General features: G+C 70.5%; 46 protein-coding genes (2 of these 46 cut by a window edge). 15 read left to right on the top strand and 31 right to left on the bottom strand.

The window, feature by feature from the left end; all coding sequences use genetic code 11:
* The 4 genes from I5731_RS11015 to I5731_RS11000 form a co-directional block, all read right to left on the bottom strand.
* Positions 1-532, bottom strand: partial view of an ABC transporter substrate-binding protein gene (locus I5731_RS11015; protein WP_235981712.1) — the beginning only. 1031 nt of this gene lie to the left of the window's left edge; the window shows 532 of its 1563 coding nt (coding positions 1-532); its start codon is at positions 530-532; its stop codon lies beyond the left edge, outside the window.
* Between the two features lie 89 nt (positions 533-621).
* Positions 622-2214 (bottom strand): hydantoinase B/oxoprolinase family protein, encoded by a 1593-nt coding sequence (locus tag I5731_RS11010; RefSeq protein ID WP_197311436.1) that lies wholly within the window; start codon positions 2212-2214, stop codon positions 622-624.
* Positions 2211-4226, bottom strand: a complete 2016-nt coding sequence (locus I5731_RS11005; RefSeq protein ID WP_197311435.1) for a hydantoinase/oxoprolinase family protein — start codon at positions 4224-4226, stop codon at positions 2211-2213. The genes I5731_RS11010 and I5731_RS11005 overlap by 4 nt, the downstream gene beginning before the upstream one ends.
* A gap of 11 nt (positions 4227-4237) precedes the next feature.
* Positions 4238-5569 carry an aspartate aminotransferase family protein gene (locus tag I5731_RS11000; RefSeq protein WP_197311434.1) on the bottom strand — a complete coding sequence of 444 codons (1332 nt, stop codon included), beginning with the start codon at positions 5567-5569 and terminating at the stop codon, positions 4238-4240.
* A 467-nt stretch (positions 5570-6036) separates the two neighbouring features.
* Between I5731_RS11000 and I5731_RS10995 the strand changes: the two genes are divergently transcribed.
* Positions 6037-6711 carry a GntR family transcriptional regulator gene (locus tag I5731_RS10995; protein ID WP_197311433.1) on the top strand — a complete coding sequence of 225 codons (675 nt, stop codon included), beginning with the start codon at positions 6037-6039 and terminating at the stop codon, positions 6709-6711.
* An 11-nt stretch (positions 6712-6722) separates the two neighbouring features.
* Here the strand turns inward: I5731_RS10995 and I5731_RS10990 are convergent, their stop codons facing one another.
* The 5 genes from I5731_RS10990 to I5731_RS10970 form a co-directional block, all read right to left on the bottom strand.
* Positions 6723-7625 carry an allantoinase PuuE gene (locus I5731_RS10990; RefSeq protein WP_197311432.1) on the bottom strand — a complete coding sequence of 301 codons (903 nt, stop codon included), beginning with the start codon at positions 7623-7625 and terminating at the stop codon, positions 6723-6725.
* Between the two features lie 31 nt (positions 7626-7656).
* The gene (locus I5731_RS10985) at positions 7657-8127 is read right to left on the bottom strand and encodes an ureidoglycolate lyase (RefSeq protein WP_197311431.1); all 471 of its coding nucleotides are present in this window, start codon (positions 8125-8127) and stop codon (positions 7657-7659) included.
* Entirely contained in the window at positions 8128-9033 is a 906-nt protein-coding gene (locus I5731_RS10980; RefSeq protein ID WP_197311430.1) for a polysaccharide deacetylase family protein, read from the bottom strand.
* A 138-nt stretch (positions 9034-9171) separates the two neighbouring features.
* Positions 9172-9927: an SDR family NAD(P)-dependent oxidoreductase gene (locus I5731_RS10975; protein ID WP_197311429.1), complete on the bottom strand. Its 756-nt coding sequence runs from the start codon at positions 9925-9927 to the stop codon at positions 9172-9174.
* Positions 9928-10104: 177 nt separating this feature from the next.
* The gene (locus I5731_RS10970) at positions 10105-12717 is read right to left on the bottom strand and encodes a cation-transporting P-type ATPase (RefSeq protein ID WP_197311712.1); all 2613 of its coding nucleotides are present in this window, start codon (positions 12715-12717) and stop codon (positions 10105-10107) included.
* Positions 12718-13007: 290 nt separating this feature from the next.
* Between I5731_RS10970 and I5731_RS10965 the strand changes: the two genes are divergently transcribed.
* Genes I5731_RS10965 through I5731_RS10955 form a run of 3 tightly spaced genes read left to right on the top strand, consistent with a single transcriptional unit; the run spans position 13008 to position 16050 of the window.
* A complete protein-coding gene (locus I5731_RS10965) occupies positions 13008-14174 on the top strand; it encodes an ABC transporter substrate-binding protein (RefSeq protein WP_197311428.1) in 1167 nt (388 codons plus the stop codon).
* Positions 14171-15226, top strand: a complete 1056-nt coding sequence (locus I5731_RS10960) for a FecCD family ABC transporter permease (protein ID WP_197311427.1) — start codon at positions 14171-14173, stop codon at positions 15224-15226. Before I5731_RS10965 ends, I5731_RS10960 begins: the two co-directional genes overlap by 4 nt.
* A complete protein-coding gene (locus I5731_RS10955; protein WP_197311426.1) occupies positions 15223-16050 on the top strand; it encodes an ABC transporter ATP-binding protein in 828 nt (275 codons plus the stop codon). Before I5731_RS10960 ends, I5731_RS10955 begins: the two co-directional genes overlap by 4 nt.
* On the opposite strand, the gene I5731_RS10950 is transcribed toward I5731_RS10955, so the two are convergent.
* Positions 16020-17126 (bottom strand): siderophore-interacting protein, encoded by a 1107-nt coding sequence (locus I5731_RS10950; RefSeq protein WP_197311425.1) that lies wholly within the window; start codon positions 17124-17126, stop codon positions 16020-16022. The genes I5731_RS10955 and I5731_RS10950 overlap by 31 nt on opposite strands.
* A 210-nt stretch (positions 17127-17336) precedes the next feature.
* Here I5731_RS10950 and I5731_RS10945 point away from each other — a divergent pair, with 210 nt between their 5' ends.
* The 3 genes from I5731_RS10945 to I5731_RS10935 all read left to right on the top strand — a co-directional run bounded on the left by I5731_RS10945 (position 17337) and on the right by I5731_RS10935 (position 22338).
* Positions 17337-18224 (top strand): helix-turn-helix domain-containing protein, encoded by an 888-nt coding sequence (locus I5731_RS10945; RefSeq protein ID WP_235981709.1) that lies wholly within the window; start codon positions 17337-17339, stop codon positions 18222-18224.
* A gap of 168 nt (positions 18225-18392) precedes the next feature.
* Positions 18393-20546 (top strand): TonB-dependent siderophore receptor, encoded by a 2154-nt coding sequence (locus I5731_RS10940; protein WP_197311424.1) that lies wholly within the window; start codon positions 18393-18395, stop codon positions 20544-20546.
* A gap of 169 nt (positions 20547-20715) precedes the next feature.
* Positions 20716-22338: an ABC-F family ATP-binding cassette domain-containing protein gene (locus I5731_RS10935; protein ID WP_197311423.1), complete on the top strand. Its 1623-nt coding sequence runs from the start codon at positions 20716-20718 to the stop codon at positions 22336-22338.
* A 19-nt stretch (positions 22339-22357) separates the two neighbouring features.
* On the opposite strand, the gene I5731_RS10930 is transcribed toward I5731_RS10935, so the two are convergent.
* The 6 genes from I5731_RS10930 to I5731_RS10905 form a co-directional block, all read right to left on the bottom strand.
* Positions 22358-23233 carry an ATP-binding cassette domain-containing protein gene (locus tag I5731_RS10930; RefSeq protein ID WP_197311422.1) on the bottom strand — a complete coding sequence of 292 codons (876 nt, stop codon included), beginning with the start codon at positions 23231-23233 and terminating at the stop codon, positions 22358-22360.
* Entirely contained in the window at positions 23230-24084 is an 855-nt protein-coding gene (locus tag I5731_RS10925; RefSeq protein WP_197311421.1) for an ABC transporter ATP-binding protein, read from the bottom strand. Before I5731_RS10925 ends, I5731_RS10930 begins: the two co-directional genes overlap by 4 nt.
* 3 nt (positions 24085-24087) lie before the next feature.
* A complete protein-coding gene (locus tag I5731_RS10920) occupies positions 24088-24942 on the bottom strand; it encodes an ABC transporter permease (protein WP_197311420.1) in 855 nt (284 codons plus the stop codon).
* Complete coding sequence (locus tag I5731_RS10915; protein ID WP_197311419.1) at positions 24939-25862, bottom strand: ABC transporter permease; 924 nt, start codon at positions 25860-25862, stop codon at positions 24939-24941. Before I5731_RS10915 ends, I5731_RS10920 begins: the two co-directional genes overlap by 4 nt.
* Before the next feature lie 191 nt (positions 25863-26053).
* On the bottom strand, positions 26054-27601 hold the full coding sequence (locus I5731_RS10910; protein ID WP_235981707.1) for an ABC transporter substrate-binding protein: 1548 nt from the start codon (positions 27599-27601) through the stop codon (positions 26054-26056).
* Positions 27602-27691: 90 nt separating this feature from the next.
* The gene (locus tag I5731_RS10905; protein WP_197311417.1) at positions 27692-29116 is read right to left on the bottom strand and encodes an amidase; all 1425 of its coding nucleotides are present in this window, start codon (positions 29114-29116) and stop codon (positions 27692-27694) included.
* 123 nt (positions 29117-29239) lie between these two features.
* Here I5731_RS10905 and I5731_RS10900 point away from each other — a divergent pair, with 123 nt between their 5' ends.
* The gene (locus I5731_RS10900; RefSeq protein ID WP_197311416.1) at positions 29240-31852 is read left to right on the top strand and encodes a LuxR C-terminal-related transcriptional regulator; all 2613 of its coding nucleotides are present in this window, start codon (positions 29240-29242) and stop codon (positions 31850-31852) included.
* Positions 31853-31861: 9 nt separating this feature from the next.
* Here the strand turns inward: I5731_RS10900 and I5731_RS10895 are convergent, their stop codons facing one another.
* Entirely contained in the window at positions 31862-32209 is a 348-nt protein-coding gene (locus I5731_RS10895) for an ArsC family reductase (RefSeq protein ID WP_197311415.1), read from the bottom strand.
* Positions 32210-32383: 174 nt separating this feature from the next.
* On the bottom strand, positions 32384-32569 hold the full coding sequence (locus I5731_RS10890; protein ID WP_197311414.1) for a hypothetical protein: 186 nt from the start codon (positions 32567-32569) through the stop codon (positions 32384-32386).
* Positions 32570-32817: 248 nt separating this feature from the next.
* Here I5731_RS10890 and I5731_RS10885 point away from each other — a divergent pair, with 248 nt between their 5' ends.
* Positions 32818-33069, top strand: a complete 252-nt coding sequence (locus I5731_RS10885; protein ID WP_197311413.1) for a DUF1127 domain-containing protein — start codon at positions 32818-32820, stop codon at positions 33067-33069.
* Between the two features lie 31 nt (positions 33070-33100).
* On the opposite strand, the gene yjfF is transcribed toward I5731_RS10885, so the two are convergent.
* The 4 genes from yjfF to ytfQ form a co-directional block, all read right to left on the bottom strand.
* Positions 33101-34081, bottom strand: coding sequence for a galactofuranose ABC transporter, permease protein YjfF (yjfF, locus tag I5731_RS10880; protein WP_197311412.1), 981 nt, complete (start codon positions 34079-34081; stop codon positions 33101-33103).
* Between the two features lie 12 nt (positions 34082-34093).
* Positions 34094-35086: an ABC transporter permease gene (locus tag I5731_RS10875; RefSeq protein ID WP_197311411.1), complete on the bottom strand. Its 993-nt coding sequence runs from the start codon at positions 35084-35086 to the stop codon at positions 34094-34096.
* Positions 35083-36684: a galactofuranose ABC transporter, ATP-binding protein YtfR gene (ytfR, locus tag I5731_RS10870; protein WP_197311410.1), complete on the bottom strand. Its 1602-nt coding sequence runs from the start codon at positions 36682-36684 to the stop codon at positions 35083-35085. Before ytfR ends, I5731_RS10875 begins: the two co-directional genes overlap by 4 nt.
* A gap of 215 nt (positions 36685-36899) precedes the next feature.
* Complete coding sequence (ytfQ, locus tag I5731_RS10865) at positions 36900-37865, bottom strand: galactofuranose ABC transporter, galactofuranose-binding protein YtfQ (RefSeq protein WP_197311409.1); 966 nt, start codon at positions 37863-37865, stop codon at positions 36900-36902.
* A gap of 384 nt (positions 37866-38249) precedes the next feature.
* Here ytfQ and I5731_RS10860 point away from each other — a divergent pair, with 384 nt between their 5' ends.
* Entirely contained in the window at positions 38250-38642 is a 393-nt protein-coding gene (locus I5731_RS10860) for a CidA/LrgA family protein (protein WP_197311408.1), read from the top strand.
* Entirely contained in the window at positions 38635-39342 is a 708-nt protein-coding gene (locus tag I5731_RS10855; protein ID WP_197311407.1) for an LrgB family protein, read from the top strand. Before I5731_RS10860 ends, I5731_RS10855 begins: the two co-directional genes overlap by 8 nt.
* A gap of 22 nt (positions 39343-39364) precedes the next feature.
* Here I5731_RS10855 and I5731_RS10850 read toward each other — a convergent pair whose 3' ends face one another.
* The 7 genes from I5731_RS10850 to I5731_RS10820 all read right to left on the bottom strand — a co-directional run bounded on the left by I5731_RS10850 (position 39365) and on the right by I5731_RS10820 (position 49749).
* Positions 39365-39652, bottom strand: a complete 288-nt coding sequence (locus I5731_RS10850; RefSeq protein ID WP_197311406.1) for a hypothetical protein — start codon at positions 39650-39652, stop codon at positions 39365-39367.
* 72 nt (positions 39653-39724) lie between these two features.
* On the bottom strand, positions 39725-41431 hold the full coding sequence (gene cydC, locus I5731_RS10845; RefSeq protein ID WP_197311405.1) for a thiol reductant ABC exporter subunit CydC: 1707 nt from the start codon (positions 41429-41431) through the stop codon (positions 39725-39727).
* Entirely contained in the window at positions 41428-43149 is a 1722-nt protein-coding gene (gene cydD / locus I5731_RS10840) for a thiol reductant ABC exporter subunit CydD (RefSeq protein ID WP_197311404.1), read from the bottom strand. Before cydD ends, cydC begins: the two co-directional genes overlap by 4 nt.
* Before the next feature lie 128 nt (positions 43150-43277).
* Positions 43278-46451, bottom strand: a complete 3174-nt coding sequence (locus I5731_RS10835) for an efflux RND transporter permease subunit (RefSeq protein ID WP_197311403.1) — start codon at positions 46449-46451, stop codon at positions 43278-43280.
* Between the two features lie 14 nt (positions 46452-46465).
* Positions 46466-47647 (bottom strand): efflux RND transporter periplasmic adaptor subunit, encoded by a 1182-nt coding sequence (locus tag I5731_RS10830; RefSeq protein WP_197311402.1) that lies wholly within the window; start codon positions 47645-47647, stop codon positions 46466-46468.
* A gap of 183 nt (positions 47648-47830) precedes the next feature.
* On the bottom strand, positions 47831-48559 hold the full coding sequence (locus tag I5731_RS10825) for a sulfite exporter TauE/SafE family protein (protein ID WP_235981748.1): 729 nt from the start codon (positions 48557-48559) through the stop codon (positions 47831-47833).
* Positions 48560-48732: 173 nt separating this feature from the next.
* Positions 48733-49749, bottom strand: coding sequence for a 1-aminocyclopropane-1-carboxylate deaminase (locus I5731_RS10820; RefSeq protein ID WP_197311400.1), 1017 nt, complete (start codon positions 49747-49749; stop codon positions 48733-48735).
* A 213-nt stretch (positions 49750-49962) separates the two neighbouring features.
* Between I5731_RS10820 and I5731_RS10815 the strand changes: the two genes are divergently transcribed.
* Complete coding sequence (locus I5731_RS10815; RefSeq protein ID WP_197311399.1) at positions 49963-50448, top strand: Lrp/AsnC family transcriptional regulator; 486 nt, start codon at positions 49963-49965, stop codon at positions 50446-50448.
* Between the two features lie 495 nt (positions 50449-50943).
* Here I5731_RS10815 and I5731_RS10810 read toward each other — a convergent pair whose 3' ends face one another.
* Positions 50944-52275, bottom strand: a complete 1332-nt coding sequence (locus I5731_RS10810) for an ROK family protein (protein WP_197311398.1) — start codon at positions 52273-52275, stop codon at positions 50944-50946.
* Between the two features lie 408 nt (positions 52276-52683).
* On the opposite strand from I5731_RS10810, the gene xylF reads away from it, so the two are divergent.
* The 3 genes from xylF (at position 52684) to I5731_RS10795 (ending at position 56134) form a co-directional block, all read left to right on the top strand.
* The gene (gene xylF, locus I5731_RS10805) at positions 52684-53724 is read left to right on the top strand and encodes a D-xylose ABC transporter substrate-binding protein (RefSeq protein ID WP_197311397.1); all 1041 of its coding nucleotides are present in this window, start codon (positions 52684-52686) and stop codon (positions 53722-53724) included.
* Between the two features lie 272 nt (positions 53725-53996).
* Positions 53997-55310, top strand: coding sequence for a sugar ABC transporter permease (locus I5731_RS10800; protein ID WP_197311396.1), 1314 nt, complete (start codon positions 53997-53999; stop codon positions 55308-55310).
* Positions 55311-55324: 14 nt separating this feature from the next.
* Positions 55325-56134: an ATP-binding cassette domain-containing protein gene (locus I5731_RS10795; RefSeq protein ID WP_197311395.1), complete on the top strand. Its 810-nt coding sequence runs from the start codon at positions 55325-55327 to the stop codon at positions 56132-56134.
* 265 nt (positions 56135-56399) lie between these two features.
* On the opposite strand, the gene uxuA is transcribed toward I5731_RS10795, so the two are convergent.
* Positions 56400-56886, bottom strand: partial view of a mannonate dehydratase gene (gene uxuA, locus I5731_RS10790; RefSeq protein WP_197311394.1) — the 3' end only. 695 nt of this gene lie beyond the right edge of the window; the window shows 487 of its 1182 coding nt (coding positions 696-1182); its start codon lies beyond the right edge, outside the window; it ends in the stop codon at positions 56400-56402.

Here is a 56886-nt window from a genome sequence, read left to right as displayed (position 1 = left end):
TCGCGTCGATGATGCCGAGGTCGGAGTTGACCCAGAGCCGCTCGATCAGCGGCGAGGGGCCGGGCAGCTGCACCTTGACGGTGCGGTCGTCGACCTTCTGGAAGGCGCTGAAGTCCTGGATCTTCAGCATCTGGTGCATGTACCAGTAGAAGGTCCCCTTCAGCGCCCAGCCGCGCTCGAACGTCCACATCACGTCGTCGGCCGACAGCGTGTTGCCGGCGTGGCTCTTCGCCTCGGCGAGGGTGAAGGTGATCGACGAGCGATCGTCGGAGACCACCCAGGATTCGGCCAGCGCGCCGGTGAGCTTGTCGAAGTTCTCGACCATCACGCCGTCTTCGTTCGCCACCATTTCATAGGCGAGCAGGCGTTCGTAGACGTTTTTCCGCGCCTCCTGCACCGCTTCGGTCGAGGGATACTCGAGCTCGAGCGATTCCGGGGTGCGGGGGCCGGCGACGATCAGGGTTTCGCTGGCGCTCTGGGCTGCAGCGGGCAGAACAGGGGCCAGCACGCCGGCCAGTAGGGCCGACGACATCGCTAACGCACGTAGGTAGGACATGACGTACCTCTGCAGTCCGAGACGTTGATGGGTCCGCTCCGGAGCTATCGCTCTCTGTTGTTGAGTTACGGCGTGCCGTAACCGCCCCCGCCCCCGGTTTCGATGATCAGGACATCGTCCTTGGGCAGGTGAAGGTCGTAGAACTTGGACGGGCTTTTGAGCCCGTAGAGGGTGCCGAGTTCGGTGGTGACGCCGTTGCGGCGGATCGACCAGCGGTTCGGCAAGCCGGGCTCGCCGCCCTCGACGCCCCAGGGGGCGACGCGGTGGCGGTCGCCGAGGCCGGAGAGATGGTGGTCGGCGAGCAGGCGGTATTCGTGCACCGTGCCGTGGCCGCCGCGGTGCTGGCCGGCGCCGCCGGAGCCGTCGCGCAGGGCGTAGCGGTCGACGAGCACGGGGTACTTGTGCTCCCAGACCTCGATCGGCTGGTTCATCGACGTCTCGCCCCAGAAGTAGACGGCGTCGTTGCCGATCCCGGCGGCGGTCGCCCCCTGGCCGCCCTCGTAGTAGTTGTACCAGACCGCCTCTTCGCCGGTTTTCGGGTCGATGGCGCGGCCGGCGAGGTTGTTGCCGGAGGCGTGGCAGCCGGCGCCGGTGCGCTCGGGGATGGTGTTCGCGAAGGCCTTGAGGATGGTCTCGGGCACGCGCTTCGCCATCTCGAAGGTGCAGCCGTAGACCGGCGTCGGCCATTCGGCGCTGACGATGGTGCGCGGCGGCACCACCATCTCGACCTGGTCGAAGATGCCGGCGTTGACCGGGATCGTCGGGTCGACGAGGGCGACCACGGCGGCATAGGCCGAGGCGCGCGCCGAGATGAAGGTGGCATTCACCGGGGTGGGCGCCTGCGGCGCGGTGCCGGTGAAGTCGAGGTGGAAGCCCGTCGCCGACTTGGTGACCTTGACCTTGATCGGGTAGGTCGCGTCCGAAATGCCGTCGTCCTCGATGTAGTCGACCGCCTCGTAGACGCCGTCGGGGATCTCCTTCAGCGCCGCGAGGAAGCGCGCGCGGGAATATTCGATTGCCGCCGCCATGCCGTCGATCACCGCCGGCACGCCGTAGCGCGCGGCGAGCGACTGGATACGGCTCTCGGCGATCGCCGTCGCCGAGACCTGGCTCATCAGGTCGCCCCAGTCGTCCTCCGGCAGGCGGACGTTGGCGAGGATGAAGTCGCGCGTGCCTTCCACCAGCGTACCGGCGTCGTAGAGCCGCGACAGCGGGATGATCAGCCCGTCCTGCACGACGTGGGTCGAGGTGCCGGCGCAGCCGCCGGCCGCCATGCCGCCGACGTCGGTCCAGTGGCCGATGTTGACGGCATAGCCGACGTGGCTGCCCTCGCAGAACATCGGCCGCGCCACGACGACGTCGGACTGGTGCGTCGCGAGATAGGGGTTGTTGGTGATGAAGACGTCGCCGGGTCTCGGCGCCGGAAAGCGGGCGACGATCGCCAGCATCGCCCCGACCAGCGAGCCGAGGTGCACGCCGACGCCGCGCGACTGCATCACCATGCGGCCGGTGGTGTCGAACAGGGCGCAGGAAAAGTCGAAGCCCTCGGAGAAGGTCGGCGAATAGGCGGTCAGCACCGTCGTCTGGATCATCTCGTCGGTGGTCGAGAAGAGATGATTGCGGATGATCTGCTGGGTGAAGGGATCGAGGGTGCTCATGCCGCGGACGCTCCGTCGGTGGTGATGACGAGATTGCGGAAGGCGTCGACGCGCGCGCTGGCGCCTTCGGGCACGTAGAAGGTCGTGTCCACTTCCTCGACGAGGCAGGGGCCGGCGAAGCGGGCGCCGGGGCCGAGGGTGGTGCGGTCGTAGATCGGCACCTCGCCGGCGATGCCGGCGATCGTGGTGGTGCGAGCCGCGACGACGGTCCGGTCGTCGCGCTCCTCCTCCGCCGAGATCGGCAGCGGCGGCATGTCGGCGATCGCGGCGACGCGGCCGGTGACCACCATCACGGCATGACCGTGCCGGGTGCCGTAGAGCAGGAAGTGCTTGTCCTCGAAGGCCTCGGTGATCTCCGCCGCCGTCCAGTCCGGATCGACCAGCACGCTGATCTCGTGCGCCTGCTTGACGTAGCGCAGATCGAGGCTGAACTCGTGCCGCGGAGCGCTGGTGGCGCCGTCGAAGGCGGAGGCGTCGATTCCGCCCGTCAGGTCGGCGAAGAAGGCGGCGATCTCGCCGGGGCCAAGCATCGCGAGCGGCTTCAGGATGGTGCGGGCACGGCTCACCTTCAGCGGCGCGCTGACCATGCCGAAGGCGGAGAACACGCTCGGCATGTTGGGCACGACGATTTCCGGGATGCCGACCTCGGCTGCGAGCACCGCGGCGTGCTGGCCGCCGGCACCGCCGAACGGCACCAGGGCGAAGTCGCGCGGGTCGATGCCCTTTTCCACGGTCATCTGCCGGATCGCCGTCGCCATCGCGGCGTTGACGACGCGGTAGATGCCCTCGGCCGCCTCGCGCACCGAGACGCCGAAGTGGTCGGCGATCCGGCCGACGGCGGCTTCCGCCGCCGCGACGTCGAGCGGGAACGTCGCGTTCGGGTGGATCAGGCCGAGCACCAGGTTGGCGTCGGTGACGGTGCAGTCGGTGCCGCCGCGGCCGTAACAGGCCGGGCCGGGATCGGCGCCGGCGCTCTGCGGGCCGACGCGCAGCGCGCCGCCGTTGTCGATCCAGACGATCGAGCCGCCGCCCGCGCCGATCGTCTTGATGTCGATCGTCGGCGTCTTGACCGGAATGCCCCACTCGATCTCGAAGGTGTTCTTGATGTCGAAGCGGCCGTCGCGGATCACCGCGACGTCGAAGCTGGTGCCGCCCATGTCGACCGTGACGAGATTGCGCCGCCCGGTCTGCTCGCCGAGGAAAGCACCACCGAGCACGCCGCCGGCCGGGCCCGAGACGCACAGCGTCACCGGACGATCCGCCGCTTCGGTGCCGGTCTGGATGCCGCCCTCGGAGCTCAGATAATTGACGAGGCCCGGCACGCCGACCCGGGCGGCGAGGGCGTCGACGTAGCGTCGCACGCGCGGCATCGAGTAGATGTTCGCGACCGTGGTGTTCGCCCGCTCGTATTCGCGGATCTCGCGGCAGATCTGCGAGGAGACCGAGACTGCGAGGTGCGGCGCCCGCTCGCGGATCACCGCCTCGACCACCTTCTCGTGCCGGTCGTCGAGATAGGCGTGCATCAGGCTGACGGCGATGCCCTCGACGCCGAGCGCGACGATGCGGTCGACCACTTCGGCGACGTTCGCGGGATCGATCGCCGTCTCGATGGTGCCGTCGGCCATGATCCGCTCGTCGACCTCGAAGCAGAACTCGCGCGGGATCAGCGGCACCGGCTTGCGCCAGGCGAGGTCGTAGGGCAGCGGCCGGGTGGCGCGCATGATCTCCAGCACGTCGCGGAAGCCGCGCGTGGTGATCAGGGCGGTGCGGCCGCCTTTCCGCTCGAGGATGAGGTTGGTGACGATCGTGGTGCCGTGCACCAGCGTCCCGATCTCGTCGATCGGCACGCCGACCGCGGCGAGCGCGGCGAGGAAGCCTTCTTCCGGCGCCTCGGGGGTCGAAGGGGTCTTGGAGCGGGTCACCGCGCCGGTCGCCTCGTCGAACACGACGATGTCGGTGAACGTGCCACCGATGTCGATGCCGACGCGCTTGCTGTTCTGTTTCGCCGTCACGGATCGCGCCCTCATGCCGCGTGGAACCTGTCGACCACTTCGATGGTGCGGTCGATATCCGCTTCGGTGTGGGCGCCGGACACGAGCAGGCGCTGCACCTTGCGGGGCTTGGCATAGATGCCGTTGTCGAAGAGGAAGCTGGCGAACTCGGCCGACCGCGACATGTCGTGGTGGGCGAAGACGTCGCTCAGCGAGTTCAGCGTGCGGTCCGAATTGTGGATCGCGACGATGGAGTGGAAGACGTTTGCCCGGGCGACGATGCCGCGCCGGCTGTAGATTTCGTCGAGCCCGTCGGCGAGCCGCCTGCCGAGCGCCGAGATCCGGGCATGCACCGTGCCGTCGGCGAGCTTGCCGATGGTGGCGAGCGCCGCGGCGACCGAGGCGACGTTGCCGTTGTAGGTGCCGGAGAAGAAGGCCTTGCCGACGGGGGCGAGCTTTTCCATCAGCTCGGGCTTTGCACAGATCGCCGCGATCGGCAGCCCGTTCGAGATCGCCTTGCCGAAGCAGCCGATGTCGGGGGTGACGCCGAACAGCGTCTGCGCGCCGCCGACGTGGTGGCGGAAGCCGGTCAGGATCTCGTCGAAGATCAGCAGCGCGCCATGCGCGGTGCAGAGCTCGCGCAGCCCCTCGAGAAAGCCCGGCAGCGGCGTGATGTTGCCGGTGATCGGCCCGTGCATCACCGGTTCGACGACGACGCCGGCAATCTGGTCGCCCTCGGTGCGGAACAGCTCTTTCACCGCCTCGAGGTCGTTGTAGTCGAGCACCCGGATCGAGGCGACCGTCTCGTCCTTCAGGCCGGTGGTCTCGGCGATCGGCTTGTACTGGCCGTCGTTGCCCGGCGGACCGGCGAACGACGAGACGTTGAACAGGAAGTCCTCGTGCCAGCCGTGATAGGAGCCGGCGAACTTGACGAAGATCTTGCGGCCCGTCGCCGCCCGGGCGAGACGCCCGGCCATGTAGAGCACGTCGGAGCCGGCGTTGAGGAAGCCCGACATGCCTGCGCAGGGAATGTGCGCCGCCATCGTCTCGCCGAGCATCACCTCGAGGTCGCTCGGCGCACAGAACACGGTGCCGCGGCTGCGCATTGTCTCGGCGACCGCTGCGTCGACGTCCGGGTCGGCATGGCCGAGCACGGTCGGGCCGGCGCCGTTCCAGTAGTCGATGTACTCGTTGCCGTCGACGTCGATGACCTTCGAGCCGATGCCGCGCGACAGATAGTGCGGATAGGGCGCGTAGAACTTGCCGTCACCCTGGGCGCCGAGCGGCGCCACCTTGCGGGCTCGCTCGAACCATTCCATGGAGCCGGAGACGCGCTCCGACGGCTGATAGGCATGACCGGACATCGTCTGTCCTTCCCGGAGTTGCGGTCGTTCTGGGTCGCCGCTCGTTGCATGGCGGCTTTCGGTGCCGGACGGAGGTCCGGGGCGAGAGGCCGGAGGAGAGCGCTCCGACCTGCTGATATTTGATATGATATCAAACTTTATCAGATTTCCGGGCAACTCTAAAAATGAGGCAGTTCCGACTTGATCCTCGCCAGAACGCGCAGGTCGGCGCCATATGGCGGCGCGCCGGGGCGGAAACCGGGACCTGCGCCGTTGCGCGGACTGCGCTTTCCGCTTTCGGCGCTGCCCAGAATTTCGCCATCGCGCCCGGTGGAGGCGACGGCACTGCGGGCACTTCCCACGGGCCCCTGCGCTTGACACGGCGCCGTGCGCGGCCGATTGAACGAGAGATTAACGGGACATGATCGGGAATTTCACGATCCCGGACCGGTCCGGCCGGTGCCTTCCTTTTCGCAGAAGACGAGCCGATGTTCTCCAAGACGGACCACGCCTATGAGACGCTGCGCCGCCAGATCCTGGACGGGACGCTGAAACCCGGCGAGCGGCTGCGGCTCTCCCACATTGCCGCCGAGCTCGGCCTCAGCGAGATGCCGGTGCGCGAGGCGCTGCGCCTCCTCCACAAGGACGGCCTGGTGCTGCTCAACCTGCACCGCAGCGCCGAGGTGGCGACGCTGTCGTTCCAGACCGCCTGGGAAATCGAGGAGGTGCGGCTGCACCTCGAGGCCTTCGCTTGCGCCACGGCGGCGCCCTATCACGATGCGGTCTCGATCGCCGAGATGCGCGAGTTGATCGCCGAGCTGAAGCTCGACCCCGACCACCCCGTCGCCATCGCCCGCCGCAACCGCGCCTTCCACACGCTGGTGATGTCGCGCGCGCCGAACGCCTTCCTGCGGTCGCACGTCGAGGAGCTCTGGGACCGCACCTGGCAATATTCGTCGGCGTCGTTCTTCGACTTCATGCCCGACCGCAAGCCGGTGCTGCCGATCGAGAACACCCGCATCGCCGACCTGATCGAGGCGCGCGACCAGAAGGGCCTCGAGGCCTACCTCGCCGAACGCCTCGATGGCATCCGCATGGCCTGGAGCCGTGCCGTCCGCCGCGCCCGCGCCGGGGCGCCCAGCGCGGCGCCGGCCGACGCCTGAGGGCTGGTCGCTCAGCCCGCCGGATGCGTCGCCAGCCAGTGGCGGGCGATGTCGACCCGCCGCGTGACCCAGACGTCCTTGTAGCCCTCGACATGGTCGAGGAAGCGCTCCAGCCCGGCGACCCGCGCCGGGTGGCCGACGATGCGCGCGTGCAGGCCGACCGACATCATCTTTGGCTGATGCGCCCCTTCGCGGTAGAGCACGTCGAAGGCATCGATCAGGAATTCGGCGAACTGTCGCCCGGTCGACATGCCGCCGCGGGCGAACTTCACGTCGTTGTTGGTGAGCGAGTAGGGCACCACGAGATGCGGCTTGCCCGCCGCCGCGACGTAATAGGGCAGGTCGTCGGCGTAGCTGTCGGAATCGTAGAGAAAGCCGCCGTGCTCGGCGAGGATGCGCCGGGTGAAGAGGCTCGGCGCGTAGCGGCAGTACCAGCCGACCGGCGCCGTCCCCGTGGTGCGGGCAAGACTGTCCACCGCCATCGCCACCAGCTCGCGCTCGCGCGCCTCGCCGAGCGGCTGCACCCGCTCCCAGCGGTAGCCGTGGCAGCAGACGTCGTAGCCGCCGGCGCGGATCGCGGCGGCGAGCTCCGGATTGCGCTCCAGCGCCAGCGCGCAGGCGAACATCGTCGCGGGCAGGCCGCGGCCGGCGAACGTGCGCAGCAGGCGCCAGACGCCGGCGCGGGCGCCGTATTCGAACATCGATTCCGCCGCGAGGTCGCGCCCCTCCAGCCCGCCGCCGCCCTCGGTGAGCCCCGTTTCGCTGGCGCCGTCGCCATCCGGCACCGACGGCTCGGAACCCTCCTCGACATTGACGACGAGGTTGAGCGCGAGTCGCGCCCCGCCAGGCCAGCGCGGGTCCGGCGGTGTCGCGCCATAGCCGACGAAGTCGCGAGGATGGAGATCGGCGGTCATGGCGGGCCTCGTCGCTGGGGGATGAATCCGGTCAGTCGGGCGCGGCGATGGCGACCGGCGCGGCGAGGACGGCGTGCTCGGTCTCACTCGGCACGCCGTGCGCGGCCATGATCACCAGCACGTCGAACGCATCATCGACGGCGAGCAGCCCGTGGTGCCAGACGCCCGGGTGGTAGCAGACACCTGTCCCCGGCGGCGCCACGAACGCGCGCAAGGCGCCCGGGTCGGGCGCGCCGGACGGATCGGCGCCGCAGACGATCACCAGCATCTCTCCCGCCCCGAGCGGCGCGAACGACTGCGCGCCGTGCGGATGCCGCTCGAGTTGCACTGCCTGAACCGGCCACGCCGCGACGGCGAGCCGGTTGACCCAGACGGCGGGCCGTTCGAAGCCGGGCCTCGCCGCCAGCGCCTCCGGCAGGTGGTGCCGGCCGTTCGCGCCGCCGTGGCGAATCAGCGTGCCGAAGGGGGCGAACGCCTCCGCCGTCAGCGGCGCGGCGCGCATCTAGAGGCCGAGCCTCTTCTCCTCGGCGATGAACCAGTCGAGGATCTCCGCCCCGGTCCAGTGCACGACGCCCTCGTGGCCGAGGATGTGGTCGTAGAGCTGCTCGAGGTAGCCGATCCGGTGCGGCACGCCGGTGAGATAGGGGTGGATCGCGATCGCCATCACCCGCGGCGTCGACGCCCCGTCCTGCAGCAGCCGGTCGAACTGCGCGATGCCGCGCTTCATCAACTCGTCCGAGCTATGCCCCTGCACGGCGTGCACGACGACGTCGTTGACCTCGACGGAATAGGGCACCGAGACGATCGAGCCGGCGTCCGATTTCAGCCGCACCGGCTGGTCGTCGAGGCACCAGTCGCAGACGTAGCCGATGCCGGCGGCGGCGAGATGGTCGAGCGTCGTTTCGGTCTCGGTGAGGCCCGGGCTCTCCCAGCCGCGCGGCGGCCGTCCCGTGAAGGCGGTGATCGCCTCGACGGTCTTGCGGATCGCCTCGGCCTGGTCGTCGAGGTCGTGCATCGACCGCTGTTCGAAGCCGTGGCCCATGAAGTCCCAGCCGGCCTCGCGCGCTGCTGTGCAGGCGTCCGGATAGGCCGCGATCGCCGAGCCGTTGACGGCGAAGCTCGCCTTGAGGTTGCGCGACGACAGCACCTCGAGAAAGCGCCAGAAGCCGACGCGCATACCGTATTCGTGCCAGGCCCAGTTCGAGATGTCGGGCATCAGCATCCGGCCCATCGGCGGCGGGATCACCGCACGCGGCATCGCCCGGGCCGGGCTCCACGCCTCGACGTTGACGATGGTCCAGACGGCAACGCGGGCGTCGCCGGGCAGCTTGAAGGCCGGGCGTGCGGTGATCGGCGCATAGGGCGCGCGGTCGGTGATCGCATACGGCGACGGCTTCGATTCGGACATGGAAGGGGCTCCCTTGCCGGCACCGGGCGCCGCCGGCGACTTGCGCCGGGGCCGGGCCGATCCGGCGTTCGCGGTCTTTTTTCCGGGCGCCGGGGGGCGCTCGTCTTGTGGCCGATGGCGGATTCCCGCCGGTCGGCGTCAGACCATGACGTCGCCGCCGTTCGGCGACAAGGTCTGGCCCACGAAATAGGACCCGGCGGCGGAGGCGAGCAGCAGCACCGTCGGCGCGATCTCGTCCGGCTGGCCGAAGCGGCCGATCGGCAGCTGCGCCTGCTTCATCGCCAGCCACTCGTCGCTGAGCCCCATCAGCAGCTCGGTCTCGACCGGGCCGGGCGCCACCGCGTTGACCAGCACGCCGTGCGGCGCACCCTCATAGGACAGCGCCCGCGTGAAGCCGACGATACCGGCTTTGGCAGCGCAGTAATGCGCGAGGTTCGGCGCGCCCTTGTAGGCGAGCTGCGAGGCGAAGTTGATCACCCGGCCGTAGCCGCGCGCCAGCATGCCGGGGAACACCTGCCGGGTGACGAGGAAGGTGCCGCGCAGATGCACGCCGATCATCCGGTCCCAGTCGGCGACGGAAATCTCTGCGAACGGCTTGTCGCCGCCGATGCCGGCGCAGTTGACGAGGATGTCGACCGGGGCGCTGGTCGCCGCGATATCGGCGAAATAGCCGGCGACCGCGGCCTCGTCCGCGACGTCGCAGACCTCGCCGCGGCAGCTGAATCCCTCGGCGCCGAGCCGGGCGTCGAGGGCCGCGGCGCGCGCCTCGTCACCGACATGGCAATAGCGGACTGCCGCGCCGTGGCGCGCGAACAGCTCGACGATCGCCGCCCCGATGCCGCGGCTGCCACCGGTGACGACAGCGGTTCGACCGGCCAGGCTGAATGGGTCCAACGCACGTCCTCCGCCTGATGATTTCTGATATACGATCAAATATCAAATTTCAGCGCAAGACGACGCCATGCCGAAAAATCGGGCATCCGGATCCCGGGTGGTCGTCGGGACCGGGCAGGCGAGGGCGGCACGCCCCCACGCATGGGCGTCGGTTGAGATCACCCGTCGCGCTTCGGATCAGCTCCGGCGCAGCCCCAGCCGGATCTGCTTCTCGATCTCGAGCAGCGCGAAGAAGGCCGCTCCGACGCCGACGATCAGCAGCCCGTCGGTGAAGGGCACCGCCCGGGTGCCGAGCAGCGCCTGCAGCGGCGGCAGGTAGGTGACGGCGAATTGGGTAACGGTGATCGCGGCGACCACGATCCACACCGCCTTCGTGCCGCGCACCGCGGCGAGGCTCAGCGAGGTGCCGTGGATGTTGCGGATGAAGAAGAGGTGGAAGATCTCCAGCACCACGATCGTGTTCATCGCCATCGTCCGCGCGAGGTCGACCGGATAGCCGCGGTCGGTGGCGTAGGAGAAGATGCCGAATACCGCGACGACGAACAGCGTCGCGACCAGCACCACGTGCCAGACGAGAGCGCCCGACAGGATCGGCGCCGTGCGTGGCCGCGGCGGCCGCGTCATGGTGCCGGCCTCCGTCGGCTCGAAGGCGAGCGCGATGCCGAGGGTGATGCCGGTAACGAGGTTGATCCAGAGGATCTGCACCGCCGTCACCGGCAGGGTGAGGCCGGCGAGCAGGGCGAGGATCACCGTCGCGGATTCGCCGGCGTTGGTCGGCAGCGTCCAGCTGATCACCTTGGTGAGGTTGTCGTAGACCGTCCGCCCCTCGCGCACCGCCGCGGCGATCGAGGCGAAGTTGTCGTCGGTGAGCACGAGGTCGGCGGCTTCCTTGGCCGCTTCCGAGCCCTTCCGCCCCATGGCGATGCCGGCATCGGCGCGCTTCAGGGCGGGGGCGTCGTTGACGCCGTCGCCGGTCATTGCCACCGAGAAGCCGTTCGCCTGCAGCGCCGTGACGAGGCGCAGCTTGTGCTCCGGGCTGGTGCGGGCAAAGACGTTGACGCCGGAGACCGCCAGCGCCAGCGCCGCATCGTCGAGCTTGTCGAGATGCGCGCCGGTCAGCACTCGGTCGGGGTTGTCGAGCCCGACCTGGCGCGCGATCGCCGCCGCAGTTCCCGCATGGTCGCCGGTGATCATCTTCACGCGGATGCCCGCCGTCCGGCATTCCGCTACGGCGGCGATCGCTTCCGGGCGCGGCGGATCGATCAGGCCGACGAGGCCGAGAAAGCGCAGGCCGCCCTCCAGCGCGGCCGCATCGATGGCGTCGCCGGTCTCCGTCCGTTCGCCGAAGGCGAGCACGCGCAGGCCGCGCAGCGCCATCGCCTCGGCGCGCTGGTGCCAGTGGTGCGGATCGATGTCGCCGCACATGCGCAGCACCCGCTCGGGCGCGCCCTTCACGGCGGTGACGCGCCCGGCCGCGCTCTCGGTCAGCACCGCCATGAAGCGGTGGCGGGAATCGAACGGGATCGCGTCGAGGCGGCGGGCCTCGGGCGCGGCCGCACCGTCGACCTTGCCGGCGAAGGCGAGCAGGGCGCCCTCCATCGGGTCGCCCTCGACCAGCCAGTGGCCGCCCTGCAACGTCAGCGCGGCGTCGTTGCACAGCGCCGCCGCCCGGGCGAGCCGGGAGAGGTCGCCGGCCGGGGTGATCGTGCCCTCCGGCGCATAGCCCGCGCCGCCGACCTCGAAGGCGCCCGTCGGCGTCTCGGCGGCGGTGACCACCATCTCGTTGCGCGTCAGCGTGCCGGTCTTGTCGGTGCAGATCACCGAGACCGAGCCGATCGCCTCGATCGCCGGCAGCCGGCGCACGATGGCGTGGCGCTGCGCCATCGCCTGCACGCCGATCGCCAGCGTGATGGTCATCACGGCGGGCAGCCCCTCGGGGATCGCGGACACGGTGACGCCGACGACGACCATGAACAGCTCGGAAAAATCCTGATGCCCGACGAAGGTGCCGTAGGCGAGCAGCAGGGCGGCGGCCAGCAGGATCAGGAACGACAGCCAGCGCGCGAAATGGTCCATCTGCGCGACCAGCGGGGTGGTGAGCTGCTCGACGCCCGCGAGCAGCCCGCCGATGCGGCCGATCTCGGTCGCCGCCCCGGTCGCGACCACCACGCCGCGGGCGGTGCCCTGCGTGACGAGAGTGCCCGACCAGAGCATCGGGCTGCGATCGCCGAGCGCCGCGTCGGCAGCGACCGGCGCCACAGATTTCTCCGCCGGCACGGATTCGCCGGTGAGGATCGCCTCCTGCGCCGCGAGCCCGCGCGCCTCGATCAGGCGCAGGTCGGCGGGCACCTTGTCGCCGGCCTCGAGCAGCACGATGTCGCCGGGCACGAGATCGGCGGCGTCCACCGTCACCCGCGCCCCGTCGCGCAGCGCCGCGGTGTGCGGCGCCAGCATCTGCCGGATCGCCGCCATCGCCGCCTCGGCCTTGCCCTCCTGCACGAAGCCGATCGCGGCGTTCGCCAGCACCACGGCGAGGATGACCCCGGTGTCGACCCAGTGCTGCAGCGCGCCCGTCACCATGGCGGCGGCAATCAGCACGTAGATCAGCACGTTGTGGAACTGGGCGAGGAAGCGCCGCAGCGGACCTTTCGCCGGCGTCTCGGGCAGTCGGTTCGGACCGTGGAGGCCGAGCCGCCGCGCGGCCTCGGCCCCGGTCAGCCCGTTCGCGCCGGTGCCGAGTTCGGCGAGGCAGGCATCGGCGGGAAGGCTGTGGGGCGCGTGCGGCGGCATGGACACGATGGGAGCTCGCTTTCTGGTCGCAGGTCGTCTCCGGGGCGATCCGAGGCGGCGGCCATGCCGCGTCCGCACCCAGCGGGTCGCCGCGACGATAGCGACATCGAACCGCCGCTCGGTTGATCTCGATCAAGCCGTGCCCGCCTGCCGGGTGATGCGGCCCCAAAACATGAGAATTGCATTCCAATTTTTAGCGCGACCGGCTAGACCGCTCCGGTCTCCGCCGCAACGGCCGCGTCCGCGCCGTCGGCGTTCCGCTTGAAGATGACCCGCGCGAGGGGTTCGGCGTGCTGCGCGATCTTCTGTTGTCCGTCCGCCGGCCCGCCGGCGTCCCGTTCCTCCTGTTTGTCGTGCTGGCGGCATTGCTCGCGGCCGTCCCGCGCGGCCTTGCGGAAGAGAACGCGGCATTCCCGCTCACCGTCACCGACCTCGCCGGGCGCAGCGTGACGATCGCGGCGCCGCCGCAGCGGATCGTGCTCGCCGAAGGGCTGCAACTCCTGTCGCTCGCCCTCGTCGCCCCCGACCCCACCGCGCGGCTCGCCCTGATCGGCCGCGACCTCGCGGGCTTCGATCCGGGCCTCGCCGGCATGCTCGGCCGCGCCTTCCCGGGCCTTGCCGACGTGCCGACCATCAGCGACGACGGCGCCGGCCTGCCCCTCGAAACCGTCCTCTCGGCCCGCCCCGACCTCGTGATCTTCAGCCTCTGGCAGAAGCCGCGCGTCGAGCCGCAACTCGCCGAGTTCGAGGCGCTCGGCATCCCCGTCGTCTTCATCGACTTCTTCGTCGCGCCGGTGGAAAACACCCCCGCCAGCCTGCGCCTGCTCGGCGCGGTGATGGGCACGCCCGAGCGGGCCGAGGCCTATGTCGGCTTCTACGAAGCGCATCTCGCCGAGGTGCGCCGCCGCATCGCCGCGTCGGCCACGCCGGCACCGAGCGTCTTCATCCACGCCTATCCCGGCACCTGGGCCTGCTGCTGGTCGGCCGGCAAGGCCGGCTTCGGCGAGTTCGTGGAGATTGCCGGCGGCCGCAACATCGGCGCCGAGCTGTTCCCGAGCGAACTCGGCGGCACGCTGGCGCCCGAGTTCGTGCTCGCCGCCAACCCGGCGGTCTACGTCGCGACCGGTCTTTCCAGCACCGGCGGCGAGGGGCTCGAGATCGGCGCCGACGTCGCAGCGGAGGCCGCCCGCGCCGGGCTCGGCCGGGTCGCGGCGCTGCCGGTGATCGCCGATCTCGGCGCGGTCCAGGCCGGCCGGGTGCACGGCCTCTGGAACTTCTTCAACGGCTCGCCGCTCAACATCCTCGCCGTCGAGGCGCTCGCCGGCTGGTTCCACCCGGAGGCGATGCGCGGCGTCGACCCGGCCGACACGCTCGCCGAGATCAACCGCCGCTTCGCCGCCGCCCCGATCACCGGCAGCTTCTGGTCGAGCCTCGGCAACGAGGCGGACGCGCCTTGACCACCGCGACCGCCGCCGTCGACGCCGTCCTCGCCGAGCACCGCGCGCTCACCCGCCGGCGCCTCGCTGCCGTGGTGGGGCTCGCCGTGCTCGCCGTCGCCGCCTTCCTGCTCGATCTCTTCTCGGGTCCATCCAGCCTTTCGATCGGCGACGCCTTCGCCGCGCTGCTGTCGCCGGAGGGGCTCGACCCGACGACGCTGGTCATCGTCCAGAACGTGCGACTGCCGGCCGCGCTCACGGCGGTGCTGGTCGGCGCCGGGCTCGCGATCGCCGGCGCCGAGTTGCAGACGGTGTTCGACAACCCGCTCGCCGACGGCCTCACTCTCGGCATTGCGCCGGCCGCCGCCCTCGGCGCGGCGCTGGCGATCATCCTCGGCGTCTCGTTGCCGGGCATTCCCGCCGCCTGGCTGGTGCCGGCGAATGCCTTTGTCTTCGCCTTCGGCGCGACATTGGCGTTGATCGTCATGGCGCGGGTGGCCGGCGGCGGAGCGGAGGTGCTGCTCCTCCTCGGCATCGGCATGGTCTCGGCCTTCAACGCCCTGATCGCCATGCTGCAGTTCGTCGCCTCGCAGCAGGCGCTGCAGCAGTTCGTGTTCTGGATGCTGGGCTCGCTGTCGGGCGCGCGCTGGGGCGTGATGGGGCCGCTCGCCGCCGCCGTGCTGGTGCTCGGGCCGCTGGCGATGCGCCAGTCGTGGCAGCTCACCGCGCTGCGCCTCGGCGAGGAGCGCGCGGCGAGCCTCGGCATCAACCTCCAACGCCTGCGGCTCTGGTCGCTGCTCCGCGTCAGCCTGATCATCGCCGCGGCCGTGTCGATCGTCGGCACGATCGGCTTCGTCGGCCTCGTCGGGCCGCACATCGCGCGCCTACTCGTCGGCGAGGATCACCGCTTCTTCCTGCCGGCGAGTGCGCTCACCGGCGCGATCGTCATGTCGCTCGCAGCCATGGGCGCCAAATCCCTGCTCGTCGGCGCGGTGATCCCGATCGGCATCCTCACCGCCCTCGTCGGCCTGCCGGTGTTCTTCGCCCTGATCCTGTCGGGGCGGGCGCGATGACGGGTGCGGCGCTTCGAATCGAAGACTTCGCCGCCGGCTATCGCGGCCGCGACATCGTCACCGGCGTCACCATGGCGCCGATCGCGCCCGGCACCCTGCTCGCCCTCGTCGGCCCGAATGCTGCCGGCAAGTCGACGCTGCTGAAGGGCCTCGCCGGGTTGGTGCGCACCCGCGGGCGGCTGGTGCTGGGCGGCGTCGATCTCGCCGCGGCGAGTGCGGCGCGGCGCGCCGGCCTCGTCGGCTTCATGCCGCAGGCGCTGCCGCGCGCGATCCGCCTCACTGCCCTCGAAAGCGTCGTCGGGGCGCTGAAGGCGGGCGCGGGCCTCGCGCCCGATGATGGCGATGGCCGCGCCCCGGAGCGCCGCGCCGCCGAGGCACTGGAGCGCTGCGGCGTGCTCGGCGTCGCGATGACGCCGCTCGAGGCGCTGTCGGGCGGCCAGCGCCAGCTCGTCAGCCTCGCCCAGGCGGTGGTGCGCGCGCCGCGGCTGCTGCTGCTCGACGAGCCGACCAGCGCGCTCGACCCGCGCCACCAGAACGCGGTGATGACACTCGCGCGCGATCTCGCCAGTGAGGGGCGCATCGTCGTCGTGGTGCTGCACGATCTCGGCCTCGCCGCGCGCTTTGCGAACCGCATCGCCGTGCTGCGCGCCGGGCGGCTCCATTCCGAAGGCCCGGCGGCCATGGTGCTGACGCCGGCGATGCTCGCCGAGGTCTACGGCGTCGAGGGCCGCGTCGAGCGCTGTTCGCGCGGCACGCTGCAGGTGCTGGTCGACGGCGTCGCCACGCCGGCCGCTCAGGCGTCCCAGAACCCGGCGGCGATGTAGCGCTCCGGGGGCAGGCCGATACCGCGGAGGTGGGTGCGGATTCGGCGCGCGGCGGTGGTTTCCGCCGCGAACAGCACGAAGAGACCCGCGTCGGCAGCATCGATCGGGAGGGCCTCGACGGCCTCGGCCAGCGGCACGCCGGGAGCCGCACCGCGCCGGGGCAGGAAGGCGATGTCGAGCGTCGCGGCACTCTGGAGCGGCAGTTTGTCCGCCGCGGTCTCGACCTCGATGCGCACGACCGCCGAAGCGGTGGCGGGCAGGGCCTCCAGCACGCGCGCGATCATCGGCAGCGCGGTCTCGTCGCCGGCGAGCAGATAGCGCGCCGCGGCGGGCACCGTGCGTCCACCCGGGCCGTACATGCCGAGCACCGCCCCCGGCACCGCGCGGAGCGCAAAACGGGCGCCGGGCGAGGCCGGATGCGCCGTTTCGCCGTGCCCGGCATCGGCGCCGTCGCCGTGCAGCACGAAGTCGATCTCCACCGTGCCTGCCGCGACGTCGATCCGCCGGATCGTATAGACGCGCACCGGCGGCGGCGTGACGCCGGGATCCCAGGCGAGGCGGCCGCCGGCATCGATGCGCGGGGCAGGGGGCGGCACGGCGGGGTCGTCCGGCAGCACGAGGCGGACATGCAGGCCGCCGTCCTCGAACGGGCCGAGGTCGTCGCCCGCGAGCGTCAGCCGGCGCATGCGCGGGCTGAGGTCGCGCACCGCCGTCACCCGCATCTCGCGGTAGCAGCGCCCGCCGCGCGGGCGCTCTGCTTCCTCCGGCGCCGCAGTCGCGGACGGGCTGGTCCAGACGATCGGCGCGGCGAGGTCACCGGCGAACTCGGCGACGTGCGAGGCCACCATGTCCTTCACGGCCGCGAGATAGTCGGTATCGACCGCGTGGGCATCGAAACGCAGCATCCGCTCGCCCGAGCTGAAGCCGACCCGGACGAAAGGCGTGCGCGCCTCCGCGCTCCAGCCGTCGCGGCGGATATCGACGTGCTCGTCGAGATGAGCACAGAGCCGCTCGAACACGTCGCGGGCGGCGGCGAGCGGAATCTCCGCGACGGCGATGGCGGCGAGCTCGGTCATGTCCCGGAAATCCTCGACCTGGCGCCGGACGCAGCGGAGCGGAGCCTGATTTATCTTGAGTTTGATTGTCAGGTTTATATGCTGCACGGCAGCGTGCGAGCAAGCCGGGAAACCGGCCGGATGCGGCGGACGTCGCCGGCGTCTCACCGTGAATTCCTGTGCCCGTCCGGGCCCGCGGCGCATTGGTATCGTTGCAGGGTTTTCGCGTCGATGAATCCGTTCCGGCCGCAGATGACCACCCGGATCGCCGGCTTCAGCGTTGCGACCTTGAAGACGCGCAGCTTCGACGGCGTCGCCGCCGACCTCTGGCAGGTGCGCTGCGCCGCGACGGCGGGCGGCGACTATGTCGGCCGCGACCCGCGCATCGTCGTCGTGCTCGAAGCGCACGGCGGCGGCGCCTTCGATTTCGAGACGGCGGCGGGGCGCACGCGCCAGCGCTTCGGCAACCGGCCACTGATCAGCTTCGTGCCGGCCGACCTGCCGATGACCGGCACGGTCGTCGGCCTCACCGGCCTGCGCCATCTCGACATCCACTTCGACTTGGCCGCGCTGCGGCGCCGCTTCGGCGCCGCGCTTGATCCCGAACAGCTCGAGACGCCGCGGGTGATGTTCGACGACGACCGCACCGCCGCGCTCGCCCGGCTGATCGCCGCCGAGATCGACAGCGACCGGCCCCTCGACGACCTCTACGGCGAGAGCCTGTTCACCGCGCTGATCGCCGGCCTGTTCGAGGTCGCCGCGCCGCCTGCGCGCCGGCGCAGCAGCCTGCCCGACCGCACGCTGCGCCGCGTCTGCGCCTTCATCGAGGAGAACTGCGCCCGGCCGATCCGCATCGAGGAACTCGCCGCCATCGCCGGCCTGTCGCCGAGCCACTTCGGCCATGCCTTCAAGGCGGCGGCCGGCGTCGCGCCGCACCAGTGGCAGCTCGCCGCCCGGGTGCGCCGGGCGCAGGCGATGCTGCGCCAGCCCTCGGCGTCGCTGGTCGACATCGCGGCCGCCACCGGCTTCTGCGACCAGCCGCATTTCACCCGCGTCTTCCGCCGCATCGTCGGCGTCACGCCGCGGGTCTGGCTGCGCGAGACCGCCGGCCGTTGCTGACGGGGTGCCTGTGGTCGGGGGCGCCTGTGGACCGCCCGCGCGCGTTCACCCCGGCGGGTACAAGAAACCCCGAAACGTACAAGTCAGCCTCGATTTCTTGAATTAACTACTCAACTTTGATGGCGCCCCGCGCCACCCGCGTTTCGGCCTCCGGAGTATCGACCGTCCATGCCGCTCAAGTCCGCTTCCGCCCGCCGTTCGGCGCTCCTCGCCGGCTCGGCCGTCCTCGCCCTCGTCGCCGCCGCGCCGGCCCTTGCGCAGCAGGCGGATGAGACGATTGAACTCGAAGCGATCGTCGTCGAGGGCGGCGCCGGCAGCGCGACCGGCCCGGTCGACGGCTACGTGGCGGGCGCCACCGCCACCGGCTCGAAGACCGCGACGCCGGTCGAAGAGATCCCGCAGTCGGTGTCGGTGATCGGCCGCGAGGAGATCGACGACCTCGGCGCGCAGAAGGTCGACGAGGCGCTGCGCTACACCCCCGGCGTCTATGCCCAGCCGTTCGGCCCGGACAGCGACACCAACTGGCTGTTCATCCGCGGCTTCCAGGCGACCCAGTCCGGCGTCTACCAGGACGGGCTGCAGCTCTATTCCTACGCCTTTGGCGGCTTCTACACCGACAGCTACACCCTGGAGCGGATCGAGGTGCTGCGCGGCGCCGCCTCGGTGCTCTACGGCGGCAGCAACCCGGGCGGCCTCGTCAACCTCGTCAGCAAGCGCGCCGACGGCGAGCGGCGGCGCGAGGCCGAGGTCGGCATCAACGACGCCGGCACCGCCTATTTCGGCTTCGACGTCGGCGACCAGGCAGGCGAGACGGTGGACTGGCGCGTCGTCGGCCGGCTGCTCGGCGGCGACGGCTACAGCGATTACCAGGACGAGTTCCGCGGCGTCGTCTCGCCGACCGTCACCTGGCGCCCGAACGAGGACACCGCGCTCACCATCCTCGCCAACTACACCTACATGGACCAGACCCACGGCGGCGGCGGCTTCCTGCCCTATGTCGGCACCGTGGTGGACGCGCCGTTCGGCCGCATCGACCCGGACGCCAATTTCACCGAGCCGGACATCGACCTCTACGAGCGCCGCCAGGGCTCGATCGGCTACGAGATCGAGCACAAGCTCACCGACGACTGGACCGTGCGCCAGAACGCCCGCTACGGCCACAGCGAGCTGCACGAGATCTCGGTCTACCCCTACGGCTACCTCGGCTATGCGCTGACGCCGCAGGACCCCGACAACCAGCTCACCCGCATCAACTTCGAGCATCAGACGACGGTCGACACCTTCCTCGTCGACAATCAGCTCGAGGGCCGCGTCGACACCGGCCCGCTCGAGCACCGGCTGCTGTTCGGCGCCGACTACAAGTGGTTCAACATCGACCAGATGCAGGCGACCGGCGCCTCGACGCCGATCAGCGCCACCAACCCGGTCTACGGCGGCGAGCAGGGGCCGCGCTCGGCCTACATCGACCAGGACCTCGTGCAGCAGCAGCTCGGCGTCTACGTGCAGGACCAGCTCCGCTTCGGCGACGGCTTCATCGTCACGCTCAACGGCCGCTACGACTTCGTCGACACCGACGCGACCGGCACCCCGAGCTACAGCGGCAGCGACGGCGAGTTCAGCTGGCGCGCCGGCCTCGCCTACGAGTTCGACAACGGCGTGACGCCCTATGCCAGCGCCTCGTCGTTCTTCAACCCGCTGATCGGGTCCTCGGCGGCTGCCGGCTTCTTCCAGCCCGAAACCGGCCAGCAGTACGAGGCCGGCATCAAATATGCGCCGACCTGGTTCGACGGGCTGTTCACGCTCGCCGTCTTCGACCTCACCCGCCAGAACGTCGTCACCGGCCCCTTCCTCGCCGAAACCCAGATCGGCGAGGTCAATTCGCGCGGCTTCGAATTCGAGGCGAAGGCGAACCTCACCGAGCAGCTGAAGCTGACCGCCGCGCTGACCGCCTTCGACCTCGAGATCACCGAGGACGCCGACGCCTCGATCATCGGCAACACGCCCTACATCGTGCCCGAGCGGCAGGCGTCGCTGGCGCTCGACTACACCTTCGGCAGCGAGGCCGGCCGCTTCGAGGGCGTCACCCTCGGCGCCGGCGTCCGCTTCGTCGGCTCGACCTTTGCCGACAACGCCAACACCCTGGAAGTGCCGAGCGCGACGGTGTTCGACGCCAAGCTCGGCTACGAGCGCGACAACTGGGGCGTCGCGGTCAACGTCACCAACCTCTTCGACAAGGAATACGTCGCGAGCTGCCAGACCGCCTATGCCTGCAGCTACGCCGAAGGCCGGGCGGTGAAGTTCAGCGCCCACATGCGCTGGTGAGCCGGGCGGCACGGCCGGGGCGCCGCGGGCCCTCGGCCGTGCCCTATCCCGACGTCCGGCGGTGTTCGGCGCGGAAACCCGGCGCCCGGCTGACGATCCGTCACTTGTGCAGGTGCGAAAGCATGGCATAAGGGCGCCGTCTTCCCCTGCGCCCGGACCACCGACCGCCATGATCCGCCTCGAGAACATCAGCAAGCAGAACAGCCACCGCATCCTCTTCATCGAGGCGTCGGCGTCGCTGCTGCGCGGCGAGAAGGTCGGCCTCGTCGGCCCGAACGGCGCCGGCAAGACCACGCTGTTCCGCATGATCACCGGCGAGGAACTGCCCGACGAGGGCCAGGTCGCCGTCGATCGCGGCACCACGGTCGGCTACTTCAACCAGGACGTCGGCGAGATGGCCGGCCGCAGCGCCGCCGCCGAGGTGATGGACGGCGTCGGCCCGGTCAGCGAGATCGCCGCCGAACTGCGCGACCTCGAGGCGGCGATGGCCGATCCCGACCGCCTCGGCGAGATGGACGCGATCATCGAGCGCTACGGCGAGGCGCAGGCCCGCTACGAGGAGCTCGACGGCTACGCCCTCGACGGCCGGGCCCGCGAAGTGCTCGCCGGCCTCGGCTTCAGCCAGGAGATGATGGACGGCGACGTCGGCGCGCTGTCCGGTGGCTGGAAGATGCGCGTCGCGCTCGCCCGCATCCTGCTGATGCGCCCCGACGTCATGCTGCTCGACGAGCCGAGCAACCACCTCGACATCGAGAGCCTGATCTGGCTCGAGCAGTTCCTGAAGGGCTTCGAGGGCGCGCTGATGCTCACCTCGCACGACCGCGCCTTCATGAACCGCATCGTCAACAAGATCGTCGAGATCGACGGCGGCAGCCTGACCAGCTATTCCGGCGACTACGAATTCTACGAGCAGCAGCGGGCGCTCGCCGAAAAGCAGCAGCAGGCGCAGTTCGAGCGCCAGCAGGCGATGCTGGCGAAAGAAATCAAGTTCATCGAGCGTTTCAAGGCGCGCGCCAGCCATGCCGCGCAGGTGCAGAGCCGCGTAAAGAAGCTCGACAAGATCGAGCGCGTCGAGCCGCCGCGCCGCCGCCAGACCGTCAGCTTCGACTTCCCGCCGGCACCGCGCTCGGGCGAGGACGTCGTCAGCCTGAAGAAGGTCGACAAGCGCTACGGCAGCCGCACGATCTACGAGGGCCTCGACTTCATGATCCGCCGCAAGGAGCGCTGGTGCGTCATGGGCGTCAACGGCGCCGGCAAGTCGACCTTGCTGAAGCTCGTCGCCGGCACCACGACGCCGGACGCCGGCTCCGTCGCCGTCGGCGGCAGCGTCAAGATGGGCTATTTCGCCCAGCATGCGATGGAGGTGCTCGACGGCGAGCGCACCGTGTTCCAGTCACTCGAAGACGCCTTCCCGACGGCGGGACAGGGCTCGCTCCGCGCCCTCGCCGGCTGCTTCGGCTTTTCCGGTGACGACGCGGAAAAGAAGTGCCGGGTGCTGTCGGGCGGCGAGAAGGCCCGGCTGGTGATGGCGAAAATGCTGTACGACCCGCCGAACTTCCTCGTCCTCGACGAGCCGACCAACCACCTCGACATCGCCACCAAGGAAATGCTGATCGGGGCGCTCTCGACCTACGAAGGCACCATGCTGTTCGTCAGCCACGACCGCCATTTCCTCGCGGCCCTCTCCAACCGCGTCCTCGAACTCACCGCCGACGGCCTGCACCAGTACGGCGGCGGCTACACCGAATACGTCGCCCGCACCGGCCACGAAGCCCCGGGCCTCCGGGACTGAGAGACGGGCGGCGTCCGTCTCAGACCACCAGCACGCCGTGGCTCTCCGTCACCATCACCATCCGCTCCGCCTCCGACGGCGACGGGAACACCGTTGGCGGGGTGCGGGCGCCGGTGCGGCGGCGGCCGAGGCGGGGGACGGCGTCGAGCAGGCTTTGGGTGTAGGGGTGGCGGGCGTCGCGGACGATGTCGTCGGTGGTGCCGAACTCGACGACGCGGCCGCGGTGCATCACCGCGATGCGCCGGCAGAGATGCGCGACGACGGCGATATCGTGCGAGATGAAGAGGTAGGCGAGCCCCTCGCTCTCCTGCACGTCGGCGAGGAGGTCGAGGATCTGCGCCTGGATCGTCACGTCGAGCGCCGACACCGGCTCGTCGGCGACGACGATCTCCGGGTTCGGCGCGAGCGCCCGGGCGATCGCGACGCGCTGGCGCTGGCCGCCCGAGAACTCGTGCGGATAGCGGTTGAGCTGCTCCGGCTTCAGCCCGACCTTCTCGAAGAGCGCCGCGACCCGGTCGCCGATCTCGTCCGTGGTGAAGCGCCCCTGCGCCACCAGCGATTCGCCCACCTGCCGCGCCACGGTGAGCCGTGGATTGAGCGACGAATAGGGGTCCTGGAACACCATCTGGCAGTGGCCGAACTGCTGGCGCCGCGCGGCGCCAGTGAGCGTGGAGATCTGCTGGCCGAGCACGGTGATCTTGCCGGCGTCGGCCCGCTCGAGCCCGACCGCGATCCGCCCGAGCGTCGACTTGCCCGAGCCGCTCTCGCCGACGACGCCGAGCGTCTCGCCGCGCGCGAGGCTGAGCGAGACCCCGGCGACGGCCGCGACGCGCCGGCCACCGGAGGAGAAGGTGCGGCGGATGCCGTCGAGGGCGAGCACGGTCGGCGCGCTCATGAGCGGATCTCCTCTGGCGGTGCCGTCAGCCGCGGCGGCCGGCCGCCACGCTTCTCCATCACCCGGTCGAGCGTCAGGTGCGCCGCCATCAGGCCGCGCGTATAGGAATGCGCCGGGTTCTCCAGCACCTCCGCCACCGAGCCGCTCTCGACGATCTTGCCGCGCCGCATCACCGCGACGCGGTCGGCGGTCTCGGCGACGACGCCGATGTCGTGCGTGATCAAGAGGATGCCGGAGCCGAGCCGGGTTTTGAGATCGACGAGCAGGTCGAGCACCTGCGCCTGCACGGTGACGTCGAGCGCCGTGGTCGGCTCGTCGGCGATCAGCACGCCGGGCTCCAGCGTCAGCGCCGCGGCGATCATCACGCGCTGGCGCATGCCGCCCGACAGCTGGTGCGGATATTGCCGCATCACGCCCTCCGGGTCGGGAATGCCGACGTCGACGAGGGCGGCGATCGCCCGCATCTCGGCGTCGGTCTTGCCCATGCCGCGGTGGCGGCGCAGGCCCTCGGTCATCTGCCGCGCGATCGAGAGCACCGGGTTGAGCGAGGTCATCGGCTCCTGGAAGATCATGCCGATGCGCGCGCCGCGCACGTCCTGCATCGCCCGCCGGGAGAGCGTGGTGACGTCGGTGCCGTCGATGCGGATCGTGCCGGTCATCGCGGCGGCGGGCGGCAACAGCCGCATCACCGACAGCGAGGTCAGGCTCTTGCCGCTGCCCGATTCGCCGACGAGGGCGAGGATCTCGCCGCGGGCGAGTTCGAACGAGATGCCGTCGACGGCGGCAAAGCTGCCGGCGTCGGTGTCGAAGCGGACGCTGAGGTCGCTGACGGAGAGGAACGGGGCGGCCATGCGTCAGGCTCCCGCCCGCTGCGGCGCCGTGCGGCGCGGGTCGGCGAGGTCGCGCAGGCTGTCGCCCAGCAGGTTGAAGGCGAGCACCGTCATGCAGATCGCAAGGCCCGGGAAGATCAGGATCCACGGCGCCTTGGTGATGTAGTTGCGGCCCGAGGCGAGGATCGCGCCCCATTCGGGCGACGGCGGCTGCACGCCGAGGCCGAGGAAGGAGAGCCCGGCGGCCGAGAGGATCGCCGAGGAGAAGCCGAGCGTCGCCATCACGATCAGGCTCTGGCCGATGTTCGGCATCACGTGCACCCGCACCAGCCGGCCGGAGCCGATGCCGGCGAGCCTTGCTGCCTCGACATAGGGCTTCGCCCGCTCCGCCACCGCCAGCGAATAGGCGACGCGGGCGTAGAACGGCACCAGGCTGACGGCGATCGCAATGGTCGCGTTGACGAGGCCGGGGCCGAGGAAGGCAACGAGAGCAAGGGCGATCAGCGTGTCGGGGAAGGAATAGAGCAGGTCGATCACCCGCAGCAGCACCGCCTCCACCAGCCGGCCGGCAAAGGCCGCGACCAACCCGATCAGCCCGCCGACGGCGAGGCCGGCGACGACGGCGGCAAGGCCGATGCCGAGCGACAGGTGCGCGCCGCGCACGACGCGCGAGAAGAGATCGCGGCCGAACTCGTCGGTGCCGAAGAGATGCGCGAGGCTGGGGGCGGCGAGCCGCGGCCCGGCGGCCATGCGCATCGGGTCGAACGGCGCGATCACCGGCGCGAGCACCGCGACGGCGACGACGATGGTCGCGAGCCCGAGCCCGAGCAGCACGTTCAGCGGCAGCCTGCGGCGCCGGCGGCGGACGGGGGCGTTCATCGCTGCCTCATGCGCGGATCGAGAATGCCGTAGAGGATGTCGAGGCTCATCGAGACGACGACGACGGAGGTCGCGAACACCACGATGAAGCCCTGGATCATCGGATAGTCGCGCTGCAGCATCGCCTGGATCGCCAGCCGGCCGATGCCGTTCCACGAGAACACGTTCTCGATGATCACCTGTCCGCCCATCAGGTAGGCGAAGACGAGGCCGACGACGGTGACGATGGAGATCAGCGCCGGCTTCAGCGCGTGCACCAGCAGCACCTCGCGCTCGCGCAGGCCGCGCGCCCGGGCGGTGCGGATATAGTCCTCGGCGAGGATCTCGATCAGCGCCGAGCGCGTCATCCGCGCGACGAGGGCGCAATAGATCAGGCCGAGCGTCAGCGCCGGCAGCACCAGGTTGCGGGCGTTGGTGCCGGCGACCGGGAACCAGCCGAGCTTCAGCGAGAAGATCTGGATCATCGCGAGGCCGAGCCAGAAGCCGGGGATCGAGACTCCGAGCACGGCGATGATCATCACCGCCGTATCGGCGAGGCGGCCGCGGTTGATCGCGGCGATGAAGCCGAGCGGCACGCCGAGCACCAGCGCGACGCCGAGGCCGCTCGCCGCCAGGATGAAGGTATTCGGCAGGCGTTCGAGCAGCAGCCGGGCCACCGGCTCGTTGCCGCGGATCGTGGTGCCGAGGTCGCCGGTGAGCACGCCGCCGGCATAGCGCGCCACCTGCTGCCAGACCGGCAGGTCGAGCCCGAGCTGGCTGCGCATCTCCGCCATCACCTCGGGCGAGGCGGTCACCGACTGCGCCATCATCGCAGTGACAGGGTCGCCGGGCACCACGTGCACCAGCAGGCCGGACAGGACGACGACCGCCAGGATCGTCATGAAGGCCGTCGCGATGCGTCTTGCGATAAGGGTGATCATGCCGGCGACCCAGGTCTCCACATCAGTTTGCCGCCGCGGCCGGGACGGCGGTCCCCCTCTCCCCTTGCGGGAGAGGGTGCCCGAAGGGCGGGTGAGGGGGAGGCCGCGGGTGCCGCCCCCCTCATCCGGCGGCTGCGCCGCCACCTTCTCCCGCAAGGGGAGAAGGGGCCTGCGGCGCCGCCTGCGTGGTCCTACTCCGTGACCGTCACGTCGTTGAACAGCAGCGTCACCATGTGGCCCATCTTGAAGCCGTCGACCTTGGCCGTCGAGGCCATCAGCCAGCCCCAGCCCGGCGAGACCAGCGGCACCGCGTAGGCGTTCTCGAGCAGGTACTGCTGGATCTCCTGCACCTTGGCGGCGCGGGCATCCCCGGACAGCGCGCGCTGCGCCTCGAGTTCGGCGTCCATCGTGTCGCTGAGGCCCATATTGGTGAAGCCCGGCTGCTTCCAGAGGAAGTACAGGTAGTCCGGATCGGCGCCCGACATGCCCATGGTCCACACGGCGGGCTCGCCCTCGGCCTTGCCGTTGACGGTGCCCATGTAGTCGAAGAAGGCCGCGACTTCGCGGGTCTCGATCTCGGCCTCGACGCCGATCGCGGCGAGATCCTGCTGCATGATCTGGTGCATCTGGTCCCAGCCCTGCAGCTTGTGCACCAGCAGCTTGACCTTCAGCGGCTTGTCGGGGCCGTAGCCGGCCTCGGCGAGCAGCGCTTTCGCGGCCTCGGGATCGTAGGAGACGCCCCACGACGCGCACTTCTCCTCGTCGGTGGCGAAGAGGTTCGGCGCCACCGGGCAGTTGGCGACGTCGACCAGCCCCTCGAAGCCGATCGTGGCGTAGGCGTCGCGGTTCATCGCCATGCCGATCGCCTTGCGGACGTTCGGGTTGTCGAGCGGCGCGATCTTCCAGGTGAAGGCGGCGAACACCTGCTGGCCGGAGAGGTCGGCGGCGTAGACCTTGAAGGCGTCGTCGTCCTTGAGGTCGGCGGCCTCCTCCAGCGACGGCTCGACCATGTCGACCTCGCCCGAGCGCAGCGCGGCCATGCGTGCCACGGCCTCCGGCACCACCATGATGGTGAGCGTGTCGAGGTGCGGCTTGCCCGGGTTCTCGATCAGCGGCGAAAAGTTGACGTAGTCGGGGTTGGCGGCGAGCTCGATACGGTCGTTGCGCGTCCAGCTGACGAGCTTGAACGGCCCGGTGCCGATCGGCGTGAATTCGGCGCCCGCCACCGACGACGGACACATCAGGCCGGACTGCATGCCGGCGAGGAAGGCAGTGAAGGGGCCGTACGGGCTCTTCATCGTCACCGTCACCGTGCTGCCCTCGACCGCGACGCTGTCGATCGGACCCCAGGACGAGGCGTTCGGGCTGACGGTGGCCGGGTCGAGCGCCCGGTCGATGTTGAACTTCACCGCCGCCGCGTCGAAGGCCGAGCCATCGTGGCACTTCAGCCCGTCGCGGATCGTGAAGACGTAGGTCTTGCCGTCCTCGGAGAGGGTGTAGCCGCTGGCGAGGCCCGGGTGGATGCCGCCGCTGCGGTCCATGGTGAGCAGCGTGTCGAACAGGAGGTTCGTCACCTGCATCGACTGGGTCGTGCTGACCTTGTGGATGTCGAGCCCGTCGGCGTCGACCGAGCGGGCGACCGTGAGGCCCGCCGCGACGGCGGGTTGGGCGGCGAGGGCGGTCCCCGCAAGGAGCGCGGCGGCGACCGGCATCTTCAGCATGTTCTTGAGCGCTGTCATGGGCATGGTCCTGTTCCCGCAGTGTTCGTTTCTGGTGTTCTTACAGTCTCGTGCCCGGCCGCGCCGCCCCCGGCGCGCCCGGTCTTGTCCTCAGCCGGCGGCGACCAGCGGCCGGCGGCCGGCCCAGGGGCGCGTCGCCTCGAGCTGGCCGGCGAGCCGGTAGAGCAGGCCTTCGGCGGCCGGCGCCGCGGCGAACTGCACGCCGACCGGCAGGCCGTCGGCGTTCCAGTGAAGCGGCACCGACATCGCCGGCGAACCGGAGATGTTGAAGATGTGCGTCATCGGCATCCAGGAGAGATAGAACGCGTAGTGCGCGTCGACCGACACCATCGCCGGGAACGCCTCGTGCGGCAGCGGCGGCTGCGCCAGCGTCGGCGACAGGAACACGTCGTAGGTGTCGAACACCTTGGCGACGGCCGCGGCCACCGCGTGCACCCGCGTTTCCGCGACGGCGACGTCGACCGCGGTGAGCGCGTTGCCCGCCTCGATCATGTCCCACAGCATCTTCGGGAAATCGGCCGCGGTCAGCTTGCGGCCGAGCACCGTCTCCTCGATCCGCATGTCGGCGGCGTATTCGGCGAGGATGAACTGCGAGAACGTCGTCCAGCCGTCCTCCGGCAGGGCGATGTCGACCTCCTCGCAGACGTGGCCGAGGCTCTCCATCAGCGCGACGGCGTCGGCGAGCGCCGCCTTGCAGTCGTCGTGCACCGGCGCGCCGTAAGGCGCCTTCGACGAATAGGCGACCCGCAGCCGGCCCGGATCGCGGCCGACTTCCGCGGCGAAGTTGCCGCCTTCCGGCGAATTGTAGAATTGGCCCTTGAACGGCCCGGCGGTGGCGTCGAGCAGGGCGGCGCTGTCGCGCACCGACATGGTCAGCGCGTGCTCGGTCAGCATGCCCTGCCAGGCGGCGCCGGCCGGGGCGGCCGGGTTGCGGCCGCGCGTCGGCTTCATGCCGAACACGCCGCAGCACGAGGCCGGCACCCGGATCGAGCCGCCGCCGTCGTTGCCGTGCGCCATCGGCACCACGCGCGCCGCGACCGCCGCGGCGGTGCCGCCGCTGGAGGTGCCGACCGTGTGGCCGGGCTTCCACGGATTGTCGGTGACGCCGTGCGCCGTCGAGCGCGTCGTCCAGTCCATGGCGAGTTCCGGCACCGCCGTCTTGCCGAAGATCACGAGGCCGGCGCGCTTGTAGCGGGCGGTGAGTTCGCTGTCGGCCGGCGCCGGATAGCCGAGCCGCGGCGGCCAGCCCGAGCCGGTCGGCTGCCCGCCGTAGTGCGACGTGAGATCCTTCAGCAGGAACGGCACGCCGCGGAACGGCGCCTCGGCCGGCATGTCCTCGGCGATGAAGCGGCGCGCCTCGCCCTCGAACACCGCGACGACGGCGTTGAGCCTGTCGTCGACGGCCGCCGTCGCCTCGAGCGCCAGGTCGAGCAGTTCGCCGGGGGTCACTTCGCCCTTGGCGACGAGGTCCGCCAGGCCCGTTGCATCCTGGCTGGAATATTCGCTGAGATTCACGCGCGTCACGCCTCGCTTGAAAAGGTGCTCAAAACTAGATCGAGGCCAAAGGCTGGGCATGATGCGAAAGGGTGGCGTCGAAGAGTTTTTCGCCTCACCCGAAAGGGTGATATGAGTCCGGCCATGATCCCCGAGACGCGGTCACCCCGTTCGCCCTTCTTCAACCGGCGCGTGATGCCGCCGCGGATTCCGGTCGACGTCGTGGATCGCCCACGGCTCACCGGCATCGCCGGCCTGCTGACGCGCTATCGCCTGACGCTGGTGCAGGCGCCCGCCGGCGCGGGCAAGACGACGCTGTTGTCGCAATGGCACGCGGCGGCGCGGGCGGCCGGCTGCCTCACCGCCTGGTACTCCGTCAACGACGACGAGAAGGACCCGCTCGGCCTAGCCGACTATCTCGCGCTGGTGATCGCCGCCGCCGCCGGCCGCGGCGAGGCCAACGGCCTGCCGGCGCACCGCGAGGAGGCGCTGCCGCAACTCCTCGACCTGATCGAGGCGGCGAGCGCCGACCGGCCGCTGATCCTCTTCGTCGACGACTATCACCTCGCCGACGGCCGTGACGGCGGCGCGACGCTGGAGGCGCTGCTCGGCGCCGACTTTCCGCAGGTCGGCATCGTGATCGCCAGCCGCCAGCGCCCGGCGCTCGCCCTCGGCCGCTACCGGGCGCATGGCGAGATGCTGGAGCTCACCATGAACGAGCTGCAGTTCAGCCCCGACGAGACGCAGGACTTCTTCCGCGCCGCGCGCGGTGTCGAGCTCTCCGCCGACCTCGGCCGCGCCATGCAGCAGCACACCGAGGGCTGGGCCGCCGGCCTGCGGCTCGCCTCGCTGGTGTTCGCCCGCGAGGGCGGCGAGGCCTTCATGGCCGGGGCGCCGTCGGGCAGCCATCGCGCCTTCGCCGACTATTTCCTCGAAGAGGTGATCTCCGGCCTGCCGGAGCACGTCATCGGCTTCCTCACCGAGACCTGCATCCTCGAATCGCTCGGCGGCGACCTCTGCGACGCGGTGACGGGGCGGACGGATTCGGCCGAGATCCTCGCCGAGTTCGAGAAGGTGCAGCTCTTCATCGTCGCGCTGCCCGGCCAGCAGCGCTGGTACCGCTACCACCACCTCTTCCAGGAGTTCCTGCACAATCGGCTCGTCTCGGGCGGGCGCGAGCGGCTGGAGGCGCTGCACCTGCGCGCCGCCGGCTGGTTCCTTCATGCCGAGAGCCCGGTCGAGGCGGTGCGCCACGCCTTCCTCGCGCGCCGGCCGAACTGGGCCGCCGAGCTGATCGAGCGCCACTGCGTCTACGATTATCTCAGCCATGGCCGCTTCGACATGTACTACCGCTGGATGCAGCAGCTGCCGCGCGAGGCGCGCGAGGCGCGGCCGCTGCTGATGTTCCTGCTGGTCTGGCGCTACATCAACAACCAGCGCTTCCACCAGGCCGAGCAGACGCTGGTCGCGATCGAGGAAGCCTACGCCCGCGCCGACGGCGCCTGCCGAGCGATCGCCGCGGAAACCGGGCTACACCTGCCGGGCCGGCTGCATCTGATGCGCGCGCTGATCGGCGCCTATGGCGGCAACCTCACCGCCGGGCGGCGCCACATCGACGCGATCGGCGGCGCGGAGCTCGACAAGCTCGCCTTCGGCCAGGTCGACCTCGATTCGATCCACTCCTACATCGCCTATCTCGAAGGCGACCTCGAGACCGCCGAGCGGCTGACCTGGAAGGCGAACGGCGTCTACGACGCCATCGCCTGCCACTGGGGCGGCATCCATTCGCGCTGCATCGCGGCGATGTGCTACCTCGCCCGCGGCCTGCCCGGCGAGGCGGAACCGGTGCTCGCCGACGCGCTGGCGATCGGCGGCCGGCATTTCTCGCCGCAGTCCTACATGGTGGCGCTGCCCTCGGCGCTGCTCGGCGCCATCGCCTACGAGCGCGGCGACCTCGACGAAGCCGAGCGGCTATGGCAGCGCGCCCTGCCGGCGCCCGCCGCGACCGATGTCTTCGGCATGGCCGAGCGCGCGCTGGTCCCGACCATCGGCCTCGCCCGGCTCTATGACGCCACCGGGCGCGGCGCCGAGGCGGAGGCGCTTCTCGTGCGCGTCAGCCGCATGGCCTACGAGGCCGAGGATTTCCGGCTGGAGTTCGAACTCGCCATCGAGCGCGCCGACCGCGCCTTCCGCCAGGGTCGCCACGCCGATGGCCAGCGCGAACTGGACCGGCTTGGCCCCTTGCTGCCGGAGGCCCACGCCCGGTTCCCGGCGTCGATCTGGCGGATCTGGGAGCGCCATGCCGCGGTGGAGGCGCGCAGCCGTCAGCTCCGCGGCGATCCCGGCGCCTTCGCCCCGCTCGGCGAAAAGGCCGCCGCCGCCCGGCGCGAGGGCAGGGCGGCGAGCGCCGTGGTGATCGAGGCCCTGCTGCGCCGGCAGGGCATGGACCCGGCCGGCGCATCGGCCGATACGGCGGCAGCCGCCGCCGTCGGGGCGGCGCGCACCATGGCGGACATCGCCGCGCCGCCGCAGGACAGCGCGGCGCCCGCACCGGCCCGGCCGCGCCGGTCGGCATCCGACGACCTCACCGCACGCGAGACCGAGGTGCTGGCGCTGATGCGACAGGGCTGTTCGAACGCCGAGATCGGGCGGAGGCTGGAGATCAACCTCAATACGGTGAAGTCGCACGTGAAGAAGATTTTCGAGAAGCTCGGCGTCAGCAACCGCACCCAGGCGGTGCTGAAGGCGATCGGCTGACGGCGATCGTCAGCCGAACAGCTCGGCGTAGCGCTCCGGCTTGAAGCCGACTTCGAGGCGCCCATCCACGTCGAGCACCGGCCGCTTGATCAGCGACGGCTGCGCCAGCATGAGTGCAATGGCCTTCGCCTGACCGATGCCAGCCTTGTCGGCCTCGCCGAGCTTGCGGAAGGTGGTGCCGGCCCGGTTGAGCAGCGTCTCCCACCCGACCACCGCGCTCCACGAAGCCAGCCGCTCGGCGTCGATGCCCGCGCGTTTATAGTCGTGGAAATCGTGCGCGATGCCGTGCGCGGCGAGCCAGGCCCGCGCCTTCTTCATCGTGTCGCAGTTGGGAATGCCGTAGATCGTGACGGCCATCTCGCTCTCGTCCCCGCTTCACGCCGGCGCCGCGTGGGCGCGGCGGGCAACATCCGGCTCATGCGGTGAGTCGGCGGGCGAGGGCAACCATCGGCGCGCGGGGGGGCGCGGCCGGAAGAAGTCACGCCGCCGCCGCGCGGGGCGCGGCAGCGGCGCAAAGGCGCGTGAAACGGATCAGCGCGCGGTCGAGACGGAACCGGTCTCGAGCGTCGCGACGTCGACGGGCAGCGGCGCCGGGGCGGGCTGCTGCGTGGCGGTCGACGCCATCGTCATTTTTCCCATGCACTCCGCCGAGGCGAAGCCGGCGGACAGTCCGAGCGCGAACAGCGCAACGGTGGCGGTCGTGGCAAATTTCGTCATCGATCGTCTCCGGTCAGTCGGTCGGGCCCTGTCCTCACCGGCCAAACACGCCGGTCCGTCGGGGCCGTTTCGAGCACTCCCCCAGACCGTAACGATAGGCGGAACCGGCGCCGCCGCGCCAATCAGCAAGCCGTGATCGTGCCATCGGCATTGAAACGGCTGAAACAGTTTTCCGCCGGGCGGGAAATCGGCGCGAAACCGCCGCCGACTAGACGATCCGGTGTTTCAGAAGACCAGAGGTATTTCAGATGACCGGCATTTTCGACGCGTTCCTCGCGGAATTCGACCGCCGCAGCCGCAGCCGCCGCACGGGTATCCGGCTGGCGGCGCTCACCGACGCGCAACTCGAGGAGGTCGGCCTCACCCGTACCGACGTCGCCGGGCTGATCGAGGGCCGCCGCGCCATCGACGACGGCCGCCGCGGCGGCATCGGCGAGGCGGCCGGTGCCGGGCTCTTGCGGCTCGCCGCCCTCGGCCGCGGCTACCCGCAGACGCGCTGAGGGCGCGGCTGCCTGGCTCTCGACGGGACCGTCAGGCCGCCGCCATCCGTGCGGCGGCCCGGCGCCGCGCCGCGACGTGGACGAGGCCGCGCTGCAAGAGGATGAAGGCGAACAGCAGACCGCCGATGACGATCTTCGTCCACCAGCTCGACAGCGTGCCGTCGAAGATGATGTAGGTCTGGATCAGGCCCTGGATCAGCACGCCGACGAAGGTGCCGGCGATGGTGCCGACGCCCCCCGTCAGCAGCGTGCCGCCGATCACCACCGCGGCGATGGTGTCGAGCTCGACGCCCGTCGCCGCCAGCGAATAGCCGGCCGAGGTGTAGAGCGCGAACACGATGCCGGCGACACCGGCAAGACCGCTCGACAGCGCATAGATCGCCACCGTGGTCCGCGCCACCGGCACGCCCATCAGCTCCGCCGACTGCCGGTTGCCGCCCATGCCGTAGACATAGGTGCCGAAGCGCGTGAAATGCGCGACGAGAATGCCGGCGAGGAACACCACCAGCATGATCATCGCGACCAGCGTCAGCCGTCCGCCGCCGGGCAGGCGGTAGTTGAGGCTGGTGATGAAATCCCAGGTCGGATGGTCGATCGGGATCGAATCCGTCGTCAGCAGGAAGCAGGCGCCGCGGGCGAAGAACATGCCGGCGAGGGTGACGATGAACGGCGGCGTCTCGAGATAGTGGATCATCGCCCCCATCACCGCGCCGAACAGCGTGGTGATGATGAGCACCAGCACGAAGGCGGTGATCGGGTCGATCCCGGCGCGGATCACCACGGCGAGGAACACGCCGGTGAAGGCGATCACCGAGCCGACCGAGAGATCGATGCCGCCCGAGATGATCACGAAGGTCATGCCGACCGCGGCGACGCCGAGATAGGCGTTGTCGGTGAGCAGGTTCGCGACCACCCGCAGCGACAGCATCGCCGGAAACTGCATCGCGCAGAGCGCATAGGCGACGATGAAGACGACGAGCGTGGCGATGAGCGGCAGGTTGCGGGCGGTCATCTCGGACGCTCCTCAGCGGCGGCGGAAGAAGGTGGTGAGGCGGCCGGCGACCGGCGACTGCACCACGAGGATCACGACGATGACCACCGCCTTGACGATGAGGTTGAGTTCCGGCGGATAGCCCGACAATAGGATGCCGGTGTTCATCGCCTGGATCACCATCGCGCCGACCAGCGACAACAGGATCGAGAAGCGCCCGCCGAACAGCGAGGTACCGCCGACGACGACGGCGAGGATGGCGTCGAGCTCCAGCCAGAGGCCGGCGTTGTTGGCATCCGCGCCGCGAATGTCGGAGGCGGCGATGATGCCGGCGACGGCGGCGCAGAGCCCCGACACCACATAGGCGGTGATCAGCACGCTGCGGCTGTCGACGCCGGCATAGGTCGAGGCGGTGCGGTTGACGCCGATGCTCTCGACCAAGAGGCCGAGCGCGGTGAGCCGCACCAGCGCCGCGGCCGCGACGCCGAGCACCACGGCGATCACCACCGGCATCGGCAGGCCGAGGAACGATGAGCCGGCGATGGCGATCAGCCCCTGGTGCGTGAAGGTGACGATCTGCCCCTCGGTGATGAGCTGCGCGATGCCGCGCCCCGTCACCATCAGGATCAGCGTCGCGATGATCGGCTGGATGTCGAGCACCGCGACGAGCAGGCCGTTCCACAGCCCGCAGACGAGGCCGACGGCGAGCGCCGCGATCAGGATCACCGGCAGCGAGTAGCCGTCGGAGGCCATCGTGGCGGCAACCGCGCCGCAGATCGCCATGATCGCGCCGACCGAGAGGTCGACGCCCTTGGTGGCGATCACCAGCGTCATGCCGATGGCTAGGATCGCCACCGGCGCGCCGCGGTTGAGCACGTCGATCAGGCTGCCGAACAGGCGGCCGTCCTGCATGCGCAGGTCGAAGAACTCGGGAAACACCAGCCAGTTGGCGAAGAGGATCACGGCGAGCGTCGCGAGTTGCGGCGCGCCGGTGCCCGACAGGCGGAACGAACGGGCAAAACTCATGCTGGCACTCCGGCGGCCGTGGCCGGCCCTTCGGCGGCGATCGCCCCGACGATGCGGTCGACGGTGACGTCGGCGCCCTCGATCATGCCGACATGCGCGCGGTCGCGCAGCACCAGCACGCGGTCGGAATAGGCGACGATCTCGTCGATTTCAGACGAGATGACGAGGAGGGCGAGGCCCTCGTCGCACAGGCGCTCGATCAGGCGGATGATCTCGGCGTGGGCGCCGACGTCGATGCCGCGCGTCGGCTCGTCGAGGATCAGGAAGCGCGGCTCGGTCGCCAGCCACCGCGCGAGCAGCGCCTTCTGCTGGTTGCCGCCCGACAGCAGCCGGATCGGCTTCTCGGCGTCGGGCGTGCGGATGTCGAGCGCCTTGATGAAGCGGTCGGCGAGCGCTTTGCTCTCGCCGCGCGACAAGGGATTCAGCCAGCCGCGCCGGGCCTGCAGCGCCAGCATGATGTTCTCGCGCACGCTGAGGTCGCCGACGATGCCCTCGGTCTTGCGGTCCTCGGGACAGAACGCGAAGCCCGCGGCGACCGCGGCGCGCGGGCTGGCGAGGCGCAGCGGCGCGCCGTCGGCCGTGGCGCTGCCGGCGTCGGCTTCCTTGATGCCGAACAAGAGCTTCGCCGTCTCGGTGCGCCCCGACCCGAGCAGCCCGGCGACGCCGGTGACTTCGCTGGGGCGGATCTCGAGGTCGAACGGGTTGACGTAGGCGTGGCGGCCGAAGCCCTCGAAGGCGAGGAACGCCTCGCCCTTCGGCCCTTCGCCGCGGCGGCGGTGCAGCTGCGCCGCCTCCAGCTCGCGCCCGAGCATCATGGTGACGAGCTCGAGCCGGCCGAGCTCGGCGATGCGCCGCTCGCCGACGAGGCGGCCGTTGCGCAGCACGGTGGCGCGGTCGCAGAGCGCGAAGACCTGGTCGAGGAAATGGGTGACGAAGACGACGCCGATGCCGCGCGCCGTCAGCCGGCGCACGATGCCGAACAGCGTCTGCACTTCGCCGGCGTCGAGGCTCGCCGTCGGCTCGTCGAGCACCAGCACCTTGCCGGAAAGGTCGACGGCGCGCGCGATGGCGACGATCTGCTGCACGGCGACGGAATAGTCGCCAAGGTTGGCGGTGACGTCGATGGAAAGGCCGTAGCCGGCAAGCAGCTCCCGCGCCATCGCGGCGGTGCGGCGCGCCGAGCGGAGGCCGAAGCGGGTCGGCTCGCGGCCGAGGTAGAGGTTGTCGGCGACCGAGAGGTTCGGCAGGAGGTTGACCTCCTGGTAGACCGTGCCGATGCCGAGGCGCTGCGCGTCGGCGGTATCGGCCGCATCGATCGGCACGCCACCGAGGCGGATCTCGCCGCCGTCGCGGGCGTGGACGCCGGTCAGCACCTTGATCAGGGTGGATTTCCCGGCGCCGTTTTCGCCGAGCAGCGCGTGGACCTCGCCGGCATGGAGGCGGAAGTCGACGCCATCGAGCGCGCGAACGCCCGGAAAACTCTTGGAAAGACCCCGGATCTCGAGGAGCGGGGCGTCATCGGCGCCAGACCGGTGGTCGCCGGGACCGGCAGGGGCGCCGGAAGTCGCGGCATGCGCCGTCGATCGATCGTCCGTCATCGTCAGATCCTGGGCAACGTCAGATCCTGGGCGAGGGCCCCCGCGCGGTCAAGGCGACACCTCGCCGGACCGAGGGCCGACGGCCGCCGCACCGGGGAGAGACGGCGGGCGGCCATCGGCGGGGGCAGCACCGGCTTGACGCCGGCACCGGGTCTCGCGCCGCATCACGGCCGGTCCGCGCCAAGGGCACGAACCGGCCGCGTTCGGGTCTTTGCTCAGTAGCCGAGGTCCTTGCGGGCCTCGTACTCGGCCTGCGCGGTATCGGGCAGGTAGAGCTTGCTCTCGGTCTGGATCCACTTCGGCGGCACGGTGCCGTCGGCCTTGAACGCCGCGACGGCGTCGAAGGCGGGGCCGGCCATGTTCGGCGTCAGCTCGACGGTGGCGTTCGCCTCGCCGTCGGCCATCGCCTTGAAGATGTCCGGCACGGCGTCGATCGAGACCATCAGGATGTCGGTCCCCGGCTTCAGGCCGGCTTCCTTGATCGCCTGGATGGCGCCGATCTGCATGTCGTCGTTGTGGGCGTAGACGGCGCAGATGTTCTTGCCGCCGCCTTCGGCCTTGATGAAGCTCTCCATGACTTCCTTGCCCTTGGTGCGGGTAAAGTCGCCGGTCTGGGAGCGGATCAGCTTGATGTTCGAGTGGCTGGCGATCGCCTCGTCGAAGCCCTTCTTGCGGTTGATCGCCGGCGACGAGCCGACGGTGCCCTGCAGTTCGACGACGTTGCAATCCTTGCCGGCGACTTCCTTGGCGAGCCATTCACCGGCGACGGCGCCCTCGTGCACCGTGTCCGAGGTCACGGCGGTCAGGTAGAGGCTGTCGTCCTTGGTGTCGATGGTGCGGTCGAGCAGCACGACCGGGATCTCGGCGTCCTTGGCTTCCCCGAGCACGTCGTCCCAGCCGGTGGCGACCACCGGAGCGACGAAGATCGCGTCGACGCCCTGGGCGATGAACGAGCGGATCGCCTTGATCTGGTTTTCCTGCTTCTGCTGGGCGTCGGCGATCTTGAGATCGATGCCGCGCTTCTCCGCTTCGATCTTCGAAACGGACGTCTCGGCAGCGCGCCAGCCCGATTCGGAACCGATCTGTGAGAAGCCGATGGTCATATCCGCCGCGGCGGCAGCGCCGGCGAACGAGAGGGCGCACGAAAACACGGCTCCGAGCAGGAGCTTCCTGGTCGACATCGATAATCCTCCCCTTGCATTTCTGCGCGTCTGCGGCTGCGGTTTTGACCGGACATGCCGCACGTATCGGTGGTCGTCTCTCCCGGCGAACTCACCTCGTCACGCCCGTCGTCCTCCACGACGTTCAGGCGATGCAGACAGCAGTAGGCGTTGAATCCATGCGCGTCTAATGCAGAATCGGATTTTTGGTATGGCAAATTGGATATGCCACTCCGGGCAATCCGCAGAACCGCCGGGATCCTGAGCCGGATCACGCGGCGCAACCGGTTGTGGCAGCGCGCAAACTGCCGGGTCGCGAAACTTGCGTGCACTGCAAAATCGTGCCAGCCAATGTGCTTCCGATTGTCGCAGGCCGCCTTCCCTCAGCTCCCACCAGAACCGCCCATGATCCGCGGATTGACCATCCTGCTCGGCTTCCAGCTCCTCGGGGAGGTGCTCGCCCGCGGCCTCGGCCTCGCCGTGCCCGGCCCGGTGCTGGGCCTGCTCGGCCTTGCCGCCGCGCTGATGCTCGCCGCCCGCCAGGGCGTGTTCGGCCTTGCCGGCGTCGAGGCGACCGACGTCGGCAAGGCGGCGGTGACGCTGCTCGGCGTGCTCGGCGTGCTGTTCGTCCCCGCCGGCGTCGGCATCATGCAGCAGTACGGCCTGCTGCTGGAGCACGGCGTCGCGCTGCTCGCCGTGCTGGTGCTCTCCACGGTGGTGACGCTGGTCGCGACGGTCTGGACATTCGTCGGCGTCAAGCGGCTGCTCGCGCGCCGCAGCGGGGGCCGGGATGGCTGAACGCTTCGATCTCTGGGTCTATCTCTCCGCGTCGCCGCTGCTCTGGCTGACGCTGACGCTGGCGGTGTGGCTGCTGGTCGATGCCATCGTGCAGGCGGTCGGGCGAAATCCGCTGGCGAACCCGGTGCTGATCAGCATCCTGCTCGTCGCCGCCCTGCTGGTGGCGACCGGCACGCCCTACGCCACCTATTTCGCCGGGGCGCAGTTCATCCACTTCCTGCTCGGCCCGGCGACGGTCGCGCTCGCGGTGCCGCTGGTGCGGCACTGGCCGATCGTGCGGGAGAACCTGTTGCCGATGCTGGCCGCGCTGGGCGTCGGATCGGTGGTCGCCGTCGGTTCGGCGGTGGGGCTCGCCGTGCTGTTCGGCTTGCCGGAGGGCGTCGTCACCGCGATCGCGCCGAAATCCGTCACCGCCGGCGTCGCGATGGCGATCACGTCGAGCTTCGGCGGCGACCCGGCCCTCACCGCCGTGCTGGTGATCTCGACCGGGGTCATCGGCGCCGTCATCGTGACGCCGCTGATGAACGCGATGGGCATCCGCGACTACACCGCCCGCGGCTTTGCGGTCGGCCTCGCCTCGCACGGCATCGGCACGGCGCGCGCCTTCACGGTCGATCCCGTCGCCGGCCTCTTCGCCGGAATCGCGATGGGGCTGAACGCGGTGGTGACCGCGCTGATCGTACCGCTGCTGCTGCGCTGAGGTCGTCGGGTCGGGGAGGGCGTCAGCCGGGGTTGAGCCGGCGACGGTTGGCGCGCACCTTGCGGCGGTAGAGCTTGACGACGCGGGCGGGCGCGAGATGCCCCTGGCCGAGCATCAGGCTGGTCGCGACTTCCATCTGCGCCTCGACGAAGGCGGCCGTCTTTTCCGACACCATGCGCCGGTTTTCCCGGTCGGATCCTGCGCCGGTGGCCATCGCGAACAGCCGGAGGCCGATCACGCTGTTCGCTTCGACCGCGAGGGCGGCCGAACTGGCGGCGAGCCGTGAGAACGGGTTGAACAGATCGAACATGCACTGGAACCTTCATTGGGCCGGCGGCGGGCAGGGCGCCCTCGATGAGAGGATCGCAAGCGTCGGCGCAGGTCAACGTCGCCCGGCGCCGGCAAGTTCCCTGCCGCCCGGGCGAACGCCGGCGACCCGGCCGTCCGTGCCGAGCGTCCAGATTTCATCGGCGATCGCCGCGTCTTCCGGCCGGTGCGTGACGATCAGGGCGGTGGCAGACCCGATCGCCGCGTCGAGGCCGGCGAGCACCGCCGCGGCCGCCACCGCGTCGAGCCCCTCGGTCGGCTCGTCGACCAGCCACAGCGCGGGCCGCGCGAGAATCAGCCGCGCCAGCGCCAGCCTGCGACGTTCGCCGCCGGACAGTCCGCTGCCGCCGTCGCCGAGCCCGGTTGCAAGGCCCGCCGGCAGGCGCTCCAGCACCGGCGCGAAGCCGGCGGTGCGGCAGGCGGCGAGGAGGTCGTCGTCGGCTGCCTCCGGGGCGGCGAGGCGCAGATTGTCGGCGATGGTGCCGCGGAACAGCCGCGTCGACTGGGTGAGCAGCCCGATCGCGGCGCCCGATTCGCTGCGGCCGGGCGCGGCGATGCCGGCGCCGCCGAGGCTGACCCGGCCGGCATCCGGCCGCGCGAGGCCGGCGGCGAGGGCGAGCAGCGTGGACTTGCCGACGCCGCTCGGACCGACGAGGGCGATCCGCCGGCCGGCCGGAACTACGCCGCTGAAGTTCTCCAGAATTGCCGGCCGGTCGTCCGCCCAGCGGAAATCCACGTTTTCGAAATGCAGCGACGCTGCCGCGGTGCCGGCCGCAGGCGCTGGGGTGACCGTGCCGGCGGCCCGTTCGCCCACCTCGACCAGCGGCGCCAGCCGCCGCGCCGCGACCGCGGTGCGCCCGAGGTCGAGCGCGCCCGCGCGCAAGGGGCCGACCAGCTCGATCGCGGCGAAGGCGCCGATCACCACGGCGACGAACAGCGGCCCGGAGATCGCCCCGGCCGCAAGCAGCCCGGCGCCGACGAGGGCCGCTGCGGCGATCGCCCCCTGGCCGCCGAGCAGCCCCGCGGCGCGGATCACGGCCTCGCGCCGGGCGAGGCGGCGCTCGGCGACGGCGGCGCGCGTCGCGGCATCGCCGACCGCGGCGACCTTCTCGCCGAGCCGCCCGGCGAGGGCGAGGTCCGTGCGGCCGCGGTCGAGGTCGGCGAGGCGCAGCCGCACCGCATCGAGCGCCGCGAGTTTCCGCCGCGCATCGCGCGTCGCGCGCAGGCCGAGCACCACGGGCACCAGCAGCCCGCCGAGGAGCGCCGGCACGAACACGGCGAGCGCCAGCGGCACCGAGACGGCGCCGAGCAGCACCAGCCCGGCGGCGCCGGCGACCAGCGTCGCGACGGCCGGCGCCGCGAGGCGGATCGTCAGGCCGTCGAGTGCATCGACGTCGCCCGACAGCCGCCCGAGCATCCGCCCGCCGGGCTGCGCCGGCCCGGGGCTTGCGGCGAGGCCGCGGAACACCGCAACGCGCAGCGCGGCGAGCACGCGCAGCGTCGCGTCATGGCTGGCGAGCCGCTCGGCATAGCGCGCCACGGTCCGTCCGACGGCGAAGAAGCGGATGCCGGCGCTCGGCCGGAAGGTGTCGAACACGATCAGCCCGAGGCCGGCGAGCGCCGAGCCGGCGATCAGCCAGCCCGACACCGCGAACAGCCCGGCGCCGGCGGCGAGCGTCGCGACCAGCAGCAAGGTGCCGAGCGCCAGCCGGCCGGCGGCGCGGCGCAGGAAGAAGCGCAGGATGACGAGGATCGCCCTCATGCCGGCTCCTCCAGCGCGCTGCGGGCGGCGAGCGGCGGCTCGCCCGGCGCGCCGATCTCGACGACGCGGTCGGCGAGGGCGGCGAGCGTCCGGTCGTGCGTCGCGATGATCACCGTGCGGCCGCGGGCGAGCCGCAGCAGCCCCTCGCGCACCAGCGCCGCCGTCTCGGCGTCGAGGTGGGCGGTCGGCTCGTCGGCGAGCAACAGGTCGGCATCGCCAAGCGCGGCGCGGGCGAGCGCGATCCGCCGCGCCTCGCCGCCCGAGAGGCCGCTGCCGTCGGCGCCGATCCGGGTGGCGAGGCCGTTCGGCAAGCGGCCGACGAAGCCGCAGGCGGCGAGCGCCAGCGCGTCGTCGATCGCGGCAGCCGCGACGTCAGGTGCGGCCGCAAAGCGGAGGTTGGCGGCGAGGCTGCCCTGGAACAGCGCGCTGTCCTGGCCGACCCACGCCATGCGCCGCCGCAGCCGCTGGGCGATGTCGGCGGTCATCGCCTCGCCGTCGATGCGGATCTCGCCGCCGGCGGCCGGGGCGAGGCCGGCGATGGCGGCGAGGAGCGTCGATTTTCCGGTGCCGCTCGGGCCGAGCACGGCGATGCATTCGCCGGCGGCGACGTCGAGATCGAACGACGCCAGCATCTCCGCGCGGTCGGTGGCGCCGCGCACGGCAAGCGCCGTCACCGTCACGGCCGGCGGTGCAGCGCGGGCGGGTCGGCCAGCCGTCCCCTCGACACTGCCGAGGATCGAAAGGCGCGGCGCGTCGACGAGGTCCGCCACCCGCGCCCGTGCGGCGTCGGCCGACGCCTTGTCGTGGTAGGCGGCGGCGAAGTCGCGCAGCGGCTGGAAGTATTCCGGGGCGAGCAGCAGCACGAACAGGCCCGAGGTCGCGGTGAGCGGCCAGAGGGTGGTGCCGAAGTCGATCCAGCCGATCAGCGAGAAGCCGACCCAGACCGCGATCAGGCCGACGCCGATCGCGGCGAAGATCTCCAGCACCGCGGAGGAGAGAAAGGCGAGGGCGAGCACCGACATCGTGCGCGAGCGGATCCGCTCGCCGGCGTCGGCGATCGCCCGGGCGCTCGCCTCCACCGCGCCGAACAGGCGCAGCGTCTCCAGCCCGCTCAGCCGGTCGAGCAGCACGCCCGTGAGCCCGCCGATCTCGCCGAGCTGCCGCTCGCTGCGCTCGCGCGCCGCGGCGCCGATCAGCGACATGAACACCGGGATGATGGGACCTGCGAGCAACAGCAGCAGCCCGGCCGCCCAGGAGATGGTGAAGGTGACGGCGAGGATCGCCAGCGGCACCACCATCATGCGGGTCCGCGCCGGGGCGTAGCGCACGATATAGGGCTCGATCGCCTCGATCTGGTCGGCGGCGAGATTGGCGATCTCGCCGGCGGGCGGGCGCAGGCTGTCGGCCGGCGACCAGCGCGCCACCGTGGCGGCGATCCGGCGGCGCAAGGCGACCTTGGCGTCGATCGCGGTGCCGGTCGCGGCGAGATGCGCGGCGGCGTCGAGCCCGGCGCGCAGCAGCGCGAGGGCGAGGAAGCCCGCGACCGGCCACAGCATGGCGGCGACCGGATCCGTCGTTTCGGCATCCAGCGCCCGGCCGAGCGCCACGGCGAGCAGGAAGGCCTGGGGGATCCAGACCAGCGCCGCGGCGACCGAGAGCAAGGTCGCCAGGCGGGAGGCGCGGGTCGCGGGGTCAGCTGGGGGTACGGCGGCCGGCATGCGCCCTCGATAGACCAGACCGCGGCGGCAAGGAAGCCGCCGGGCCACGATGCGGCGATCGGCCCCGCCGATCGCGCGCACCGCGATGATCCGCCCGGCGAAATAGCCGGACGGATGCCCTCCGGGGATTACTCCGCTGGTGCGGTGCGGGCGTCTTCCGCGTCGCGCTCGTCGCGGCGACGCTCCTGCAGCAGGGTGGCGGCCGCGAGCTCCGACGTCAGCCGCTGCTCGGCGGCAACGCGCGGCTTGGTCAGGGGGGCGAGCAGCAGGAACACCACGGGCGTCAGGAACAGCGTGAACACCGTGGCGATGCCGAGCCCGCCGACCAGCACCCAGCCGAGCGCGACGCGCGCCTCGGCGCCGGCGCCGAAGGCGAGCACCAGCGGCACCGCGCCGACGATGGTGGCGATCATCGTCATCATCACCGGACGCAGGCGCACCTGGCAGGCTTCGACGATCGCCTCGCGGATGCCGCGGCCCTCGTCGCGCAGCTGGTTGGCGAACTCGACGATCAGGATGCCGTTCTTCGCCATGATGCCGACCAGCATGACGAGGCCGATCTGGCTGTAGAGGTTCAGCGATCCGCCGGTGAGCACCAGCGCGAACACCGCCGCGGCGAGCCCGAACGGCACCGTCGAGATGATGATCAGCGCGCTGATGAAGCTCTCGAACTGCGCGGCGAGCACCAGGAGGATCACGACAATCGCAAAGCCGAAGGTGAGCAGCAGCCCGCCGGAGGTCTCCTCCAGCGTCGCCGCCTCACCGAGCGGGATGATGCGGTAGCCGTCGGGCAGCGTTTCGGCCGCGAGTTCGCGGGCAACCGCCAGCGCCTCGCCGAGCGCGACCCCGTTGCCGAGCTCACTCGTCACCGGCACCGCGCGCGACTGCTCCTCGCGCTGCAGCGACGGCGCCACCGCCTCCTCGCGCAGGCTGACCACCGCCGACATCGGCACCATGCGGCCGTCGCTGGTGCGCACGAACAGGTTTTCCAGGTCGCGCGGGTCGTTCACCGGGTTGGACGCGGCCAGCAGCTTGATCGGCACCGCCTCGCCGCCCACCGACACCTCGGCGATCTCGCGGCCGTCGAGCACGGATTGCAGCGCAATCTGGAGATCGGAGAAGGGGACGCCGAGGTCCTGGGCCCGCTCGCGGTCGATCTCGATCGAGAGCTGCGGCTGCGTCGGCTCGTAGTCGAGGCGCACGCCGCGGAACTCCGGCCGCGCCTCCATCTTCTCGATCATCTCCTCGGCGAGCGGCACCAGAGTCTCGTAGTCCGGCCCGAGCACGGCAAAGCGCAGGCCCTGGCCGCCGCCGCGGATGCCGAGGCTGTTCGACTGGCGAGCAAAAGCACGCACGCCGGGGATGTTGGCAACCTGACGGCTGATCTCGCCGGCGATCTCCGCCTGCGAGCGCTCACGCTCGCTCCAGTCCGCGAGTGTCACCACGACGAAGCCGCTGTTGGCGTTGCCGCGGCCGGCGATCGAGAACACCGCCCGCGCCTCGCCGCTCTCGCGGTAGGGCGCGAGAATGCCGTTGATCGTATCCATCTGCCGCGCGGTGTAGTCGATCGAGACGCCCTGCGGCGCGTTCACCGACATCAGCACCACGCCGCGATCTTCGGCCGGCGTCAGCTCCTGCGGCAGGTTGACGAAGGCGAGGTAGGCGGCAAAGCCGAACAGGCCGCAGACGGCGAGCACGACGAGCGGCGCCGCGAGACAGGCGGCCAGGATCGTCCGATAGAGCCGTGCCAGCACCGCGCCGATGCTGTCGAGCACCCGGCCGACGACATTGCGCTTCTCGTGCCCGTCGATGAGGTCGGGCAGCAGATAGGCGGCCAGCATCGGTGCCAGCGTCAGCGCGGTGATCGAGGAGATCGCGACCGAAATCGCCAGCACGAAGCCGAACTCGCGGAAGAGGCCGCCGGCCGTACCGGGCAGGAACGAGATCGGCACGAACACGGCGGCGAGCGTCGCGGTGGTCGCCAGCACCGCGAAGAACACCTCCTGGGTGCCGATCACTGCGGCGGCGCGGGTCTTCAGGCCCAGCGCGCGCTGGCGGACGATGTTCTCGAGCACGACGATGGCGTCGTCGACGACGATTCCGGTCGCGAGCACCAGCGCCAGCAGCGTGATGATGTTGATCGAGAAGCCGGCGAGATACATCGCGGCGAGGGTGCCGATCAGCGACACCGGGATCGTCACCGCCGGGATCAGCGTCGCGCGGATGTCGGCGAGGAAGAGATAGATCACCACGATGACGATCAGGCCGCCGAGGCCGAGCGCGATCTCCACCTCGTGCAGCGCGCCGTTGATGAAGGTCGCCTCGTCGCTGGTGACGCGGATGTCGACGCCCTCGGGCAGCGTCGGCCGCAGTTCCTCCACCGCCGCCCGCACCGCCTGCGAGATCTCGATCGTGTTCGACTGCGCGGCGCGGATGATGCCGACGCCGACGCCGGTCTGGCCGTTGACGCGGAGTTGCGAGGTCCGGAGGTCCGGCCCGCGCGACACGGTGGCGATGTCGCGCACCCGCGTCGTGCCGTCGACGATCAGGTTTTCCATGCTCTCGGCGGTGACGACGCGGGCGTCGGCGCGGACGACGAGATTCTGCGAGGCGTTCTGCAGCGAGCCGACGGGGGCGTCGAAGGTGACGCTCGACATCGCCGAGACGAGGTCGGCGAGCGTCAGGCCGCGCGCGGCGAGCGCGCTCTGGTCGACGTCGATGCGGAAGATCGCCTCGCGGTCGCCGAACACCTGGACGTCGGCGACGCCCTCGACCGCGGCGAGCCGGTCGGTGATGCGCCCGTCGACCAGCGTTGTCAGGTCCTCGATCGACATGTCGTTGCCGATCACCGAGACGCGCATGATCGGTTCGCTGTCGGCGTCCGACTTCACTACCTGCGGGTCGTCGGCGTCGTCGGGCAGGCTGTTGCGCACCCGGCTCACGGCGTCGCGCAGGTCGTTGGCGGCGACGTTGAGGTCGATGTTGTCGTTGAACTCGACGGTGACGCGCGAGCGGCCGGACTGCGACTGCGACGAGATCGAGGAGACGCCGGCGACGCGCGAGACCGCGCTCTCGATCGTCTCGGTGATCTCGGAATCGATCGTCTCCGGGGCGGCGCCGTCGTAGTTCGTCGTGACGGTGACGACCGGGCGGTCGACGTCGGGGAGTTCGCGGACCTCGATGCCGTTGAAGGCGGCGAGGCCGGCGACGATGACGAGGGCATTCACCACCAGGGCGAACACCGGCCGGCGCACGAAGAGGGCGGTGAAGGCGGCGGCGCCGCTGACCTTGGGTTCGCTCATGGTGTGCGCCCCCGTCAGCTGCGGGGAACGGCGGGGGCGGCGGCGTCGGGCGCGGCAGGCGCTCCGCCGGCCGCGACCTCGACGCCCGGCCGCAGCCGCTGCACGCCCTCCTGCACCACGACGTCGCCGGCCGCGATCGGCCCCTCGATGAGCGCCGTGTCCGGGGTCCGCTCGACGATCCTTACGCCGACGCGCTCCACCTTGTTGTCGCTGACGCGCCAGACGTAGGAGCCCTCGCGGTCCCACTGCACGGCGAGTGCCGGCACGGCCGGATAGGCATCGCCCGGGAAGCGCAGCGAGACGAGGAACGACATGCCCGGGCGCAGCTGGTCGGCGGTGTTCTCGATCTCGGCCTCGAGCACGAGGGTCCGGCTGTCGGCCTCGATGCGGCTGCCGACGGCGGTCAGCGCGCCGGAGAACGTCTCGCCCGGCCGCGACGGCGTGGTGGCGGTCGCCTCCTGGCCGAGCGCCACCAGCGCGGCGTATTTCTCGGGGATCCGGAACTGCACCTTGAGGCGCGAGCGGTCGTCGAGCGTGGTGATCTCGGTCGAGGCGTTGATCATGTCGCCGACCTCGATGCCGGAGAGGCCGACGACGCCGCGGAACGGCGCCTTGATCTCGCGGTAGCTGAGCGCGAGCTGCGCCTCGCGGAGCGCGAGCTCGGCGGCGGCGAGCTCCGAGCGGGCGACATCGCGCTCCACGGTCGACAGCGAGCGCGATTCGGCGAGACGGTCGTAGCGCTCGACCTTGGCCCGCGCGTCGGCGAGGGTGACGTCGGCGCGTTCGCGGGCGATCACCTCGGCATCGTCGTCGAGCGCGACGAGCAGCGCACCGGCCTCAACCGTCTCGCCGGCGCGGAAGGTGACGTCGGTCACCATGCCGGTGACGCGGGAGAACAGCCGCACGGTGCGCAGCGCCTCGGCGGTGCCGATCGCCGAGACGCGGTCGTTGGTGACGGAATCGACCGCTGCGGCGGTCACGACCGGGATCGGGCCCGCCGGTCCGCCGCGTCCGCCCGCCCCGGGACGACCGCCGGCCGGGGCGTCGCCCTCCGACGCTGCGACCAGCGCGACCACGGCGGCCGGTACGCCGATGCCGCGGGCGACGCCGGCAGCGGCCGGATCGAACCGGATCCACGCCACGGCGGCGACGACCAGGACGACGAGGACGAGGCAGGCTTGTTTCCAGACGGCCATGAACAGCGTTCTCCGACGGCGGTGCACAATACGCACGGGGATGAACGGCAATATCGGCCAAAACGGTCGTTTGGACAGGCTCAAAAGTGTAGCCGAGTGTATCACAGCTTCGCGAGCGATGCTGCGCCGCGGCATGGTGTCGCCATGCCGCAGAAGTGATCTGCGCCGGCAGCCTGGCACCGCTCAGCCGCGGATGCCGTCGAAGATCAGCTTCAGCGAGATCAGGAACAGCGCGCCCTGGACGAACCGGTAGAACAGGTCCTGCGGGATGCGGTTGACGAGGCTGCGTCCGGCATAGGTGCCGAGGATGGCGGCCGGCACCAGCAGCCAGAAGAACTGCAGGTTCTGCGGCGACATCTGCCCGAGCGCCCAATAGGGCACCAGTTTCGCCAGATTGATCACGGCGAACAGGATCGTCGAGGTGCCGGCGAAGACGAGCTTCGGCAGCTTCTGCGGCAGCATGAACATCTGGTAGGGCGGCGCGCCGGCGTGCGAGACGAAGCTGGTGAAGCCCGTCAGCGTGCCCCAGAACAGCCCGCGCGGCACGTCGGCCGGCTTCGGCGGGATGGTGCGCTTCCGCTTGCGCCACAGATCGATACAAAAAGCGAGCGCGACGAAGCCGATCAGCAGCGTCACCGCCCGGTCGGAGATCACCGTGGCGGTGGCCCAGCCGACCCCGACCCCGGCGATGCCGGCCGGAATCAGGATCATGAGGTTGCGGCGCGAGAAGTCGCGCCGGTAGAGCCAGAGGCCGACGACGTCCGAGATGATGTAGATCGGCAGCAGCACCGCGGCGGCGCGCACCGGCGACATGGCGAGCGCGAGGATCGGCACGCTCAGCATGCCGACGATCGGCAGCCCGCCCTTCGACATCCCCACCGCCAGCGCCGCGACGATGGCCGCGACGCCCATGAACCAGTCAACCTCGGGCACGGCACGCTCCGGCGCGCGGTCCGCCGGGGCCGACGATCGGCCGCGGCTTCGCAACAGCATGCCTATAGTCTGCGGCGCCGGCCGCGCCAACCTCCCGCGCTGCCGCAATCACCGGACAGCTTGTCCGGACAGCGCCCGCGGCCGCTTCGGCGTCAGCCGTTGGCGTAGATCCCGGCGTAGCCGTTGATCGCCGGCACGCCGCCGAGGTGGGCGTAGAGCACCCTGGAGCCGGCCGGGATCTCGTGCTTGGCGATCATGTCGATCATGCCCTGCATCGACTTGCCCTCGTAGACCGGGTCGGTGAGCATGCCCTCGAGCCGGGCGCAGAGCCGGATCGCCTCGTTGGTCTCCGCCGACGGCAGGCCGTATTCGGGGTAGGCGTAGCGGGTGTCGAGCACGACGTCGTCGGCCGTGATCGGCTGGCCGAGCTCGACGAGGTCGGCGGTCTTCTGCGCGATGCGCAGGATCTGGGCGTGGGTTTCCTCGGGCTTTGCCGAGGCGTCGATGCCGATGACGCGGCGGGCGCGGCCGTCGGCGGCAAAGCCCACCACCATGCCGGCCTGGGTCGAGCCGGTCACCGAGCAGACGAAGATGTAGTCGAAGGTGAAGCCGAGTTCCTTCTCCTGCGCGCGGACTTCCTCGGCGAAGCCGACGAAGCCGAGACCGCCGAGCGGATGGTCGGACGCGCCGGCCGGGATCGCATAGGGCTTGCCGCCGCCCGCCCGCACTTCGGCGAGCGCGTTCTCCCAGCTTTCCTTGAAGCCGATGCCGAAGCCCTCGTTGACGAGCTCCACCTTGGCGCCCATGAGGCGGCTCATCAGGATGTTGCCGACGCGGTCGTAGACCGAATCGTGCCAGTTGACCCAGTTCTCCTGCACCAGCCGGCACTTCATGCCGAGCTTCGCCGCCACCGCCGCCACCTGGCGGGTGTGGTTCGACTGCACGCCGCCGATGGTCACCAGCGTGTCGCAGCCCTGCGCGATCGCCTCCGGCACCAGATACTCGAGCTTGCGCACCTTGTTGCCGCCGAAGGCGAGGCCGCTGTTGCAGTCCTCGCGCTTGGCATAGATCTCGACCGCGCCGCCGAGATGCTGCGACAGCCTGTCGAGCTTCTCGATCGGGGTCGGGCCGAAGGTGAGCTTGTGGCGGGGATGCTTCGCAAGGTTCATGGGGAAAGGTCTCGTTGGCGCGGGAGGGCAGGACCGACGGCGCGGCCCCGATCGACGGATCATGCCCGCGTCGCGCACCGTCTTCCAATGCGTTGATGGGCCGATCGAAGCATGTTTCGTGCGCCTTTTGCGCAACCTGTCGCCAAGAAGCAGGTCTTGTGAGAAGCTCGGCGCAGTTTTCATGCGCGCCTTTCCCCGGAGACCCCTTTGCTGATGTCCGACGACGATCTCGCAAAACCCGTTCCGCTCGACCGCATCGACCGCAACCTGTTGCGCCTGCTGCAGGCCGACGCGTCGCTGACCCATGCCGAGCTGTCGGCCCGGGTCAATCTCAGCCCCACCGCCGTGATGCGCCGGATCGAGCGGTTGAAGGCGCAAGGGGTGATCAGCCGGGTGGTGGCGCATGTCGCGCCCGAGGCGGTCGACCTCACTACCCTCGTCATCGTCGGCGTGGTGCTCGACCGCTCGACCCCCGCCACCTTCGCCGCCTTCGAGGAGGCGGCGCAGCGCATCCGCGGCTGCATCGAGTGCCACCTCGTCGCCGGCGAGTTCGACTACGTCCTGATGATCCGCACCCGCGACCTGCCGCGCTTCAACAAGCTCCACGTCGACGAAATCATCCACCTCCCCGGCGTCCGCCAGATCCGGACGTTCTTCGTGCTGAAGGAGATCCTGTCGACGAGCGTGCTGCCGGTGTGAGGGCAGGGGGAGATGGATTGGGAATGGCCGTCAGGGGAAGGACCTGCGGGTGCGATCGATGACGGTGAAGTCGATGGCGACGAAGACGACGGGGGCTTGGACGAAGACGACGGGGTCGATGGCGACGAAGACGACGGAGGTTTGGACGAAGACGACGGAGCCTTGAAGGTGCGGTCGTGCCGAGCCGGCGACGTCTCCACCACCTCTCGTCCGTCATCGCCGGGCTTGACCCGGCGACCCACTAGCCTCCCCTGTCGCACAATGCTCACGGTCGAGAAAAAACAACATGGACAACAAGTTGGCTCATCCGACCGGCAACCACATTGGGTTGCCGGGTCAAGCCCGGCAATGACGAAGGAGGGGGAGGAGCACGGTGGGACCGCTTTCGTCCCAGCCGACCTCTCCGTCCGACCCGCTGTATTCGTCTTACCCGTCCTACCAGACCGCCTCGATCCGGCCGCCGGATCCTCGCCAAGCAGCGAGCCGATCTGCTCCCTACGCCCGCTCCTCCCGCGGCAGCTCGATCTCCGTCCGCCGGGTGATGTCCGTCGCGGCGAAGACCTCGCTGTCGAGGCGGGCGAGGGCGTCGGCGATGAGGCCGGTGATGATCATGTCCTGGTCCCAGGGCAGGGTCTGGAAAATGGTGTTGCGGCGCAGGTCCTCGACCAGCGCGTCGGCGATGCCCTCGTGCATGGCCGCCTCGATCAGCGGGAAGGCGCGGGTCGAGGCGCCGGTGAAGACGATGCGGCCGGGGTTCACCAGCGCCATCAGCCGCGCGATACCGTAGCCGAGCGCCCGGCCGGCGTCGTGGTAGATGCCGGCGATGCGCGCGTCGCCGGCCTTCGCCGCCGCCTCCAGCGCCAGCAGGTCGGCGGCCGACGGGCGCGCGTCGGCCGGGTCGGTGTCGGGGCTCATGGCGCTCGCCTCGCGCCAGATCGCATAGTCGGCGACGAAGGCCTCGAGGCAGCCGCGGCGCCCGCAGCGGCACAGCGGCCCGCCGGGAATGTGGTTCATGTGGCCGATCTCGGCGGCCGAACCATCGGCGCCCGCGTGCAGCTTGTCGCCGACGAACAGCCCCAGGCCGACGCCGTAGTCGACGAAGATCACCGCGAAGGTGCCGCCGTAGACCACCGGATCGGCCCAGTGCAGCGCCTGCGCGATCATGTTGGCGTCGTTGGTGATGAAGCACGGGATGCCGAAGGCCCGCCGCACCGGGCGCACCAGTTCGATGTCGCGCTCCGAGAACGCCGGCGACCACACCACGCTGCCGGTGTTCTGGTCGACGAAACCCTGCGCCGCGATGCCGATCTCGGCGACGCGCCTGAGCGGCACCTTCTCGGCGGCGAGGAAGTCGTGGATCAGCGCGACCAGCAGGCGCGGAAAGCTCGCCCGCGTCTCGCGCAGCGTCGGCGGGCTCTCCTCGCGCCGGGCGATCACCGTGCCCTCGTAGTCGGCGACGACGAGGACGATCTTGTTGAAGGCGACCTTCACCGCCAGCACGTAGGCGACCTCGGCGTTGAGCTGCAGCAGGATGCGCGGGCGGCCGCGCACGCTCGGGGCAGGGGGCTCGCCGTCCGCCTCGGGCGCCCGCGGCGCGTGCTCGACCGTCACTGCGCTGATCAGGCCCTCGCTGATCAGGTCGGCGGTGATCGCGGTGATCGTCGCCGGCGACAGCCGCGTCGCGGTGCCGAGATCGACGCGGGCGATCGGGGCCCGCCGCCGCACCGTGCTGAGGACGAGCGAGCGGTTCTGGCGCCGGACCTGGTCGGTATCGGCCCGCTCCGGCGCGCCCGGTCGGCCGCCGCGCCGCGCGTTGCGTTCGGTCATTGTTTCCGTCCCCTTCGGAGCGGATCGCCGGCCTGCGGCCGTCGTCCGTTCGCTTTCTTTCCCCGGCGTCGATCGGGCAGGGCCACGCCGGGCAGCCTTCCGGCGCCCGGCTGGGCGCCGGGCGGATTGTGCAAGTGCAGCATGGGCTTCGCAGTGCAGCAAGATGCGTGAGGGACGCATCCGGGAGACTCGCGAGCCGGCTTCACCCTGTTTGTTCAATTCGTGTCCGCGATCGCCTGAAAGGATATTGACACCGCCCATCATTCGGGTCCACAATTTTTTCGGCCTTCAAATTAATCGCTGGGGGCTTGAGGTATGCGACCTGCGGTAGGGCGACTGGAGGGTCGGCCGGAGGTCGAAGCAACGAGCTGCGCTGCCTGTAGCGTGGCCTTCTTGGGGAGGAATTTCATGTCCCGGATTCTGTCCGTGCTGACGGCGGCCGTGCTGTCCGCCACTGCAATCACGTCGAGCCACGCGGCCGACCTCGTCGTCGGCGTCAGCTGGTCCAACTTCCAGGAAGAGCGCTGGAAGACCGACGAGGCGGCCATCAAGGCGGCGCTCGAAGCCGCCGGCGCGACCTACATCTCGGCGGACGCCCAGTCGTCGGCCGCCAAGCAGCTGACCGACGTCGAGAGCCTGATCGCCCAGGGTGCCAACGCCCTGATCATCCTCGCCCAGGATGCCGAAGCCATCGCCCCGGCGGTGGAGCAGGCCCAGAACGAGGGTATCCCGGTGGTCGGCTACGACCGCCTGATCGAGATCCCGTCGGCCTACTACATCACCTTCGACAACAAGGAAGTCGGCCGCATCCAGGCGCGTGAAGTGTTCAAGGTCGCCCCCGAGGGCAACTACATCTTCATCAAGGGCTCGGCCTCCGACCCGAACGCCGACTTCCTGTTCTCCGGCCAGATGGAAGTCCTGAAGGACGCCCTCGACAGCGGCGCGATCAAGAACGTCGGTGAGGCCTACAGCGATGGCTGGCTGCCCGCCAACGCCCAGAAGAACACCGAGCAGTTCCTGACCGCGGCGAACAACGACGTCGTCGCCGTCGTCGCTTCGAACGACGGCACCGCCGGCGGCGCCATCGCGGCGCTCTCCGCGCAGGGCCTCGCCGGTTCGGTCGCCGTCTCCGGCCAGGATGCCGATTTCGCCGCGCTCAACCGCGTCGCTCTCGGCACCCAGACCGTGTCGGTCTGGAAGGACAGCCGCGAACTCGGCAAGAAGGCCGCCGAGATCGCCGTCGCCCTCGCCGGTGGCACCGCTCTCGACGCGGTCGATGGCACGACGAAGTTCTCCGGCGGCCCGAAGGGCGCCGAGATGAACTCGACGTTCCTCACCCCGCTCGCGATCACCAAGGACAACCTCAACGTCGTCATCGACGCCGGCTGGGTTTCCAAGGAAGTCGTCTGCCAGGGCGTCGCCGCCGGCAGCGTCGCGGCCTGCGACTGACTTTGACGCACACGGCCGCCGCGGGAGATCTTCTCCCGCGGCCGCTTTTTTGGGTTCCGGCCGCGCGCCGGGTTCCGCGCCTCGCCGGAACCGCACGCGTGATGCGCCGGGCGATCAATTCCAGAGTTCCGTCGTGATCGTCGCTTTTCGCGCGGTCCTTCGTGCCGCATGATGGCGCGGAGGCCCTGACGCACATCCCGTCGCACGTGGCGGGGCGCCAGGCCGGAAATGCGAAGCAGCCGATCAAGGCTGACGCAGTGGGGAGCCAAATCATGAGCGACAACGCAGCCGCTTCGCCGGGTGCCTCGTCCGGTGCGCCGCCGAAGGCCCGGGCGCAATCCTTCATTTCCGCGCTCGAGGTCGACGTCCGCTTTCTCGGCATGGTCGGCGCCCTCGCCGTCATCTGGATCGCGTTCCACTTCCTCTCGGGCGGCAACTTCCTGACGCCGCGCAATCTCTGGAACCTGTCCGTGCAGACCGCCTCGGTCGCCGTGATGGCGACCGGCATGGTGCTGGTGATCGTCACCCGCAACATCGATCTCTCGGTCGGCTCGATCCTCGGCGTCACCGGCATGATCATGGCGGTGGCCCAGGCCGACTACATCGTTCCGGCGCTCGGCGCCGGCTCCGGCGGGGTCTGGATCGTCACGTTGCTGGTCGGCCTCGCCGCCGGCGCTGCGATCGGCGCGCTGCACGGCTATGTAATTGCCTACATGGGCGTCCCGGCCTTCATCGTCACGCTCGGCGGCCTGCTGGTCTGGCGCGGTGCGGCGTGGTGGGTCGCGAGCGGCCGTACCATCCCGGTCGTCGACGCAAACTTCCGCCTGATGGGCGGTGGTGCGGACGGTTCGGTCGGTGCGAGCTGGAGCTGGATCATCGCGATCGTCGCCTGCGTTCTCATCGTGTTCGCGACGTGGAACGCCCGCCGCCAGCGCAAGCGGTTCAATTTCCCGCTGAAGCCGGTCTGGGCCGAATTCGCCACCGCCGGCGCCGGAGCGCTCGCCGTGATCGGCGCGACGATGGTCGTGAATTCCTACTATCTGCCCGGCCCGCTCGCCCGCCGCTTCGCCGAGGCGAACGGCCTCGAGATGCCGCCGGAAGGCCTCTTCATCGCCTTCGGCTATGCCGTGCCCGTGCTGATCGCCGTCGGCGTCGGCATCTCGATGACTTTCCTCGCGACGCGCACCAAGTTCGGCCGCTACGTCTTCGCCATCGGTGGCAACCCCGAGGCCGCGGAACTCGCCGGCATCAACACCCGCCGCGTCACGCTGATGATTTTCGCGCTGATGGGGGCGCTCGCCGCCCTCGCCGCCGCGATCTCCACCGCGCGCCTCACCTCGGCGACCAATGCGCAGGGCACGCTCGACGAGCTCTACACCATCGCCGCGGCGGTGATCGGCGGCACCTCGCTCGCCGGCGGCGCCGGCACCATCGCGGGTGCGCTGCTCGGCGCCCTCGTCATGCAGAGCCTGCAGTCGGGCATGGTGCTGCTCGGCCTCGACACGCCGCTGCAGAACATCGTCGTCGGCGTCGTGCTGGTGCTGGCGGTGTGGATCGACAGCGTCTACCGCCGCCGGCTCAAGTGAGGGAGGGAACTGACATGACCACGACCAAGGATACCCCCCTCGTCGAGATGCGCGACATGTCGATCTCCTTCGGCGGCATCCATGCCGTCGACGGGGTCACCGTCGATCTCTACCCGGGTGAAGTCGTCGGCCTGCTCGGCCACAACGGCGCCGGCAAATCGACCCTGATCAAGATCCTGTCGGGCGCCTACAAGGCGGATTCCGGCGCGATCTACATCAACGGCGAAAAGGTGGAGATCACGAGCCCGCGCGATTCCAAGCGCCTCGGCATCGAGACGATCTACCAGACGCTGGCGCTCGCCGACAACGTCGACGCCGCCGCCAACCTCTTCCTCGGCCGCGAGCTGATGACCCCCTGGGGCACGCTCGACGACGTCGCGATGGAGGCGGCGGCCCGCCAGGTGATGGGCCGGCTCAACCCGAACTTCCGCAAGTTCAAGGAGCCGGTGAAGGGTCTCTCGGGCGGCCAGCGCCAGTCGGTGGCGATCGCCCGCGCGCTCTATTTCGACGCCAAGATCCTGATCATGGACGAGCCGACCGCGGCGCTCGGGCCGCACGAGACGGCGCAGGTCGCCGACCTCATCAAGGAGCTGAAGCGCCAGGGCCTCGGCATCTTCCTGATCAGCCACGACCTGCACGACGTCTTCGACCTCGCCGACCGCGTCGCCGTGATGAAGAACGGCAAGCTGGTCGGTTCGGCGAAGACGACGGATGTCACCGCCGACGAGGTGCTCGGCATGATCATCCTCGGCAAATGCCCCCCCGGCGCCACCCGCGGCCCGGGCGCGCTGTCGGACGCGGAGCTCGCGACCGCGCACGCCTGAGGGGATTTTCTCGGTGTGACGAGCGGCCGGTGGATGTCTCATCCACCGGCCGTTTGTATTTCGGGGAAGGGCCGCGCCCCCCTCATCCGGCCTTCGGCCACCTTCTCCCGCAAGGGGAGAAGGGAAGAGTTGCCGCGGGGCTCGTGGACAAACCCCTGTTTTCAAACGCGAGGCGCTTCAAAAATCCCTTCTCCCCTCGCGGGAGAAGGTGCCCGTAGGGCGGATGAGGGGGTGCGGCCTCACCAAACCCACCACCCCACCCAACTCACGCCAGCCCGAACCGCTCCACCGCCGTCATCACGCCGCGCAGCTCCGCGAGGCCCTTGAGGCGGCCGATCAGGGAGTAGCCCGGGTTGGTCGTGCGGCGCAGGTCGTCGGCGAGCAGGTGGCCGTGGTCGGGGCGCATCGGGATCTCCGCGTCCGCCCGGCCTTCGGCGCGCCGCCGCGCCTCCTCGCGCATCAGCGCCGCGATCAGGCCGGCCATGTCGACGTCGCCGGCGAGGTGGTCGGATTCGACGAAGCTGCCGTCGTCGTCGCGGGTGACGTTGCGCAGGTGGGCGAAATGGATGCGCGGCCCGAATTCCTCGGCCATCGCGACGAGGTCGTTGTCGGCGCGCGAGCCGTAGGAGCCGGCGCACAGCGTCAGCCCGTTCGCCGGGCGATCGACGGCGGCGAGCAGGGCGCGGGCGTCGGCGGCGGTGGAGACGATGCGCGGCAGGCCGAACAGCGGCATCGGCGGATCGTCCGGGTGG

Source organism: Methylobrevis albus, from assembly GCF_015904235.1.
Classification (GTDB): Bacteria; Pseudomonadota; Alphaproteobacteria; order Rhizobiales; family Pleomorphomonadaceae; genus Methylobrevis_A; species Methylobrevis_A albus.
Note: the sequence above shows the minus strand (reverse complement) of the source record. Positions and strands in the feature narration are given on the sequence as shown.

What these genes read in the sequence shown, in the direction of transcription:
- I5731_RS10935 (WP_197311423.1), top strand. Translation starts at nt 20,716, where the DNA reads ATGATCCGCCTCGAGAACATCAGCAAGCAGAACAGCCACCGCATCCTC.
- I5731_RS10825 (WP_235981748.1), bottom strand. Translation starts at nt 48,559, where the DNA reads ATGGGCGTCGCGGCCATCGTCGCGGCGCTGGCGGTGGGGATGTCGAAG.
- I5731_RS10925 (WP_197311421.1), bottom strand. Translation starts at nt 24,084, where the DNA reads ATGGCCGCCCCGTTCCTCTCCGTCAGCGACCTCAGCGTCCGCTTCGAC.
- cydC (WP_197311405.1), bottom strand. Translation starts at nt 41,431, where the DNA reads ATGAGGGCGATCCTCGTCATCCTGCGCTTCTTCCTGCGCCGCGCCGCC.
- I5731_RS10940 (WP_197311424.1), top strand. Translation starts at nt 18,393, where the DNA reads ATGCCGCTCAAGTCCGCTTCCGCCCGCCGTTCGGCGCTCCTCGCCGGC.
- I5731_RS10915 (WP_197311419.1), bottom strand. Translation starts at nt 25,862, where the DNA reads ATGATCACCCTTATCGCAAGACGCATCGCGACGGCCTTCATGACGATC.
- I5731_RS10890 (WP_197311414.1), bottom strand. Translation starts at nt 32,569, where the DNA reads ATGACGAAATTTGCCACGACCGCCACCGTTGCGCTGTTCGCGCTCGGA.
- I5731_RS10910 (WP_235981707.1), bottom strand. Translation starts at nt 27,601, where the DNA reads ATGACAGCGCTCAAGAACATGCTGAAGATGCCGGTCGCCGCCGCGCTC.
- I5731_RS10970 (WP_197311712.1), bottom strand. Translation starts at nt 12,717, where the DNA reads ATGCCGCCGCACGCGCCCCACAGCCTTCCCGCCGATGCCTGCCTCGCC.
- I5731_RS10945 (WP_235981709.1), top strand. Translation starts at nt 17,337, where the DNA reads ATGAATCCGTTCCGGCCGCAGATGACCACCCGGATCGCCGGCTTCAGC.
- xylF (WP_197311397.1), top strand. Translation starts at nt 52,684, where the DNA reads ATGTCCCGGATTCTGTCCGTGCTGACGGCGGCCGTGCTGTCCGCCACT.
- I5731_RS10990 (WP_197311432.1), bottom strand. Translation starts at nt 7,625, where the DNA reads ATGACCGCCGATCTCCATCCTCGCGACTTCGTCGGCTATGGCGCGACA.
- I5731_RS10800 (WP_197311396.1), top strand. Translation starts at nt 53,997, where the DNA reads ATGAGCGACAACGCAGCCGCTTCGCCGGGTGCCTCGTCCGGTGCGCCG.
- I5731_RS10815 (WP_197311399.1), top strand. Translation starts at nt 49,963, where the DNA reads ATGTCCGACGACGATCTCGCAAAACCCGTTCCGCTCGACCGCATCGAC.
- I5731_RS10920 (WP_197311420.1), bottom strand. Translation starts at nt 24,942, where the DNA reads ATGAACGCCCCCGTCCGCCGCCGGCGCCGCAGGCTGCCGCTGAACGTG.
- I5731_RS10885 (WP_197311413.1), top strand. Translation starts at nt 32,818, where the DNA reads ATGACCGGCATTTTCGACGCGTTCCTCGCGGAATTCGACCGCCGCAGC.
- I5731_RS10900 (WP_197311416.1), top strand. Translation starts at nt 29,240, where the DNA reads ATGATCCCCGAGACGCGGTCACCCCGTTCGCCCTTCTTCAACCGGCGC.
- I5731_RS10795 (WP_197311395.1), top strand. Translation starts at nt 55,325, where the DNA reads ATGACCACGACCAAGGATACCCCCCTCGTCGAGATGCGCGACATGTCG.
- ytfQ (WP_197311409.1), bottom strand. Translation starts at nt 37,865, where the DNA reads ATGTCGACCAGGAAGCTCCTGCTCGGAGCCGTGTTTTCGTGCGCCCTC.
- I5731_RS10950 (WP_197311425.1), bottom strand. Translation starts at nt 17,126, where the DNA reads ATGACCGAGCTCGCCGCCATCGCCGTCGCGGAGATTCCGCTCGCCGCC.
- I5731_RS10955 (WP_197311426.1), top strand. Translation starts at nt 15,223, where the DNA reads ATGACGGGTGCGGCGCTTCGAATCGAAGACTTCGCCGCCGGCTATCGC.
- I5731_RS11000 (WP_197311434.1), bottom strand. Translation starts at nt 5,569, where the DNA reads ATGTCCGGTCATGCCTATCAGCCGTCGGAGCGCGTCTCCGGCTCCATG.
- I5731_RS10895 (WP_197311415.1), bottom strand. Translation starts at nt 32,209, where the DNA reads ATGGCCGTCACGATCTACGGCATTCCCAACTGCGACACGATGAAGAAG.
- I5731_RS10995 (WP_197311433.1), top strand. Translation starts at nt 6,037, where the DNA reads ATGTTCTCCAAGACGGACCACGCCTATGAGACGCTGCGCCGCCAGATC.
- ytfR (WP_197311410.1), bottom strand. Translation starts at nt 36,684, where the DNA reads ATGACGGACGATCGATCGACGGCGCATGCCGCGACTTCCGGCGCCCCT.
- I5731_RS11010 (WP_197311436.1), bottom strand. Translation starts at nt 2,214, where the DNA reads ATGAGCACCCTCGATCCCTTCACCCAGCAGATCATCCGCAATCATCTC.
- I5731_RS10810 (WP_197311398.1), bottom strand. Translation starts at nt 52,275, where the DNA reads ATGACCGAACGCAACGCGCGGCGCGGCGGCCGACCGGGCGCGCCGGAG.
- I5731_RS10980 (WP_197311430.1), bottom strand. Translation starts at nt 9,033, where the DNA reads ATGTCCGAATCGAAGCCGTCGCCGTATGCGATCACCGACCGCGCGCCC.
- I5731_RS10985 (WP_197311431.1), bottom strand. Translation starts at nt 8,127, where the DNA reads ATGCGCGCCGCGCCGCTGACGGCGGAGGCGTTCGCCCCCTTCGGCACG.
- I5731_RS10875 (WP_197311411.1), bottom strand. Translation starts at nt 35,086, where the DNA reads ATGAGTTTTGCCCGTTCGTTCCGCCTGTCGGGCACCGGCGCGCCGCAA.
- yjfF (WP_197311412.1), bottom strand. Translation starts at nt 34,081, where the DNA reads ATGACCGCCCGCAACCTGCCGCTCATCGCCACGCTCGTCGTCTTCATC.
- cydD (WP_197311404.1), bottom strand. Translation starts at nt 43,149, where the DNA reads ATGCCGGCCGCCGTACCCCCAGCTGACCCCGCGACCCGCGCCTCCCGC.
- I5731_RS10820 (WP_197311400.1), bottom strand. Translation starts at nt 49,749, where the DNA reads ATGAACCTTGCGAAGCATCCCCGCCACAAGCTCACCTTCGGCCCGACC.
- I5731_RS10830 (WP_197311402.1), bottom strand. Translation starts at nt 47,647, where the DNA reads ATGGCCGTCTGGAAACAAGCCTGCCTCGTCCTCGTCGTCCTGGTCGTC.
- I5731_RS10835 (WP_197311403.1), bottom strand. Translation starts at nt 46,451, where the DNA reads ATGAGCGAACCCAAGGTCAGCGGCGCCGCCGCCTTCACCGCCCTCTTC.
- I5731_RS10850 (WP_197311406.1), bottom strand. Translation starts at nt 39,652, where the DNA reads ATGTTCGATCTGTTCAACCCGTTCTCACGGCTCGCCGCCAGTTCGGCC.
- I5731_RS10930 (WP_197311422.1), bottom strand. Translation starts at nt 23,233, where the DNA reads ATGAGCGCGCCGACCGTGCTCGCCCTCGACGGCATCCGCCGCACCTTC.
- I5731_RS10855 (WP_197311407.1), top strand. Translation starts at nt 38,635, where the DNA reads ATGGCTGAACGCTTCGATCTCTGGGTCTATCTCTCCGCGTCGCCGCTG.
- I5731_RS10860 (WP_197311408.1), top strand. Translation starts at nt 38,250, where the DNA reads ATGATCCGCGGATTGACCATCCTGCTCGGCTTCCAGCTCCTCGGGGAG.